Below are 51,671 nucleotides of genomic sequence, written 5' to 3'. Positions count from 1 at the left end.
CTGAACAATAATCTACTTTTCTTAAGAAATTATACTTTGGTGTATCAATGGCCTCACATCTTCCCAGGTTTACAATTTCTGTATTTTTGAAAATAAGACATCCTGCTTCCTGAAGTGTATTATCTGCAAAAACCATCTTAGAGCCTACAGCACCTACATTCTCTTTGGTCTCAAATACATTCAAAAGGCTTGACAAATAATTTTCCTGAACTTCAACATCATTATTCAGTATATAAACATATTTACCTTTTGCTGCATGAATTCCTTTGTTTATATTTCTTAAAAATCCAAGATTTTCAGAATTATCAATAACTATAATTCCGGGGATTTTATTTAAATATTCCAATGTTTCGTCAGAACTGTTATCATTGATAATAATAATTTCTTTTGAAACATACTTGTCATATTGCTCTATGGTATAAAGACAGTTAAGCGTATATCTGATCTGATTATAAACAGGAATAATAATAGAAACTTCAGTCTCACTTTCGTTGGCAAAACTAAATGTATAATTTTCAAAGAAATCAAGTTCAAAATGATTGATTTTCAGTTTTCTTTTATTATTGATAAAATTACGATCCTCTATTTTATTTTTAAAAAATCTTTTAATTCCCATTTTAAATTTATTATTTTGTCCTGCCTTTTAAGAAAACGAAATTAAGCATTTATTAGAAACTATAAAAAAACAAATAAAACAGGGGATCGAAACGACATTTTTTTTTCAAAAAATTTTTAGAAATTTAAGGCAAAAATCAAAAAGGAAGTTTTCTAAATATTATGACCTGAAAACAGTTATGGTTTATGGGTTCAACAATCGGAGCATAAAATATATAAGAATGAAATTGTTCTTTGGCAAACGTATGCAAACGAAATTATTCATGACATTTAAAACATTCATTTTACTATGAAAAACAGAAAAATATATTTTATTTGCCCATCAGTATCTGTACCGTTTGGAGGCATAAAACAAATTTATAAATATGTAAATATTCTCAACAGTCATGGTTACAATGCTTCAGTCTTACTTAAAAAAAAGAAGAAAAGAGATAATATTTGGTATCAACTAACAAAAATATCTTATCATTATGAGCTTATAAAAAATATAGAAAATAATATTAGCTCTAAAAATCATAAAAGTGGTTTTTATGAAAAACTAAAACTTTTATTCCATCGTTTTTCTGCACATCCGATAGAGAAAGATGCCCTATTTGTTTTTCCGGAAATATATGGGAATTCTTTTTACAAAGCCATTCCCAATCATCAGTATATAATACTTAATCAAAATTGTTACTATACGTTCCAAGGATATGGATATGATTATAGTGAGGAGAATCCTTATTTAAATAAAAATTGTATTGGAACTATTGTAGCGTCTGAAAATGCCCAAAAGTATTTTGAGGTTGTATTTCCTTCACATAATTTATATAGAACCCGTTTAGGAATTGATACGGGTGTTTTTAGTTTCAAAGATAAAAAAAAGAAAAAAAATTGCTTTTATGCCAAGAAAACTTTCCGAAGATTCTTTGCAGGTCATTAATATTTTAAAGGCACGAAAAAGGATGAATGACTGGGAGTTTTTTCCGATTGATAATATGAATGAACAGGAAGTTGCACAACATTTAAAAGAATCTGCGTTCTTTTTGAGCTTCAATCATAGAGAAGGCTTTGGGTTACCTCCCGTGGAGGCAATGGCTTGCGGATGTTTTGTAATCGGATACTCAGGACAAGGCGGTAAAGAGTATTTCAAGGAAGAGTTTTCTTGCCTAATCGAGGAAGGCAATATTATTGATTTTGTTGAAAAAATAGAAAATCACGCTTTAGAATACACTACAAATCCAAATCTTTTTTTTGAAAAAGGTAGAATAGCATCACAGTTTGTTTTGGATAACTATTCCCTGGAACATGAAACAAAAGACTGGATTAATATATGGATGAAAATAATTTCATGATAAAAAAATAACAAGAGCTGTTAATCTAAAAAGAGCCGTATTACAACTCGTGAAAACGGCCTTTTTTATGAAATTTTCCTGTATCATTATACGAGAGGGGTTTTCGTTTAAACGATTCTCGGCCCACATCTAGTTGTGATACACTTTTTTTTATAGGTTTATCTTTTATCTGCCCAAACAACCTGATTATCATAATTGTATATTACAATATTACCATCATTCTGAATTGAAAGTCTGTCAACATTTGACAAGCTTACTCCTGTGTTGTAAACAGCTCTATTTGAAGAATCATAGACTACTAAATTCCCATCTTCCTGAAAAACAGCACGTCTTCCTTTTCCTGTCGTTGCAGTAGACCAGATATCTTTTTTAAACCCACTTCTGTACATTACTAAATTACCATCAGTCTGGAAAATTAAATAATATTTGGAATTCTCAGAATATATCTTTTCACCTTGTACAAATTCATACCCTTTATAAATATTACCTCTACTGTAACTTCCTGTATTATTATTAAAATTCCCGTTTCCTCCAAAATCATTCCTATTAGGATCATTATAAGAGGACCATAATGCATTTCCCCTTCTGTTATAAATTACAAGATTACCATCATCCTGCATTTCAAGACTTGTTGCATTTTTATTAACGGTATTTGTACTAAATATGGGTCTATCTGAAAAGTTATATACTACAAGATTTCCATCTCCTTGAAAAATTGCTCTCGCCCCTTGACCTTGTGTTTTAGAATCCCATTGTGGTTGATTTCTACGATTGTAAACCACCAGATTTCCATCATTTTGAAAAATCAGAAAGTATTGTCTATTCTCAGATTGATACTTTCTATCCTTTATTAGATTTGTACCCAATGTAAAATTTTGAGCCATCATACAGATTCCTGCCAAGAGTCCCAACATTGCAAATAATTCTTTTCTCATAATTTAGATATTGTTATTTTATTACTTAAAGATATACAATAAAAATCATGCCTTCTACCTTCTCCGGCAAAATTACTTATGAAAAAAACAGAATCAGGAAAAAATTGAATAAAAAATATATAGGTAAAATTAAGTTCTTTAATCTGTTTAAAATCTATAAATTAAGTAAATTTGCAAAAATTTAAATTGAAAATGGAGAAAGTAAGAGTACGTTTTGCTCCAAGTCCTACTGGACCTTTACATTTGGGAGGCGTAAGAACCGCATTATATGATTATCTTTTTGCTAAAAACCAAGGCGGGGAATTTGTATTGAGAATTGAAGATACAGATACAGCAAGATACGTAGAAGGAGCTGAAGAATATATTGAAGAAGCTTTAGAATGGTGCGGAATCATTCCAGATGAAAGTCCTAAAAAAGGAGGGAAATTTGCGCCTTACAGACAATCCGAAAGGAGAGATATCTATGACCGGTATACAGAGCAGATCCTGAAAACAGATTATGCTTACCTTGCTTTTGATACCCCTGAAGAACTGGATGCAATGCGCGCAGAGTTCGAAGCTAAGGGTGATGTTTTCTCTTATGATAATAAAACGAGAAACCGTTTAAGAAACAGTCTTGCCCTTTCTGAAGAAGAAGTTCAGAAGCTCCTGGCAGAAAAGACACCATATGTGGTAAGATTCAAAATGCCTGTTGACAGAGTATTAAACCTGGAAGATATCATCCGTGGAAAATTCTCAGTCAATACCAATACCTTAGATGATAAAGTTTTGGTAAAAAATGACGGGATGCCTACTTACCATTTTGCCAATATCATTGATGACCATGAAATGGAAATCTCCCATGTTATCCGTGGGGAAGAATGGCTGCCATCTTTAGGTTTACACACTTTATTATATGAAGCAATGGGCTGGGAAGCACCGCAATTTGCCCACCTTTCTCTGATTCTGAAACCGGAGGGTAAGGGAAAATTAAGCAAAAGAGACGGTGATAAGTTTGGATTCCCTGTTTTCCCGCTTGATTTCAAAGATCCTGCAACGGGAACCGTATCTAAAGGATACAGGGAAAACGGCTATCTTCCTGACGCTTTTATCAATATGGTTGCTTTACTTGGCTGGTCACCTGCTGACGATAAAGAAATCCTTCCTATAGAAGATATGATTAAAGAATTTGATCTTCACAAAGTACATAAGGCCGGCGCAAGATTCAGTAAAGAAAAAGCAGAATGGTTTAACCATCAGTATATTCAGATGAAGTCTGATGAAGAACTTCTCCAGATCCTGAAAAATACGGATCTTAATCTTTCAGGGATTTCTGATGAAAAACTGTTGAAGGTGATTCACCTGATGAAAGAACGGGCCACCTTTCCAAAAGATATTTATGAAAACGGAAAATTCTTCTTTGAAATGCCCTCCTCCTTTGATGAGAAAGCTGCTAAAAAAGCCTGGAATGATGAGACTTCTGCTATTTTAGGAGAGTTAGTTTCAACTCTTGATTCGGCAGATTTTACAGCAGAGGTGCTGAAGCAGACTATACATGATTTTGCCGAAAACAAAGGCCTTGGAATGGGTAAAGTAATGATGCCTTTACGGTTGTCTTTAGTAGGAGAATTGAAAGGCCCGGACGTTCCGGATATTCTGGAAATCCTTGGAAAAGAAGAAAGTATCGCCAGAATAAGCAATGCTATAAATAATTTTAAATAGTATTAACATAATTTTTCATACATTTGAAAGATTTAATTTACTTCAAGAAATGGAATATTTAAGTTTCGAACTTCCTATCAAAGAATTGATGGATCAATACCAGACGTGTTCTTTAGTAGGAGAAGAAAGTGGTGTTGATGTAAAATTAGCATGCAGCCAGATTGAGGATAAGATTTTGGAAAAGAAAAAAGAAATCTACGGAAATCTTACCCCTTGGCAAAGAGTACAACTGTCCCGTCACCCGGATCGTCCATACACATTAGACTACATCAACGGAATGGCAGATAAAGGCAGTTTCTTAGAACTTCATGGAGACAGAAATTTCGCTGATGATCCGGCAATGATTGGAGGATTGATTACCCTTGATGGACAACGGGTAATGATTATAGGAACTCAAAAAGGAAGGACGACTAAAGAAAGACAGCATAGAAGATTCGGAATGCCCAATCCGGAAGGATACAGAAAAGCTTTAAGATTGATGAAGCTTGCTGAAAAATTCAATATCCCTGTGGTGACTTTAGTAGATACACCGGGAGCTTACCCTGGGCTGGAAGCTGAAGAAAGAGGACAGGGTGAAGCTATTGCAAGAAATATCTTTGAAATGGTACAGCTGAAAACCCCGATCTTCACTTATATTATCGGTGAAGGTGCCAGTGGTGGTGCTTTAGGAATAGGCGTCGGGAATAAAGTATATATGTTGGAAAATACATGGTATACGGTAATTGCACCGGAAAGCTGCTCTTCCATCTTATGGAGAAACTGGGATCACAAGGAAGATGCTGCTAATGCATTAAACCTTACCCCTCAGGATGCTTTAAGAGAAAAGTTCATCGACGGGATTATTGAGGAACCACTTGGTGGAGCTCATTACGATCCGGAAACGACTTATCTGAACTTAAAAAATTCCATCTTACAAAATATCAAAGCTTTTGCCAAGTTTACAGGACAGGAGCTTGAAACCCAGAGACAGGATAAATTTATTGCAATGGGGCAATATAAAGGATAAAATAAAAAGGTTAAGAAAAATTTCTTAACCTTTTTTACTCTAGTTTTCTTCTCATTTAATCCGCAACGTTGAGGGCAATCTCAATGTCCTGATTAATTTTCTTTAAGGAAGAATATTTGGCATCACATACCATCGTAGTCAGCACATATTCTCCTTTATCTACCAAAATAAAGTTCTCTCCTTTGGCTGGAACACTTAAATTATAATATTTTTTTCCACTTATTTTTACAATAAGGTTACATCCGGACCTGTTCTTAATATTAACATAAGCCTCACTTTTATTAATATCATTACTAAAAAGATGAGTCAGCATCGCAGCTCGCCTTTTATTTTCTTCGCTCGGCTCAGACCTGGCAGATCCTGCAGTTTTGGCAGACCCTGCGGAAGCATAGCTTACACTTCTGCCTTCTTTTAAAATATCTTCTTTCAAAGCATTGATTGCAGCTTCGGTACTATTTGCTTTTGCAGCATCAGTGTTACCTGCCTGTCCCGCCTTATTGACAACGATCACTTTACCGCTATTCAATTCATTATTTTTAACAATGTTTTCAATCTTATCTTTGCTGATAGGCTTAATGCTGGGTTTGGCTTCAGGAGAATTATCCGCCATAATAATATCGATCAGTCGTCTTTTAAAAAAGTCCGTTCTTGCATGTCCCGGATTTTGCTTCAGAAAGCCTGCGATAACTCTTGCTTCTTTTGATATTTCTGCTTCCTGTTCTGTATAAATGATCACAGTTTCTTTTTCTACAACCGCTTTAGATTTCGATTTTTTCTTTTTTTGGGAAAATCCAAGAGAAAAAATACATATAAACAGGAGGAAGAAGATTTTTTTCATTAATCAAAGCTTTAAAATAGTATTAAATATATTAATAACGTGAAAAGTCATTTTTTAGTTTATCATTAAAATCATTATCTTTGCACTGCTCTAAAATTAAGCTAAAAAATTAATACTAATCTTAAATAAAAAATAATAGATATTATGTCTTATACACCAGTTGCTGCAGATGTAGCTAAATTAAGAAACCAAACAGGTGCAGGTATGATGGACTGCAAAAAAAGCTCTAGTAGAAGCTGAAGGAGACTTCGAAAAAGCGGTAGATATCCTTAGAAAAAAAGGACAAAAAGTTGCTGCCAACAGAGCTGACAGAGAGTCTACTGAAGGTGCAGTGATCGCAAGAGTGAACGAGGATAACACTTTAGGTGCTATCATCTCATTAAATTGCGAAACTGACTTCGTTGCTAAAAACGAAGCGTTCATCGAATTAGCTTATGAATTAGCTGAAATGGCGATCTTCGCTGCTACTAAAGAAGAGCTTTTAGCTACAGATTTCCACGGAATCACTGTTGCTGAAAAATTAGTTGAGCAAACAGGAGTTATCGGTGAAAAAATCGAGATCGGATCTTTCGAAAGAATCCAGGGAGATTTCTTAGGAGCTTACATCCACGCTGGAAACAAAATTGCTGCAATCACTTCTCTTTCTGCAAAAGTAGACGGAGCTGATGAAGCTGCTAAAGCTGTTTCTATGCAGGTTGCTGCTATGAACCCAATTGCTTTGGACGAAAATGCTGTTTCTCAGGAAACTATTGACAGAGAATTAGAAATCGAAAGACACAAACTTACTGAAGAAGGTAAGCCTGCCAACATTATCGACAATATCCTTAAAGGAAAAATGCAGAGATTCTACAAAGACAATACTTTGGTACACCAGGATTTCATTAAAGACGGAAGTATCTCAGTTGCTGATTACGTAAAATCTGTAAATGCAGATCTAAAAGTAACAGGGTTTGTAAGAGTAAGCTTAACTTAATCAATCCTTCAAAAATATTTGATCCCGATGAAAATTCATCGGGATTTTTTTATGAAGAATCCACAAGTATGAACGCAATATGAAAAGCTCTTTACCTGCCTTAGGCTGTTATAGAAGTTGCTGTCCAGTGGAGGCTCTGTATTGAGGTCCTCAGATAAAAATTAAATCTGGAACGGAAAGACTAGCGGCAGGTAGCCCGATATACAATCACCAATTTCATATTCAAGATAGCTTTTAATTAAAAATGAAGAATAATTCTCAATTTAATTCTGAATTTATTTAAAAATATATAATTTTTTATTTTAATTTTGTAGAAATCCTAATTCCATACCTATGAAAAGATTTCTACTCAGTTTGGTATTAATTTTTTTTAACAATTAATACTCTCTTTGCCCAAAGGGATACAGAACACTGGTTTGCACCAATGGCTGCAAATTCATTTGCACTTTCCGGCCCTCAGCAAGCCTTATATTTTTCTACGGATTCCACTACTCCTTTTCCCGTAGAAATATATAGTGATAATGCGCTGTTGGGGACCGTTACCATCAGTAAAGGTAATCCGCAAGTGTACGATATCCCTACAGCGAATATGATCACCTCCAACAATAATGAGAAATTTACTTCCGTAGGTAAAGGACTCTATACAAGAGGTACAAAACCTTATTTTGTCAATTTCAGATTCAGTGTAGCCAGCCACGGGGAGATATTGACCTCTAAAGGCAAAGCAGGAATAGGAAAAAAATTCTATGCTGCTGCAACTCCAATGACGGGCCAGACCATCACATATTTAAATTTTACAGCCGGAATTTTAGCTACAGAAGACAATACGACTGTAAAAGTTTCAGGATATAATGCAGGCGTCCAGTTTTCTAATGGAACTACCGGAGCAAGTAATCCCACAATGACTTTTACCCTAAACAAAGGGAAAGCATTTATCATTGAAGGACTTCAAAATAACGGTACAAATGCAACGGGGTTCATAGGTGCAAAAATAGAATCTGACAAACCCATTTCTGTTACCAATGGAAATTTTAACGGCCAATTTGCATTACCTGGCAATAAGGGGAGCGGATCGGATATTGTGATGGATCAGTCTGTTCCTACAGACAGGCTGGGAAACGAATTTGTTCTTGTAAAAGGAAACGGAGGAATCACTGATGGTGACGAAGACGCATTGGTGATTGCAACCGAAAATAATACTGAAGTATACGTAAACGGAGGAACTACTCCGATAGCCACTCTTAATGAAGGACAATGGGTACGTGTATGTGAAGGGCCTAACGGTACATTTGTCAACAAGTATATTAACCAGGGGAACGACCACTATAATATGCATATTAAAACTTCGAAAAATGCATACGTATACCAGCTTCTAGCAGGGATTGATAATTACACAGCAACAGAAGGCTTCAATTATATACCACCCCTGAACTGCTTTTTACCAAGGAAGATTGATGAAATTTCCATGGTGAACATCCTCCCTCCCACTACCAATACTGTAAAGCTTAACATCCTTACTGAGGCCGGGGCTACCGTTACAGTAAACAATCTGCCTCTTCCTGCCACTCAGGGTCCCTATCCTGTAACAGGAACCACAGATTGGGTCTCTTATTCAGTGCCTAATGCAACGGGGAACATTACAGTTAACTCTACAAAAGCTGTTACTGCAGGGATTGCCGGAGGAAGTGGAGCGGTTGGTTATGGTGGTTATTTCGCAGGGTTTTCTTCTATTCCTGTTATTGCCAAACAATCGGGAGATTGTGTTCCGGGTATTATTCTTGAGCTGGATGACGGATATGAAACTTATCAATGGTTTCGCAATGGGACAGCTATTCCGGGAGCAACAGCCAATACTTACACACCCACACAATCAGGAAATTATACGGTAAAAGTAACCATGGGAACATGTCCGCCGGTAACAACTCCCATTTATAAAGTACAAACCTGCTTAAAACTTACCAATCAGGCTCTGAACGCATGCGCCACAAAAGTAATTACTCCGGCGTTTACTTCTTCTACTCAGGTTCCGCTTGCAAGTACAGTAACAATAGTAACACCGCCTACTAAAGGTACAGCCGTTGTCAATCCAAACGGAACCATTACCTATACTCCGGTAGCAGGCTATTTAGGTCCTGATAAAATTGTTTATAAGTTCTGCGGAAATGCTACTGAATTTATTGATTGCGAACAGGTTACTTTAGACCTCACCGTAGTTCCATTCACCGTAAAGGATGTCAGCATTACTGCATGCTGGTATGATGTAGACCCGTATGCCTATTTTGATCTTACTAAAGCTGCAGTCACCGACTATGCTGCTGTGGTAAAAAAATATTACCGCACTCTCAATGATCTTAATATGGGAGCCAATGAAATAACGACTCCGGATAAATTTCCATCCACAGGAGGTACTGTATATGTAAAAGTGACTACCGCTGAAGGTTGTACAGCCAATGCTAAAATTGAATTGATTCCGCTTCCGATTAAAAAATCTCCAATCCTGGTGGATCAGTATATTTGTATGGATGCCAAAACTAATCTGGATGCCGGACCCGGATATGACTCATACGAATGGAATACAGGAGCCACAACATCGGGCATCAGAAATGTCGGAGTCGGAGAGTATTTCGTTATCCTTGGTAAAAACGGATGCTTTCTGAAGCAGGTTGTAAAAGTGAAAAAAGTGGAGGATCCGGTTATTCAGCAGATTGAAATCACCAATAATACTGCAACATTAATTGCTACCGGAGGTAAAGTTCCTTATAAGTATTCTGTAGACGGAACCACCAACTGGCAGGATTCTAATGTATTTACAGGATTATCCAGAGGTCAGCACACTTTTTATGTAAAAGATGCATATGACTGTGTCCCTGTTGCTGTAGAAATTACAGTTCCTAATTTATTAAATGCCATTACTCCTAACGGGGATAATGTGAATGATTATATAGACTACAGCGAGCTGGCTTACAAAGACAATTTGTCTTTCGTGGTATATGACCGGTATGGCAATAAAATATTTACCGGTAATAAATTCAATAATTACAAGTGGGACGGAAGGCATTTTGACAAAAAAATTGAGACGGGAACCTATTGGTATCACATCAACTGGAACGAACCTAACAAAGAAAAAACTCCAATAAAATACACCGGCTGGATTCTTGTAAAGAACAGGGAATAGTCTATTTTAAGCACATTTTATAAACCACGATTGCGCAATCGTGGTTTATTTTATTAATTCATCAATTAATATTGAAAAAAAAATTTCAATATCAATCAATTATTCTACTATTTTTGTAAAAATCTAATTTCAACATCTATGAAGAAAATTCTATCAGTTATCGTGCTCCTCTTTGCTGCAATCAATATGCTTTTTGCACAGAGAGACACTGAGCACTGGTTTGCCCCAATGGCAGCAAATACGTCAGCCTTAAGCAATCCTAGGCAAGCTTTATATTTTTCTACAGATTCTGTGACGCCTTTTCCTGTAGAAATTTACAGTAACAATGTTCTTCTGGGAACAGTTACCATCAGTAAAGGCAATCCGCAGTCCTATACTGTGAACACCAATACCATGATCACTTCCAATAGCAGCGAAAAGTTCACACCGGTAGGTAAAGGGATTTATACCAAAGGGGAAAAACCCTATTATGTAACCTTTAGATTTAGTGTAACCAGCCATGGAGAAATATTAACTTCTAAAGGAAAAGCGGGAATTGGAAAAAAATTCTATGCTGCAGCAACTCCGATGACGGGACAGACCATCACATATTTAAATTTTACAGCCGGAATCCTGGCTACAGAAGATAATACAACTGTAACCGTATCCGGGTATGATTCCGGACTTCAGTTCTCTAACGGAACCACAGGAATTACCAATCCTACGATGACCTTTACCCTGAATAAAGGACAAGCCTATATTATTGAAGGTCTTCAGGATTTCGGAACAAATGCCAAAGGATTTATAGGTGCTAAAATAGAAGCTGATAAACCGGTGTCTGTTACCAATGGAAACTTTAATGGCCAGTTTGCCCTGCCTGCAAGTAAAGGAAGTTCCGGAAGTGACATTGTAATGGACCAGTCTGTACCGGTAGACAGATTAGGGAATGAATTTGTACTTGTAAAAGGAAATGGCGGGATCACAGATGGCGTTGAAGATGCCCTGGTAATTGCTACAGAAACCAACACCGAGGTATACGTAAACGGAGGAACAACCCCGATAGCCACCCTTAATGAGGGAGATTGGATACGTGTATCTGAAGGACCGAACGGTACATTTAACAATCAATATATCAACCAGGGGAATAACCACTATAATATGCATATCAAAACAACCAAAAATGCATATGTATATCAGCTACTGGCAGGTATTAACAACAATACAGCAACAGAAGGGTATAATTACATACCTCCGCTGAACTGTTTCTTACCGAGAAAGATAGATGAAATTGGAATGATTAATATGCTTCCGGAAGGAGGTCAAAACGTAAAATTAAATATCCTTACTGAAACCGGTGCTACCGTAACAGTTAACAATCTGCCACCTCCTGCTGCTCAGGGACCTTTCCCGGTTACCGGAACCTCATCATGGGTATCTTATTCAGTTCCTGCCGTTACAGGAAATGTAACGGTTACCTCTACAAAAGCGGTTACTGCAGGTATTGCAGGTGGAAGTGGAACATTAGGTTATGGCGGATATTTTGCCGGATTCTCCTCAATTCCTGTTATTGCAAAACAATCCGGTAACTGTATTCCGGGATTGGTGCTGGAAGTAGATGACAGTTTTGATACGTATCAGTGGTTCAAGGAGGGTGTTGCCATTCCTGGAGCTACAACGCATTCATATACTCCTACGCAATCAGGAAATTATACTGTAAGAATTACCATAGGATCATGTCCTCCGGAAACTACCCCGGTATATAAAGTATATACCTGTCTTACCAAAACAACCAAAACAGATACTGTATGTGATGGCGTAAAACAGATTATTCCTACATTCAGTAACTCAACGCAAATTGTTGTTCCTGGTTCGGTAACGATTGTTACTCCACCTGCCCATGGTAATGCTGTAATTGATCCTGTTACGGGTGTTATAAGCTATGCACCGGGCTATAATTATACGGGTCCTGATACTATTGTGTATCAATTCTGCGGTAATAACCCGGATTTTACAGACTGTGAAGAAGTTACTTTAAATTTAACGGTGTCTGAAAGTCCCACTATCAACAATACAGCCTTAAGAGAATGTTTCATAGAATCCAATCCATCAACAGGATTGTTTAATCTTGAAGAAGCTTTTGTAACTGCAGACACCAACGTAGTGAAAAAATACTATCCATCTCCTGCAGACGCCCACGCCGGAACGAATGAAATTCTGAACCCAACCAACTATATTGCCCCTAACGGAGTAGTTTACATCAAAGTAATTAATGCCAATGGATGTTATAGAATCGCAGAAGTAACGCTAACAGTGATGCCTCCGGTAAAATCTGATATCCTGGTTGATAAGATCGTTTGTATGGAAGGAAAAACAACTTTAGATGCCGGACCTGGCTTCAAAGGATACGAATGGAGCACGGGAGCTACTACACAATCTATTCAGAATGTGGGAGTAGGAACATATTGGGTGAGACTCAGAACCGGAGACTGCTATACGGTACAAACTGTAAAAGTATATCCTTCAGAACAACCGGTTATTTCAAATATTGATATTTCAAATAATACCATTACAGTGAATGTGATTGGAGGAACTGCTCCGTATAAGTATTCGATTGATAATATTAACTGGCAGGATTCAAACGTATTCACAAACCTTGCCAGAGGAAATATCAGCGTGTATGTAAAAGACGATTATAACTGTACACCTATAAAAGTAGATATCACGATTCCTAATCTGATCAATGTGATTACCCCAAATGATGACGGAGTTAATGATGTTGTGGATTATTCATTATTGGCAACTAAAAATAACCTGGTATTGAATATCTTCGACAGATACGGAACCAAAATCTATCAGGCTGACAAATCCAACGGATATAAATGGGATGGAACCATTGACGGAAACAAGAGAGTTCCTACCGGAAATTACTGGTATGAAGTTGGCTGGACAGAGCCAAATGGAAAAAATACAGCGATAAAATATACAGGCTGGATTTTGGTAAAAAACAGAGAGTAAAACTCAGAAATATTTTTTTTAAAACCACGATTTTGAAATCGTGGTTTTTTTATTACTTTTTCAAGCACTCAATACTTTTTATTATTAAATTTGTGATAAATCATGAAACTGAATGAAAAAAACTCTATCTTTTTTATTTATATTTTACATTTTCACCTTTGCTTTTGCCCAACTAGACAGAGAGCATTGGTTTGCCCCCATGGTAGACAGGACGGGAAGTTTTAATCCTTATCAAAAACTTTATTTATCTACCAATAGAACGACACCGTTCCCCGTCAATATTTATAACAACAATGTCTTGATAGGTACGGTAAACATCAGTAAAAATAATCCCCAAAAATTTGATGTTTTAAGGAATTATATCATTACCACCCAACAAACTGATTTATTTACACCAACCACTAAAGGACTATACTTAAAGGCAGAGTTTCCTTTTTATGCCAATTTGAGGTTTTCTGTATTCAACCATGCGGAGATCATTACCTCAAAAGGAATTCCCTCTACCGGAAAAACTTTTTTTGCTGCTTCAGCACCTATTACCGTAAATAATAGCATTCTTAATTTCATGACCAGCGTTTTAGCAACAGAAGACAATACTACTGTTACTATTACCGGATATAATCCTGCTGTTCAATTTTCCAACGGAACCACAGGTACTACCAATCCTGTAATGACCTTCACTTTAAATAAGGGACAATCTTACATCATTGACGGTATTGGAAATATTGCCGGAAATTTTGATGGTTTTATCGGTTCAAAAATTACCTCAAACAAACCTGTCAATGTTACAAACGGAAATTTTAACGGCCAGTATGCCGGTGATTATCCTTCAAGTTCCGATATTTTAATGGATCAGGCAGTTCCGGTCGACAGGCTGGGTAGTGAATTTGCTCTTGTAAAAGGTAACGGAAGTATCGGATCCAATATGGAAGGGGCCGTAGTTATTGCTACTGAAGATAACACACAGATCTACGTCAATAACGAATTGACACCTGTCGCCACCATCAATGCCGGAAAATATTTCGTTATCCCTGATACAAAATACAGCTTACAGGGCGGAGGTCATTATAATTTATACATCAAGACTTCTAAAAATGCCTACGTCTATCAGCTTCTGGCCGGAGATTCCAATTCCGGTAACGAAGTGGCAACCGGAGGATTCAATTTTATTCCGGCCCTTAACTGTTATCTTCCCAAGCAGATTAATGAACTGGGGTTCATCGACGAAAATTTTGTACATTCCAATGCTGTTCCTGCCGGCATGCTCAATATTCCCACAAAACTGAACCTTATTACCGAAAGAGGGGCTGTAGTTACCGTAAACGGAGCAACTCCACTAGCTAGTGCAGGCCCTTACAACATGACAGGAACCAACAACTGGGTAACTTATGGTATTCCTAACGTAACGGGAACCATAACAGTAGTTTCCGACAAAGCAATTACAGCGGGCATAACGGCAGGAAGTGATGCTGTAGGATATGGAGGCTTTTTTGCCGGATTTCCCACCCAGCCGGTTATTATAAAATCGGGAACCAATTGTATTCCGGGAATTACCCTTACAGTAGATCCTATTATTTATGATTCTTACCAATGGTACCGGAATGGCACCATTCTTACCGGAGCAACCTCATCCTCTATTACTCCTACCCTTCCAGGATATTATACCTGCTCTGTAACCATGGGCAGCTGCGCACCTTTAGTAACGGAACAATATAAAGTCGTTAATTGTATGAAACTGAGTACTGCCAGCTACAATGTATGCGATACAAAAACGATTACTCCCACATTCAGCAGCTCGTCACAAACTCCGGTTCCTTCAACGGTTGCCATAACAACTCCACCTTCTTTAGGAACAGCTGTTATAAATCCAGCGACGGGAGTGATTACCTATACCATCAATACGCCGGGTACAATAGGCAATGATACTTTTACCTATACATTCTGTGGCAATGATCCTGATTTTCCGGACTGTGAAACGGTAACTGTCAATATCAGCATCCAGTCCCTCACCGTTACGAATGTTATATTGAAATCCTGTGATAATAACGGCCAGGGAATATTCGATTTAACCACCGCAGCCGTAACCACCTATTCTCCTGTTACTATTTCTTACTATCCTACATTGCTAGATGCCCAAACCGAAAATCCGGCTGCACTTATCACTACAGCAAATGCCTATTCCGCACCTAACGGGACGATTGTATATGCCGTTGTAAAAAATAGTATCGGCTGTAAAGGCATTGCAGAAATAACACTGAATCTTTATAATAAAGCAATAGTACAGGATAATTACAATGGTATTTTTTGCGATGATAATATGGACGGAACCGTTACTGTTATCCTTGCCAATATTACCCCTATTGTCCTCAATAATCCCACCTATTTTACGAATGTAAGATATTATGCCGCCCTTGGTGATGCCAATGCAGGAAATGCCAATACCCTTCCTAACAACTGGAGCTACACTACAACGACCACGATTTATATAAGGGTAGATTCACCTGACGGATGTCCTGCAGTGATCAAACCGCTGCAATTCAGTATTGGAGCCAGAATACCCTTGATAAAAACAACGGATACCGAAGACGTATGTGATGATGACTTAGATGGAATCAAAGCAGTTAATCTGGCTCAATTTATCCCTCAGTTTACCCTGGATCCGAATGTTACTTTTACTTTTCACGGAACATTATCAGATGCCCAGAATAATATCAATCCTATCAGTGGCGCAGTGAATGTTACCAATACCCAGACTTATTATATCCGTTTTCAGAAAAACGGAGTATGCCCGGAGGTAGGAACCCTGAAAATTACCATTAAAATCCCCAAGAAATCCACGCTTCTGAATGATCAGGCTATTTGTCCTAAATCTACTACTACATTGGATGCTGGTCCCGGTTTTGACAGATATCTGTGGAGTACAGGAGCCACAAGTCCTTCCATTACCAATGTTCCTGTAGGAAGTTACTGGGTAGAACTGACTTCTAACGGATGTGTTTATAAGCAATATGTAAATGTCACGGAGCTACCTCTTCCTGTCATCACTTCTATTGAAATTGACGGAACCACTGTGAAGGTCGGAGTAAGCGGAGGAACGCCCCCTTATGAATACTCGCTGGACGGAGTGGTCTGGCAGAGTTCAAATATTTTCTACAATGTATCAAGAGGAGCACATCATGTTTTTGTGAAAGACTCTAAATTGTGTGGTGAAGTCAAAAAACCGTTTGCCATCATCAATCTTATCAACACCATCACTCCAAACGGCGATGGTTATAATGAGGGAATTAATTATTCAGCTTTAATGGCTAATGACAATCTTGAGTTCAGAATTTTTGACAGATATGGAGCCGAAATTTTCAGGGGAACTCCTGAAAATAAATACACCTGGGACGGCAGAATAGGAGGCAGGTATGTACCTACGGCTACTTACTGGTACTTTATCAGCTGGACAGAATATGGGTCTACCCTTTCTGTAAAGTACTCAAGCTGGCTGTTGGTAAAACACCGGTAATCATTAAAAAAACAATAATTTCCAGCTAATTAGCTTATTTTAAATAATTTATAACACTCATTAACACTTTACTGCAAAGTTTAATATAACTTTAACCCGTAATCTTCATCAAACAAGGTATAAATTGCTGTATTTCTATGTAATTTTGCCGAATTATATGAAGAAACTGTTTACGCTACTGTTATTGGTTTTTCTGATTAAAATCAATGCCCAAATATATTCCGGAGAAGTATTCCTGAGGGACAATTCAATTTTGTATCTCAATCAGGTATATGTGACCAACCTGAATACTCAAAAAACTGTCCTTACCGATTACAATGGTAATTTCAATATTCCGGCAAATCCGGGCGACGTTATTCGGTTCACTTCTATTGTTACGGAGAGAAAAGACATTAAGCTTACTCCCCAGCTGATGGATCAGAAAAATCTCGTTGAGCTTAAGATTGCTTATTACGAGATCCAGGAAATTGTACTAAGCAGATTCAAGCCTACCGGAAACCTCAGGTATGATGTCAATTCCATACGGAAAGAAGATAAAGCACTCGCCATCAAAAAAATTATCGGACTTCCTGAACCTAAAGGTGACGGTAATCCACCTGAACTTCCGGTTGCAGGGCTAAGGGACGGAGGCCTCACTTTTAGTTTGGAGAGTATTTATGATATCCTTTCAGGAGAAAGAAAGAAAAAGCAGCGTTATGCAGCCTATGAAAGAATGAATTCTTCCGTTGCCCAGATCAAAAATTATTTGGGAAAAGATTACTTCTTAAAGTTTAAGATTCCTGAGAATTTAATTGATAATTTCTTACAATTCGTGTATACTTCTGAAAATATTCAGCCTTATGTGCTGGCTGGAAATTTTGAAGCCATAAAAGTTCCGATTGAAAAATATCTTCCTATTTATCAGAGAAGGTTAAGAAATTCCCATCTCCAGGAAGTTGTCAGCAAATAAACTTATTTTCCTTTTAAGAATAAATAAACAGAATCTATGAAACAATAGGTATAGATCTGTATTGTAACCCTGGGCTCAAAAAGAACTTTTTTGTTCATCCTGGGAACAATATCTGTTATTGTAAATAACACAACTTTAACAGTATACATTTCATTAATATTCAAAAATATATTTAATTTTATGCTATAATCAGTTATTTAAAATAAAAACTATAGTATTCCGTTATCACTTAAAGACTAATTGACCATCACAAATTAAGAAAAAGCACCAATCTTTAACTTAATCTATATTAATGAAAAAAATTCTTTTACTCCTTGGCTCGATTCTGTTTTTCAATCTTTCTGCACAAAAAAAAGGGAAAGACTATAGTGAAATCATGAAGAGCAACAATATCTATGAAATCAATGCTTTTCTAAGGGACGCCCATCCCGATGATCCCCGGCGTTCTGTCTTAAAGCCGAGGGTTATGGAAATGATGAAAGAATACATCAAAAAACGCTCATCCCGAAGATCAAAAGGTAAAAGATATGCAGGAAATGCTGGCTTTGTTAAGAAGACGGCCTTCCACCAAGATCACTTTTGATGAAATGAATGCCATTATCAAGCAAAAACAGATTGCCAAATATAAAGCTGAACTTGCAGCCAAAAAACCAACGGAAACTTATATTCCAAGCAACGCACAAAATACTTTTGTTGTAAATACAGCAGCCAATGCAGCTATTCCCAATGCAGAAGCAGAGGAATTCAATATGCTGATGAATGTTTCCCCTATTGAACATCAAAACAAAACCGTTAAGATCCTTAATTCCTTATTTGATAATGATCCCAATGCCAAAGAATGCATAGTCCTCATTCAGAATCAATCTGACTGTAATATCATTGTAAGAATGGAAGGGGTAGGGAATACAAAATACAGACTTGCTGTTCCGGCTCATAAAGACAATTCAATTGTAGTGGAAAAAGGGCAATACCTTTTCACAAGTTTGGTATGTGGAGCACAGTATGCATCACAAAAAACTATTCAAAAACCAATCATGGTTGCCTTAGGCAGCGCAACAGCACAATAATCAAAACAATATAATAGTTTCACCATAGGTCTTTTAAAGCTAAAAGACCTCAATTCTGTGTAAATTTTATTACTTTTGCAGTCATTTTATAAATGACTCATGGGCAAGAATAAATTAGCAAGATTTGCAGAAAATAAGATATTACCGAATGTAATTCAACCTACAAGAGAAGAGGCTTTAAGCGGCTTTGCACTCAAAGGGAAATGGAGAGAAAATTTCTTTAAAAATGATAACCCGATTGTCCTGGAATTAGGCTGTGGTAAAGGAGAATATTCCGTAGGACTTGCCAAGACATTTCCTGAAAAGAACTTTATCGGGATTGATATTAAGGGGGCAAGATTCTGGTTTGGAGCAAAGGAAGCTGTAGAAAACAACATGAACAATGTGGCGTTTTTAAGAACACAGATTGAGCTTGTTGATTATTTTTTTGCTGAAAATGAAGTCGATGAAATATGGATTACTTTCCCGGATCCACAAATCAAGTATAAAAGGACAAAACACAGATTGACTCATCCGGATTTTCTAAACCGGTATAAAAAATTCCTGAAACCAGGCGGTATTATCCATTTAAAAACCGATTCCGAATTTTTGCATGGCTATACTCTGGGCTATTTACAAGGTGCAGGATATGAAATCATTACTGCTCATCATGACATCTACGGAGCACCTGAATACGATCCGGACACACCACATCTGAGGGATATCAAAACGTATTATGAGGAATTATTTTCTGCTAAAGGAAAAACCATTACTTATATAAAATTCCGGATAAGCTGATGACATAAACCCGTATTGATGAAAAAAAAATTTTTTAACGATTTTAATTTTATTCTTCACATTTCTAATTCCCGGCCTTACAAACGCTCAGAAAGGCAGCAAAGACATTCTGAAAAGCACAAATATCAAAGAAATTGAAGAATACCTAAGGAACACCCACCCGGATGATCCAAAAAGAAGCGTTCTGAAGCCTAAACTTATCGCCCTAAAAAATGCAGAGTGGACCAAAGGAGCCCGTACAGCCAAGCCTATGGAAGCAAGACCTGTTATCTCAGACATTCCAAAGAATGTGATGAGAAATCCTGATTCCAATGATGCGGAAGAATTTAAACGGCTTCTTGTAGAATCTACTTCAGAGCATAAAGAGAAAACCGTAAAGCTTCTGAATGCGATGTTCAATGAAGATATCACCCGTAAAGAAGCCATTCTCTTATTCAGAAATAATTCAGATTGCAACATTGTTCTCCGGGTTGAAGGAAAAGACTATTATAATCTTGCCGTTCCAGCTCATGGAGAGAACTTCGTTGTCATCAATAAAGGGTCTTATACCCTCAGCAGTAATGTCTGTGACATGAAATACACTTCTCTGAAAGACATTAAAAAAAAGTATCTTTGTAACGATTGATAATCCTATGCAACCTGAAACGGAACAAAAACCTGTGCAAAAGGAAATTGTAAGTAAAAAAAAACCGAAAAAAAGAAAAGTAAAAAAATAAAATAGGTATGAAAAAGCTATTAGTTTTTACCGGGATTTCATTAATCTTAACCAGCTGTAATACGATTAATTATGGCGGTTATCCGATAAGAAATTCCTATCCTGCCCGTAACTCCGGTAGTGTTGCTAATACAGAAAGAGAATACAATGAGCTGATGAAGACCTATAAACCGGAAACAGCTGAAGTACTTACGGATCTTCTGAATAATGACGATCCCTCCAATCCGAGGACCTCTATTTCCGTAAACAATAAATCTTCCTGTAATATGGTGCTTACTATAAGTGGAAATAATTTCTTCAGGAAAATTCCCATCGGAGCAGGAAAAATAGGCTATGCAATGGTTCCCAGGAATCAGAATTACAGGTTATCCGGAATGCTCTGCAATTCTTCCTATCAATCAACCAAGTATATAACCAGTTCTTATAATATAAGTCTTTCACAATAAAAAGATTCCGGCGGGCTTTGCCCGCCGGAATCTTTTTTTAATCAGCAAACAACACCTGAGAAGCCTTCTCTTCTATTCTTTAATGTAATATAAATAAACTAAGCACAAATAAAAATAAAAAACGCCGGACCGAAACCCAGCGTTTTTCTATAGTAAAGAAAATCTTTAATTATTCTGCATCGAAATCAGCATCTGTATCAGCAGATACTTTTTCTCCTTCTTCTTTAGATTTTTCTTTATCAGCTTTTCTTTGAGACTGACCTTCTTTGATAGATTCAGACACTACGCTAAGAATCATATCAATAGACTTGGAAGCATCATCGTTTCCTGGGATAACGAAGTCTACTTTTCTAGGGTCAGAGTTTGTATCAACGATACCGAAAACCGGAATACCAAGTTTCTTAGCTTCAGTTACCGCGATGTGCTCTCTTAAGATATCAACTACAAATACAGCAGACGGAAGTCTCACCATGTCAGCGATAGAACCTAAGTTTTTCTCTAGGTTAGCTCTTTGTCTGTCTACCTGTAATCTTTCTTTTTTAGATAAAGTTTCGAACGTACCGTCTTTTTTCATTTTGTCGATAGAGTTCATCTTCTTTACCGCCTTTCTGATCGTAACGAAGTTCGTTAACATACCTCCTGGCCATCTTTCTGTAATATAAGGCATATTAAGTTCAGAAGCGTGTTTTGCCACTACTTCTTTCGCTTGCTTTTTAGTAGCTACGAAAAGAACTTTTTTTACCTGCAGAAGTTAATTTTTCTAAAGCGCTACACGCTTCATCCAATTTAACTGCTGTTTTATGTAAGTCTACAATGTGAATACCGTTTTTCTCCATAAAAATGTATGGAGCCATATTTGGATTCCACTTTCTAGTCATGTGACCGAAGTGTACGCCAGCCTCTAAAAGGTCTTTTACATTTGCTTTTGCCATGTTTTCTGTTTTTGTTAGTTTACTTTCCGTCTTTTAAACAATCAACAACTTCTTTAGATGGGAGAAGCGTTTGGATGCTAAACGTAACGGGCAATTGGCGGTTTGCTTTTTGCTTTTGACAATAGGCTTTTCGCCGAGATTAAGTTTAAATAAAATGTAGTACATTTCTGTAGCCAATAGCTAATAGCCATTCGCCAACAGCAAATCTTAACGTTTTGAGAATTGGAATCTCTTTCTTGCTTTTTTCTGACCTGGCTTCTTTCTTTCCACCATTCTCGCGTCTCTTGTAAGTAAACCAGCAGGCTTTAATGCTAATCTGAACTCAGCGTTGATTTCGCATAAAGCTCTTGAAATACCTAATCTGATAGCTTCTGCCTGACCTGTATTTCCACCACCGAACACGTTTACGGTAACGTCATACTGACCAACAGTTTCAGAAAGGATAAACGGTTGATTTAATTTATAAACCATTACGTCTGTAGAGAAATATTCTTTAGCATCTTTACCGTTTACTGTAATGTTTCCAGAACCTGGTTTCACATAAACTCTAGCTACAGAAGTTTTTCTTCTTCCGATTTTGTGAACTATAGACATATTAATTATTTAAATTCGTTAACATTAATTGTTTTAGGCTGTTGAGCTTCATGTTTGTGCTCAGTTCCTTCATATAAATAAAGATTTTTAAGGATAGCAGCTCCCAATCTGTTTTTAGGCAACATTCCTTTTACAGATTTCTCCAATACCTTTAAAGCATCTTTCTTTTGAAGTTCAGCCGCAGTCATAGACTTCTGTCCACCAGGGTATCCTGTATGCCAGATATAAGTCTTATCAGCCCACTTGTTTCCGGAAAGTGTAATTTTCCCAGCATTCAAAACGATTACGTTATCACCACAATCTACGTGAGGTGTAAAATTCGTTTTGTGCTTACCTCTCAAAATCTTTGCAACCGTAGAAGCTAATCTACCTAACGGCTGTCCTTCAGCGTCTACCACAACCCATTCTTTATTAGCAGTAGCTTTGTTCGCTGAAACAGTTTTGTAACTTAATGTATTCACACGTTTTAGTTAAAGATTAAACATAATTTACCCCTAAAAGGGTGTGCAAAGGTACAAATTATTTTTGTAACCCAAAAACATATTTTATTTAATCTATATAACAATCTTTATTGAGCGTTGTATTAATAGATTTTAACACTTTTTAAGCATTTGGCATAAAACTTGTAAAATGTGTAGCGATGAAAAAAGTTTAGAAGATTCTAAAAACACAACTGATAAAGCAAAGAGTTTTTCCCTCGGCTCTTTCTTTATTAATTTTTCTTTAAAGATTCCAGGAAAAGATTATCGATATAATTATTGTATAACCCGAAATAATTATATTTGCCGCAAAACGTTTTACCATGAGCCACGGAAAGATTCGAGAAGAAAAAACCTGCTTAAACTGCGGACAACAGGTCGAAGAAAGATATTGCCCCCATTGCGGACAGGAAAATATTGAAACCCGCCAACCTTTTTATTATCTTTTCACTCATTTTATAGAAGATTTTACGCATTATGACGGGCAGTTCTGGGGAACCCTGAAAAATCTGATGTTTAAACCCGGTGCTCTCACCAGAACTTACCTTGAAGGGAAAAGACAAAAGTTTGTACCTCCTGTAAAACTGTATATTTTTGTCAGCTTTATCACCTTTTTTGTTTTTGCGCTTTTTCCTTTGGTAACTATTAATTTCAACAATAATAAAAATAACGGGGATCCGGATAAAGCCAGCATCTTCAAGAAAATAAAGGCCCTCGACACGAAGAAAATAACAGATAGCATTAAAGCTGACGCTATATTGACCCAAGAAGATTCTGCCACCATCAAAACCCTTGGAGCATTACCGGATTCAGCTAAAATAGATGACCTGGAAGATGCTTTTGAAATGGATGAAAAAATAGATAAGGATGTCCTGTATCGCGGCTATAAAACGAGAAGAGCCTATGATTCGGCGGCAGCGAAAAATCCATCGGCTTTTGATTTTATCCAAACGCCTTTAGCACATAAATTTTTTGAACTCAAAGAGAAAGGCGTTACAAAAGCTGAAATTGTCAAGAGCCTGTCGGAGACATCTTTTCATAACCTGCCAAAAGCTCTTTTCATTTATCTTCCCTTATTTGCGTTCTTTTTATGGATTTTTCACAATAAAAAAAGATGGTGGTATTTTGACCATGGAATTTTTACCCTGCATTATTTCTCGTTTCTCTTACTGAATATCCTGTTTGTATTTCTCATCGCAAAACTGGCAAGCCTTACGGATATTGGTATTCTCAATAGTATTTTATATCTTTTATTATGTGTTCTGCTGATCTATATAATAGCTTATTTCTTCATTGCCCACCGGCGTGTGTATCACACACATGGTATAGTAAGCTTTATTATCGGTGGAATATTATTTACCCTTAATTTCTTTACCTTTATGATTTTGGTTGTCGGGCTCGCTTTGATAAGTTTCCTGATGATTCATTAAAATAAAAATGAAGCTGTCTTTTTGATAGCTTCATTTTCTTTTTATTTTCTTAATGACTTACTTCCCCTGAAACTCGCAAATAAATAATAGGCTACAAAAACCGTGGAAAATTTCAAAATCGACGGAACAGCCAGCTTCAGGTCAAACATTAAACTGCCTGCCAACACAAGAACTCCCATGACAACGAAAGATAATCCCAATTTCTGTGGCAAGGTAAAGCGAGGAGTATCCAGATAGTAGGCAGTTCCCCAGGCCGCTCCAAAGGCAATGGCATAATAGATATCCAGCCCGACATTTTGTGAGCTTAAAAAGAAGTAATTGATAAGGAAGCTTACTACTGTTCCCAAAGCGAAATATATCAAAGCTTTTTGCATGTCTGTAAAATATGGTGCAAAAGTAAAAATTTTAATTTGAGGAATTTTAAAATCTATCATTTTGAAAACAAAATTCCTATGTTATTTTGATTCTGCAACTACCGAACTTTTAAACTTTAACAAAAATTGGAAAAACATAATTAAATAAACTCATTTAAAACAATGATAATCAACAATTTAAAATCAAACGCAAGGTTCTTTTTTTATTATTATATTTGAAAACTTAGAAACTTTCTAGAATTTTTATGGAAACCCAAAAATATACTCCAACCAACAAAGTAAGAATCGTAACTGCTGCCTCATTATTCGATGGGCATGATGCTGCGATCAATATTATGCGTCGTGTCATCCAGGGAACAGGATGCGAAGTTATCCATCTTGGACATGACAAATCTGCAGAAGAAGTTGTGAACACAGCAATCCAGGAAGATGCCAATGCTATTGCGCTAACTTCATATCAGGGAGGTCACAACGAATATTTTAAATACATCTATGACCTGCTAAGAGAAAAAAATTCACCACAAATCAAAATTTTTTGGCGGCGGCGGCGGAGTTATCCTGCCGGAAGAAATTAAAGATCTGATGTCTTACGGGATTGACAGGATCTATTCCCCGGATGACGGACGTGAGCTAGGCTTGCAGGGAATGATTGATGATTTGGTGCAAAGGTCGGATTTTGCTACCGGAAAAGATGTTACGGCTAAAGATTTGGAAAATATCAGCTTTGAGAATCCATCAAGCATTGCTCAAATCATCTCTGCGGTTGAAAACTTTTCGGAAGAAAAACCTGAACTGGTAAAAGCGATTGACGAAAAATCAAAAGACCTGAATATTCCGATCATTGGTATCACGGGTACCGGAGGAGCCGGAAAGTCTTCGTTGACAGATGAACTGGTAAGACGTTTTCTGCGTTCCAATACTGATAAGAAGATTGCCATCATTTCTATTGACCCTTCAAAAAAGAAAACGGGAGGTGCCCTTCTTGGAGACAGGATCCGTATGAATGCGATTAATGACCCTCGGGTTTACATGCGCTCTATGGCAACAAGAGAGAATAACGTGTCTGTTTCACCATTTATTCATTCTGCTCTGAATGTTTTAAAGCTGGCTCATCCGGATGTTATCATTCTTGAAACTTCAGGAATCGGACAATCGGGCTCAGAGGTTTCCGACTTCGCAGATGTTTCCATGTATGTCATGACTCCTGAATATGGTGCTTCCACACAGCTGGAAAAAATCGATATGCTAGACTATGCTGACCTGGTTGCCTTAAACAAATCTGATAAGCGGGGTGCCCTTGATGCCCTTCAGGCGGTAAGAAAGCAATTCCAGAGAAACCACCTTTTATGGGAAAGCCAACTGGAAGATATGCCGGTATATGCTACCAAGGCATCTCAGTTCAATGACCATGGGACCACAGAGCTCTATAACAGGCTGGTTTCAAAAGTAAACGAAAAATTTGCCGGTTTACATTTAAATACTTTCGTTGAGCAGGAAATTACTGATGAAGTAACCATCATTCCTCCCAAAAGAGTACGTTACCTGTCTGAAATTGTTGAAAACAACAAGCAATATGATGCCAATGTTGAAAAACAGGCTGAACTTGCAAGGAAAATGTATCATATTGAAGGCGTTAAAAATATCATTTCTAACGAAGCCCTGGACGCTGAATATCAAAAGGCAGAAAAAGAGCTTCAACAAGAAAACATTGATTTCCTGAAAACCTGGGACGATACGAAAAAGGCTTTCCATGAAGAGTTTTACTCTTATTTTGTAAGAGGAAAAGAGATTAAAGTGGAAACCTCAACAGAGTCTTTATCACATTTAAGAATCCCAAAAATCGCCTTACCAAAATACCATGACTGGGGAGATCTGATCAAATGGAAAGGCCAGGAAAACCTTCCGGGAAGCTTCCCTTATACAGCAGGGATTTACCCGTTCAAAAGAACAGGAGAAGACCCTACAAGGATGTTTGCAGGAGAAGGTGGTCCTGAAAGAACCAACAGAAGATTTCATTACGTTTCCGCAGAAATGCCTGCAAAACGTTTTATCTACAGCATTTGACTCCGTAACATTGTATGGACAGGATCCTGCTTTACCACCGGATATTTACGGAAAAATCGGAAATGCGGGAGTTTCCATTGCTACTTTAGATGATGCTAAAAAGCTTTATTCAGGATTTGATCTGGTGAATGCATTAACGTCCGTTTCCATGACAATCAACGGGCCTGCTCCAATGCTATTGGCGTTCTTTATGAATGCAGCCATCGACCAGAATGTTGAAAAATATATTAAAGAGAATGGGTTAGAGTCTAAAGTTGAGGCCAAACTTAAAGAAAAGTTCGATGACAAAGGCCTGGAAAGACCAAAATATAACGGTGAACTTCCACCATCCAATGATGGATTGGGATTACAGCTTTTAGGATTAACAGGAGACGAAATTGTTCCGGCAGACGTTTACGCTGACATTAAGGCTAAAACTATTGCTACCGTTCGTGGTACTGTTCAGGCTGATATTTTAAAGGAAGACCAGGCTCAGAATACCTGTATATTTTCTACTGAATTTGCACTGAGATTAATGGGTGATGTTCAGGAATATTTTATCAAGGAAAAAGTAAGAAACTTCTACTCGGTTTCTATCTCAGGTTATCACATTGCCGAAGCAGGCGCAAATCCTGTTTCCCAGTTGGCATTTACATTGGCAAATGGTTTTACTTATGTAGAGTATTACTTAAGCCGTGGAATGGATATCAACGATTTCGCTCCAAACCTGTCTTTCTTCTTCTCCAATGGTATTGATCCTGAATATTCAGTAATCGGACGTGTGGCAAGAAGAATCTGGGCAAAAGCCATGAAACTGAAATACGGGGCTGACGAAAGAAGCCAGATGTTGAAATACCACATCCAGACTTCAGGGCGTTCGCTTCATGCACAGGAAATTGATTTCAATGATATCAGAACCACTCTTCAGGCGCTGTATGCAATCTATGATAACTGTAACTCACTACATACCAATGCGTATGATGAAGCGATTACCACTCCTACCGAACAATCCGTAAGAAGGGCAATGGCCATTCAGCTGATCATCAATAAAGAATTGGGATTGGCTAAAAACGAAAATCCTCTTCAGGGATCCTTTATTATTGAAGAATTAACCGATTTAGTAGAAGAAGCTGTGTATGCGGAATTCGACAGAATCACAGAAAGAGGAGGTGTTCTCGGAGCGATGGAAACCATGTACCAGCGTTCCAAGATCCAGGAAGAATCAATGCATTATGAATGGCTGAAACATACCGGGGAATATCCGATCATCGGAGTAAATACTTTCCTTGGTAAGGATGGCTCTCCCACTGTACTTCCGGGAGAAGTTATCCGTTCTACTGAAGAAGAAAAGCAAGCCCAGATTGAAGCGCTTCACAATTTCCAGAAAGCCAATGAAGGAAAATCTGAAGAGGCTCTGAAGAAATTACAACATGCAGCCATTAATCAACAAAACTTATTTGAGGTAATGATTGATGCTGTGAAGTTCTGCTCTTTAGGACAAATTACCAATGCGTTATTTGAAGTAGGTGGTAAGTACAGAAGGAATATGTAGGTCCACCTCATCTTCTGATATATAATACAAACCTAACAGGATTCAGAATCCTGTTAGGTTTTTTTGTACATTTAACTCCAAAATTAATTACCCATGAAAAGCTTTAAGAGAATTTCACTTTTAATTACTTTATGTTTAGCCTCGGTTTCCTTTTCCCAAAAACGCACTGAAGATTTTTCCATAAGTTTTCCGGATAAAAAATTAGAAAAAAGCTATTATAAAACAATAACATTGATCGACAACAGGATTGATACTACTTCCCTTGGAATTGTCCAGAAAGGCGCCTTTAATACAAAAGCCAGAGTTGTTCCCACTACTCATTTAAGCGACCAATTCCAAAAGCTTCTGGATCATATCAACGGTGATAATACAGAAGACGGCAATATTGTAATATACCTCAAACAACTGTATTTTGCGGAAACCACAGGTGCATTCAGTGAGCATGGCTATTGCTATTTTCAAGCCTTCCTGTTTGCAAAAAACGACGATGGCACTTATTCCTATCTGGATAAAATAGATCAGGTAATAGATCACTCCTCCATGGATGTAACCAAAGCCACCATGAAAAAAGGAAGTGAAATGGTAAGTGATTTTATCAGCCGGAATATTTCTAAAAAAGCCGGTACTATCCATCAGTATTCTTTTGCTGACCTGAAGAATTTCGACAGTATTGAAAAGCAGAAATTCAGTCTTTACAATTCCCAGGAATTGAAAGACGGTGTATATAAAGATTATGAGGCTTTCAGGGATCAGCAGCCTGAAAAAGCCATTACCAATGTCAAATTCTATGGAAAGGCTCCAAAAATCATTAAAATATATGAAACGATTGACGGAAAAGAAAAAGAGATAAAAAAGGATGGTTATTATGCCATTGTCTACAAAGGGGAACCGTACATTTATACTTCCGCTGATGATCTGTTTGCAAAAGCTGAAAAAAGAGACGGGGATTACTATTTCACAGGAAAAGTCAAAAGTACCGCAAAAACAGGAAATGTAATGCTGGCTTCGGCTTTTTTCGGAATTATAGGAGGCTTAATCGCATCGGGCCCTGTGGCCACTCCATTTGAATTGAAAATAGACTATCTAAATGGAGGGTTTATCCCAGTCAGAGAAGTGAAAAATTAATAATCCGGTCTAAAACACAAAAAACCGCAGATAAGTTTCTGCGGTTTTATTTTTATCAGTTTTTACAGTGGTTATTTTTTATTAAAATCACCTGCAAAAACAGATGTAAGTTTATCTTCACTGATGTATTTTCTGAGTACTTCATTTACCTGGCTTACTTTCAATGCGGAGACTTTAGCTTCCAATGCATCATAATCATCCAGCGGAATTCCAAACTGAAGCTGACTGTTTACCAATCCCATCAAAGTGCTATCATTACCTAAGCCTGTTTTTCTGGAAGTCAGCCAGGAATTTAAATTAGATTTTAATTCTTCTTCGCTGAATCCTTCTTTTACCGCCTTATTGACTTCTTCTTTCAATGCTTTATTTACAGCTTCTTTCTTGGTAGGGTTAAAGAATGCATACCATCCCCATGACGCCACATCATTATCGGATGGAACACTGATATAAGAACCGGCCCCATAACTGATACCCTCTTTTTCACGAAGTCGTATCGGAATTCTTGATGTCAGGAAACCTCCACTACCCAACATTTCGTTGGCAATAATCAGCGCCGGATAGTCAGGACTTTTCCTGTCCATTGAAAAACTGATTTTTCCAACAGCAGCACCATTTTCTTTATCAGGAGTTATATATTCTTTATCTTCTTTTTTAGTTGTAAAGAGTTCCGGTTTAATTTTCTCATAATCCGATTTTGAATTCCATTTTCCAAATGTGCCCTCCATTAACGCAGACACTGTCTTGGAATCCAGATCCCCGATCATTGTCCCTACTCCGTTATTACTTCCTAAAATCTTATTATAAAAATCTACAAGCTCCTGTCTTTTGATGGTTTTATTTGTTTCTATCTGTTCTTTGAAGGATGGTGTATAAAAAATACTTTCTTTAGGATAACTGGAGGTAATTTTTTCAATTTCGGTAAATGCCAGCGCCTGAGGGTCATTTAAAGAACTTTCAAGATAAGTATTGTACTCATTTACTGTTTTAACCAATTCTGCTTCCGGGAAAGTGGATTCTGTAAGAATTTCTTTCATCAGTCCCATTACTTTGGGTAAATGCTCTTTATAAGTACTCACATTGGCATACAAGGTCTGGCCACTGAATGAGAATCCTATACTGGATTTCCATTGATCCAGCATATCCTGGATCTGTTCTTTAGTATGAGATTTGGTACCTGTTTTCATCACCTGAGCCATTAAAGCTCCAATCTTGGCCTTTCCATTTAAATCTTTAGCATTACTTACCGGGAAACGGAAGCTTCCCAATACTTTCCCTCCTTTAATTTCTTTTTTAATGACTCCGTATTTCATTCCATTGCTCAGTTTTCCTTCAGAAAGATTAGCCTTGAGATTTTTAATACTAGCTTCAAAAGGAGCCACTTCTTTTTCCAGTGCTTTCCCCTTATAATCTTTCGTTAAAGAAGCAATCTGGTCATCTGAATATTCAATATTTTTAACTCTCACTTCATCTTTGGTAGGTATAAATACTCCAACGGTCCTGTTGTTGGTTTTGAAATATTTATCCGCAACCCTCTGAATGTCTGCCAACGTCAGTTTTTCAATATTATCACGGTATAACATGGCCAGTTTATAGTTTCCTGCTCCTACAATTTCTGTCAGTCCTATTGCATAATTGATCGTGTTATTTTTGTTGTTCTCAATTTGCTTTAAAATTTTAGCCTTAGCCCTGGCAACATCCTGTTCCGTGTATTTAATTGCTGCAATTTTATCAAGTTCTGCCCTGAAATCACTTTCTACAGCCTTCACATCTTTCTCTGCAGGAATTTCCAGACCAAAATACATATAGGCAGCATCTCTTACAGTTGGCTGATAGGAATAAACTGAAGCCGCTTTATGGGAATCAATCATTGCCTTATATAAGTATCCTGAAGGGTCCGCTGTTAAAATTTCTGATAATGCATCCAGAGCTGCGTAGTCTTTATCTGCATAAGGAGCGGTATGATAAAGTGCTCCTACAATTTTGCTGTCTCCTGAGCGCTTCAGTTCTACAAAACGTTCTCCATCCTGAGCTGGCTCCACGGTATAGGTCTGATCCAATATCCTTGAAGGTCTCGGAATAACGGAGAAATATTGAGAAACATACTGTAAAGCCTGTTTTTCATCAAATTTACCTGCTACTATAAGTGTGGCATTGTCCGGCTGGTAATGTTTTTCATAGAACTTCCTAAGGGTCGGAGCTTTTACCCTCTCAATATCTTCTTTACTTCCGATAGTGCTGTTTCCATAGTTATGCCATAAGTAAGCCGTAGAGACAATTCTTTCCATCAAAACAGACCCCGGATTATTTTCTCCGATTTCGAATTCGTTTCTTACTACAGAAAATTCTTTATCCAGGTCAGATTGCAGAATGGTAGCATTGATCATTCTGTCTGCTTCCATTTCCAGTGCCCATTTAAGATTCTCATCACTGGACGGGAAAATTTCATAATAATTGGTTCTGTCATACCAGGTAGTTCCATTCGCATCACCTCCTTTATCCGATAATTGTTTTTTAATATCACCTAGTTTTTTAGTGCTCTTAAATAACATATGTTCAAGCAAATGTGCCATTCCTTTTTCTCCATAACCTTCATGCTTAGAACCTACATTATAGATGATATTAACCACCATATTGCTTTGCGAAGGATCCGGAATCAAAAGGACTTTCATTCCATTATTAAGCGTGTACTCTTTTACACCTTCTGTGTTACTTACGAATTTTGGAGCTTCAGCCTTTTGTGAAAATACCGGGTTGGCTACTCCGGTGAAAAACAGGACTGCAGTCCCAATTAGTAGACTTTTCATGTGTTTTATTTAATTTTGTTAAATATAAGAGATTTTTCACATCTCTTATGAAGATTAGACAATATAACTCACAGAAATGTTACAAATTTCATTTTAAATTTTACATTTGTTTTTCATGAAACCAAAAGCTTTATTCAACTGGAGCAGCGGAAAAGATTCCGCCCTTGCCCTTTTTAAGATCTTACAGGAAGATCAATATGATGTATCAACACTTTTAACCAGCATTAATAAAGAGTTTCAGCGTATATCCATGCATGGTGTTCATGTTTCCCTGTTGGAGCAGCAGGCTGCGAGTATAGGAATTCCGCTGGTAAAAATGGAGCTTCCTAAAGAGCCTTCAATGGAAGAATATCAGGAAATCATGAAAGATACAATTTCCGGAATTCAGTCACAGGGAATTACCCACTCTATCTTTGGAGATATTTTTCTGGAAGATCTCCGACAATACCGCGAAAACCAGTTACAGTCCATCGGTATGAAAGCTGTTTTTCCACTATGGAAGCAAAACACCCCGGATCTTATTCATGAGTTTTTAGACCTTGGATTTAAAACTATTGTCACTTGCGTTAACGGGACCTATCTTGATAAAAGCTTTGCCGGAAGGATCATTGATCAGAATTTCATTAAGGATTTACCAGGAAATGTAGATCCTTGCGGAGAAAACGGCGAATTTCATACATTCACTTTTGATGGCCCTATCTTTAAGAATCCGGTACCATTTGAAATTGGAGAAACGGTAAAAAAGACTTATCCTAGGCCAAAAACGGATTCTGAAGAAAAGGATGGAGAATACACTTTCTGGTTTTGTGATCTGATTTCAAAATAAACCAGATCTGCTTTTTACATCACGAATATGCAAACGTACCCGGAATTGCGGAGATGCTCAGGATAAAAAAAACTATTCCAGGCTGGATCTAGCATGGAATTTGCATCCTTTGAGACTTTTTAAGATTTCACTATCTTTAAAATGATAACTTTTAATAAACACCCGTGATAAAAAATTTAACCTTCATTCTGATTCTGTGCTTTTTATTTTCCTGCAAAACTGAACCTTCTAAGGCCCCTCTGGATAAAAATGCGATTATCGATTCTACCATTACCGCTTTTCAAAAGACCCTTCTGGAACAGCAGATTGATTCTGTTTTTAAAAAATACCGCTTCAATGGCAGTATTGCTGTTTTTAAAGATTCATTGCAGCTTTATGGAAAGGAAAACGGCTATTCAGATTTTAAAGAAAAAAACAAAGATTGACAGCAATACCATTTTTGCCATCGGATCGGTAAGTAAACAATTCACCGCTGTCCTGGTATTACTTCAAATGGAACAAGGAAAATTGAATGTTACAGATAAAGCTTCCCAATACCTCAAGGAGTTTAAAAATAAGGATTATGAGAATATTACCATTCATCAGCTTTTGAATCATACTTCAGGATTAAACCTTCTGGGTGGAAAACTGATGTTTAAAAGTGGTTCAGATTTTTTCTATTCTAATGACGGGTTCAATGCACTGGGCAAAATCGTTGAGACCGTAACAGGGAAATCTTATGATGAAAACGTACGGGAACTATTTAAAAAAGCAGGAATGGCTCATTCTTCCACAGGTGATATCTTTAAAGGCAATCATTTTGCCAGCGCTTATCTTGGCAATGCCGGCATACAACAAGAGGTTCCGAATATGCCCAAAAGATTGGGAGGTAAAGAAATCGGAATTCCGGCAGGGGGAATTCTTTCTACCATTCAGGACCTTCATCATTGGAACAATGCTCTTTATAGCGGAAAGATTTTAAAACCCGAAACCCTTACATTATTTATGGCTAAAAGTGCAGAAAGACATCACGCTGTCTTTGGAAAAATGGGGTATGCTTACGGGATTATGCTGAATATCGGAAATCCTGCCGCTTATTTTCACAGCGGATATGTAAAGGGATCACCTTCTTTAAATATTTATTATCCTGAAACGAAGACTTCCGTTATTATCCTTTCCAATATTGCAGATGAAGAAAAAGGAAAAGGAATGATCTTTAAGCCCCATATTAAAGTAAAAAAGATTACAGACAACTTAGAAAGCACTTTGATACAGCTGAAGGAGAAAAAATAAGTATTTTTATCCCATTATTTATAGGATGAAAAAACTGTATTTCATTGCCATTTATCCGCCTCAGGAAATTATAGAGGAAGTAAGGAACTTTAAGAGGGATCTGGCCATCAGCTATGGAACTTCCAAAGCATTAAAAAATGATGCCCATATCACCCTTTTTCCGCCTTTTTTCAGGGAAGCTGAATTGGAAAGTGATGTTTTTACAGCATTTGAAAAGATTAACACCCATCGACCTCCTTTTGAAGTTGAACTTAACGGATTTGGCAGTTTCCCCAACCCTAAGAACCCGGTGATTTTTGTTCATCCGGAAAACAATTCTGATTTAACTGATCTTCAACGCAGGGTGAGGCAGCAATTCAACTTTAAACAGTATTCTTTTACTCCTCATATGACCGTAGGATACAGGGACCTTACATGGGAGAATTATTTAAAGGCTTGGGAAAAGTATCAAAAGCTCGAATACAAAACTAAATTTATAGTTGACGAAATACTCCTTCTCCGTCATGATGGAAAATGGACTCCTATTGCGGAAAAGCTACTTACATGATAAAGCCGGCTGTTAGCCGGCTTTATGTTTTATTCTTTTATTATTTTCTGGGATAATATTAAATCTTTGTTTTCTATCATATTGAGCATATAAACTCCAGAAGGGGCAGTTTTAATATCGACTGATATTGCAGTGCTGTCTTTCCTCTCAAATTTTACCGGAATTTTTCTTCCTGAGCTATCATAAACTTCAACTTTCACATCTTTTGCAAAATCCTTTTTCCCTTTAATACGGAATTCTCCATCTGTCGGATTGGGATAGATGCTGTATCTTCTTTCTTCTGCCTTCACTTCTGCAACTCCAAGAGTAGACTTACTGATTGTCCAGGTGATATTGGTAAAATGAAGGGTACTATGGTTATTTACTTTCAGAAGCGGATTATTATCTGTTACCGAAAAAATCAGGGTATTGTTTCCGTTGTTCAGCTGTGAGGGAGTAAGTGTCAGTGTGGAGTTTGTTGTATTAATGGCTGTTCCGTTCAGTTTCCAGGAATTCACCAGCGTATTGGGCACCGGAAGAATTTCATTAACGGTAAAAGTAATATCGGATGTACCGTCAACAGAGGAATTGTTGGCAGGGGTATAGGAGTCTACCGGAGAAACCAGGCTATGAATCTTCTCTATAATCGCTTCTTTGCAAACAGAACAGAATTGCTGATTAAGATACCTCATTTCACAGCTTTGATGAGGCCGGAACCAGGTAGGGCTCTCGGCATGAGGGTAAACTCCTACAGCATTTAAGCCTATCCAGTTTTTCCATTTTATTGTAGCAGGATTGGATGTCTGGGTTTTATTGGGAGATTCCAGAGAGCCTGCAAACCAATATTCATCTGCTAGCTTTCCAAAGGAATGCCCAAGTTCATGAACGACAATCTCATTTGATGAATTATTTAAAGAAGCAAAAGCGTATGTCCCTCCACATCCTCCATATTCTGTGGAGTTTCCCAGAACATAGGTAATATCATAATCAGGAACGTTAGCTGCCAATACCTGCCCTACTTTATTCGTTGTATTACTGTAAATACATCTATGAACTCCCACATCAAAAGTAGAACCCAGGTAATTATTAGGATTGGATACCGGAATTACAGGTTCTGCAACATCAGTAGCTGTTCCCGGGTGTTTTACCCCTGTTTCTGCAGAGATTACTTTTATAGCGTAGGCATTGAAATAGTTTTTATATTCGGTATATGGGCTCTTGGTAAAAAGATAATTCACTGTAGCCTGTGCCGACGTTACAAAATTATTTTGCTGTGCAGTGGTAAATCCATCTCCTAAAACAGCAATCACCACTCTTTTATCATTGGTTCCATTCTGCAAAAGCGGTACCGTCTCAAATACTTGTGCAGCACAGCTGCTTCCTATAAGAAGAGATAATAAAACTTTTTTCATGATGATAGTTTTTGGGTGAATATAACCTGAGCTCCTTTCTCAGTAATTTTTTTCTATTTTCAGATTCCTGACATTTTCAGAAAAGGAAAACCTCACACTGAATTCAGCGTTTTGAAGAGAAGCCTGGTGCCTGGTGATTCCTTCTTTTTCATAGACCTCAAGTTCAGGCTTCAGCGGATTTTTTACCAGCTGTTGCGCAATTTCACTTCCGTCTTCTGCTGATATTGTAATAATAAGATCCCCGTTTTGCGCTTCTTTTTTTATCAAACACAGGAACTGCCTTTAATTTCCCGCTAGTAATTTTGCTTTCCTGGAGGGCAATCTGATCATTTCCTGACCGGTCTTTATTCACTTTAAAAAACAGATAGATAATGCTGTCGCTTATCGCGGCTATCTTCCCGGATTCCGTTTCCCGTGATAAAGATAACGCACTCTCTTTCTGAAAGCTACAGAACATAAAGACGGGAACAATAAAAAAAATTAAGTAAATTTTTCATAATCATTTTTATTTAAAGTTAATAAAGTTTCAGATACAATGAGGAGCCTTTAGTATATTTTTTCATATCCGGAAAAACTTAGAATGTCATATCTTTGAACCAATGATTTCAGAGAAAATAATTTTAGGCATTGACCCGGGGACCGCTATTATGGGATTTGGTCTTATTTCCGTTACAAAAGGTAAAATGGAAATGATCTCCATTCATGAACTGATTTTAAAAAAATATCCCAATCACGAAACCAAGCTCAAGTATATTTTTGACAAAACCTTGGCTCTTATTGATGAATTTCATCCTGATGAAGTAGCCCTGGAGGCTCCATTTTATGGGAAAAACGTACAAAGTATGCTGAAACTGGGCCGCGCACAAGGCGTTGCCATGGCCGCCAGTCTCTACAGAAATATTCCCATTACCGAATATTCTCCAAAAAAAATTAAAATGGCAATAACCGGAAATGGAAATGCCAGTAAAGAACAGGTGGCAGGAATGCTGCAAAACCTTCTTAAACTAAAAGAATTTCCAACCAAATATTTAGATGCTTCCGATGGATTAGCCGTAGCGGTATGTCATCATTTCAATTCCGGAACCCTGACGGATACAAAATCATATTCCGGCTGGGAAAGTTTTTTGAAACAGAATCCGGATAGGTTGAAGTAAATTTACTCTCCCGTACTATCTAATATTTTTTTAATTTTACATTTATTTCAAGCTATAAAACAAAAACCTCCGCTATTGCGAAGGTTTTGTCTTTATTTACTCAAAAATTATAAACCCTGAGCAGTGCTATTTTTTCTATTCGCAGACATGAGCTCGAAACTCACTCCCAGCGAGGGACTGATTTTAATTGTTCAGAAATTTCTTAGACTCAGTTTTATTTTTATCAGTGTAATTGATAATAAATGCTCCCCCAGGAAGTTCATTATCAATATGGATCTCATTTGTTTTTGTATTTCCTTTTTGGATAAGTTTACCACTTAAATCATAGATTTGATAATCTCCAAATACATCATTTTTATTCCCCACTAGTTTTAATTTGTTTTCAGATTTAAGATACACCACCTTTGATTCTGAGGCCGTTCTTGTTTCTGTGGTACTCAATGCAGAATTAACAATTCTTACTGCATAGTCTTCCATTTGACCATACTGTAATTGAGAACAGGCTGACACATCCGGAAGGATTGTTCCTCCATAGGTTGCAGCATCTACGGCAACTCTCATTCTTAAATAGGTTCCTGTAACAGCATTTGCCGGAGGAGTAATATTTCCTATCACTGTATTTCCATATCCTACAGATACATTATTTGAAGTGTTATTGATTACTAATTCTGAGTCATCAAAAGTTCCGTTATTATTATAATCTATCCAAACTTTTGTTTTGAACTTTGTAGTCTGCCCAAATCCATTTTCATAGGTCACTTTCAACTCAGTAGCTGAGCCTGATGGAATATCCGTATAATAAGCAGGTCTTATACAGGTTGCTGAAGCGTAATCTTCATAAAATTTAGGAGTAACCTCATCAGAGTCATACCCGTTAGTTGTGCTACTGATAGAGGCAAACTGAACTCTTGTTGGCCCAATTCCAAAATTGTTATTTGTAGGATGTAAGGTTCCGGTTGGATTACATTGAGCAGCAACCACTGAAACCGGAGAAGGGATTACTACAGCCGGATCCTGGGCCGCTGTTGAATTGATCAGATTCTTTCTGTATTCCATCATCAGCATGATTGCTCTTTCTCTTTGTCCTTGTGTAAACTTACGGTTAAAATTGGTATAATTCATTACATTATACTGCGTCCCATCATAATTGGTATTGGTACAAGGATCAATACTATTATTGGTAGGGACAGCCACTCCATACATACTTCTTGATGGAGAGGTATCACATACCTGGTCACCATCTGTTGCACAGTTATTGTTAACAGGGCAGGAAGTCTGATTGGTATAAGAGACCCCTTGGAACGTATGATATAGTCCAAATGCATGTCCCAGCTCATGGGTAAGTGTTGTATCATTTAGATTCTTAACCGTAGCAACCTTCATGAAACTTTCATAAAAATAATCATAAGATTCCGGGAATCTTGCATATCCCATAAGACCTCCGGCATATTGCTGTTGACCATCAAAACCTATAACAATATAGATATTAAAATATGAAGTTTCCGGCCAATGGGGTGCCAATGTTTTTATAGCAGCATCGCTAGTACCTGTACCGCTCCCCCCGGAATCCACACCCCCTGTGTCATACATAGGAATTGAGCTTCCATCATATCTTACGATACCATTTGTAGGCAGGCAATTAGGAGATCTTTTAGCCAACACCAATTTAAAAGGCATAACATTCCCTCCGGTTGGGCCTGTACCTTCCGGATAAAATCCATTTCCATACGTTGTTGCATACATTCTGTTGGCTCTGTCTATCCAATCAATAATATTCTGATCTGTAAGGCTCAGGTTTGCATTAGCTGCAGCTGAAGATTCGATCACGTGTACTACTACGGGAATTTCAAATACCTGCCCATTGTATAGTCCACTCCATGAAGTATTTCCACCAATTTTGTTAAGAAATGACTGCTTATCAATATTTCTTAATTTAGCCTCTCCTTCTGCTCTTCTTTTTTTCAATTCCGGAAATCGCGCATCTATTTTTGCCATTTCACTATCAAAACCACAATAATTTCCATGATTTTGCGAAAACGCATTAACAAACAGCAAAACTGCAAAAACAATGTTAATTTTTCTCATTAAGATTACTTTTTATTAATTAATTCTAGCAAAAGTATATATTTAATATTGAATCATCAAAAAAAATAACAATACAAATCATACTAGTATTTTAAAATATTTCAATTCAAGCAGCTCCTCTACATTAACGTGAGGAAAGCCTTCAAGTCTTCATTTCTAATAAACTGGCAACGGAAGAATCTCTTAGGGCATTGAATATGGTGGTAAAGCAAAAGATATATAAGAAAAATCTGATTCATCATTCTGACAGAGGCTTACAGTATTGTAGTAAAGAGTATCAGAACGCTTTGAAAAAGAAAAATATTAAACCTTCAATGACCGAAAAAAATCCATATGCTAACGCCCATTGCAGAGAGGGTAAACGGTATACTCAAGCAGGAATTCCTGTTAGAAGATTATCAGGTTAATATGCAAACTATGAGATTGCTGGTAAAAGATACTGTCGAAATTTACAACAAAATAGTGTGAATAAGAACTTATAAAACAAATATAGTTGCCGGGATTATCCAACAACTATATCATAAATATTAGTATTTTTATCTTATTAACCTGTAACGGTTATTTAGGACTAGTCAAAACTATCCGATAGTTTCCTGAGCATAATCATCAAATTTATAAAAATCACTTAACTTTTGACCACAAAATGGACAATAATTTATAACCATTTTTTTTAATACTAAAATCAGTAATCAATCCACTATAACCATCAGTAACAAAGCAAGCCTTATCAAAAATATCTTCTATTTTTTTATTAAATAATCCAGCTTCTTTTTCAAGAAACTTTTCACTATATTTTACTATTCTAAAGTTTAATCCCATTGTTTCTTCGGTTGGAGATTATTTATCTTATTCTGTTTTGTATATGAAAATAGAACAAGAAACCACACAGTTGCAGTGGTTTTATTGTTATCATGGTACATGCGTAACGCTTACGCCAGCTGGATGAGGGTTTTGTGTTACTTATCTTTATATCGTGTTAGGATTAACACGCCTTCGTAATTATTACGTTTTGTACCCTGTAATATAATAGTATCTTTATTGTAGTAAAGTATCTTTCGATTCTCCTTGTGATAGTACCCACTTTTAAAGTTTCTTACAGAGCCAATACTAACAATAGAATCATTAATAATAAACCATTTTTCTGGATTATACAGATCATCCTTGGGTATGGTATCTAAATTCTTGGTAGTAGAATTATTGATATATTGGATTTGCCTCCCGTCTTTGAAAAACTCTCTTACTCGAAAAGGATAAAACCCCTGAGAACAATGTACACTGTCAATACTATAGGCATACCATTTTTTACTGTTTTCTCCTGCAAAAACCGACCTTATCTTATCTTGCTTATTTTCTTTACATGAAAATATAAAGAAAGCTAAAAAGAAATAACTAATCTTGGGGATGTTTAATGTCTTCATATGGTGTTGTTGGATAAGTATTATTTCCTGCACTAACTGTTATTGTTGTACTGGTTGGCAAACCATTTCCACCACTATATGGTGTAATGGTTACATTTCCTGTATTTCCATTGTTATATTCATTAATCATATTCATAGGATCATTGCCATAACTGGATTCTTTTTGTGCTGCATTGAGAACTCGCAGCCCAAAACTTGTCGCTTGTCCAACTCTATACTTCTCTGTAGCCTTACCAAAATCAGGATTTTTTGCTTCATTTAAATAAACAGTTGCATGATTTACAAAAGTATAATCATCGGGGTTAATATTTTCATTTTTATGCCCTAATTTTCCTCCTTCATGATTTAAGGTAGATCTGATATTGTATACATTGTCATAATTCCCTTTACTTAATCTTTAGTATTAAAGAAAATATTGCCATTAGGCATAGTTAAAGCAGATCCTCTTGATCCCGAATATGTTCCGGTATATCCAGATATTCCCTTTTCTCCTGCATAGTGTGCTAAAAACGTTTTGAAACAGCTTTGTTTGTTCCTTTACTATTATAATCCAATTGAGATAATCTTGCAGCACCAGTATTACCGCTTAACTGAGATAATTTTGTTGCAGAACTATTAGTGTGCACAATAACATTATTTGTTTTTTTATTATCTGTACCAATATAACGACCAAATTTATTAAAGTGATCGTCAAGAGGTGCTCTTCCATCCGGGTCAATAAAACGTATTGGATTATCAAATGCATAATTGTAAGGCGACCAGCGACGCATTAATTCTGCTTTCGGATCTACCACTCCCCATCTTCCTATGTCAGGCATATAGAATCTTGCTCCATAATCATACATCCCATTTTCTTGCACCTCCTTCCCATTGTAACTATAGTTATATGCTTGATTTCCATCTAATGTATTATAACCTCCGTATTTCAATCCAAGGGGATAATAATTATTTTCTTCAAGAATTTCTATTCCATTTCCATTATTGAAATAGCTTAATCTTATATTTCCCAAATGATCTGTATAACTGTAAATATACTTATTATTTTCAAAATTATAATAGCCTTCTGAGGTAGGAACAAAATTTAATACTGCGGGATTGAGTTTCAATTGTGTATATTGAAAGCCATCTAAGTAATCAGTAATCAACCCTATCTGAGTAGTATATTGCTTTCTTAATTTTATACCATTTGCATTATAAATATATTGTAAAGATGTTTTTAATTGAGTACCTGGAAATGATAGAAAGCTCATATTTTCAGGAAGGTTAAGATAATTATATTTATCTTTTCTATCATCCTATCAAGATGTTGCACCATATTCCATTATCATCATAAGTAATTGTTTCTCCTCCGATTAGAGATTTATTTATCTTGTTCTGTTTTGTATTTGAAAATAGAAAAAGAAACCACCGCATTTGCAGTGGTTTTTATTGTTATCATTGCACAAGCGTGACGCTTACGCTAGCAATGGGAAATTTATTCGAGAGAGGATAGTTCAAGTTTTTTTGCAATTATAAAATCAGAATCACCTTCAGACTTTTCTTCGTTCTCATCGGGATCAAAGCTAATATAAATTTGGTTGTTGATATGTAATAATTTATAATTTTCAATATTATAAAAATTATAAATATTACTATAATAAAACTTAAATTCTACTACTTCGGTAAACAATAGATTTATTTTAAAATAATTACTCTTTTTTGAAAAACCACTTATTGTAATTTGTATTTGTAGTTCCCCAAATTCATCTTTATTAAGATTTATTTCTTCTATTTTTGTGCTTATCAATGAGTTTTCTCCAATAAAAACTTCAGACGCAGTATTCGTTATATCCATTTCAAATTATTTTTTTATTCCAAAATCTCTTAATAATTCGCCTTTTTTAGGAGGTCTTCCCGGTTGCCTATCTCCTCTTCCTGTAGGATTTCGAGGATTAGGCTTGTAATCATGTATATGATCATCTTGCTCATTTTTAGGGTATTTTGGCCCGTGTCCCTTGTTGTATTCTTTTTGAACATTCCCATCGGGTCCATACTTTTTAGAAGTTGTTCCAGGATCGTTAGTTTCCGTTGTATTTGGTTCTCCTTTATCAGGTAATCTATTTTTCCTTCTTTTTCCTTCTTCTGGAACATCAACACCATTTACGTCTTTATCTTCTTCAGCTGTATCTTCAGTTTTTAAATTTCTGTAACCCGCACCTGGATCTGCAATAGTAGTGTATCCTGTGCTAGGTGGTGTAAATTGATTAACTGTCCACCAGACTCCAGCTCCTATTAACATTGCTGCAGCAACAACATCAGCAGGACCAGGTACTGGAGAATCTGCCTGTGAAACGAGTAAAGCAGCCATAGCTAAGCTTCCGGGACCGGAATCACTGCTTTTAGCTTTTCCGGTAAGAGTAACTTCTTGAATTACTACTTCTTTTTCTTTATTAGGAAGGATTTTTATTTCAGTAACTCCTTTTGGACAATCGGGAGGACATTTTCCTGTTTCACCCTCCATTCCTGTCGGATCGTTATATGAGATTGGATTGTTCCAAACATAACTGTAGGCTTCGTGCGTGTATTGACTTCTTGGATCCACCACACCCCATCTTCCCAGATCCGGCATATACATCCTTGCCCCATAATCATACATTCCCGTCTCCTGTAGCTCCTTTCCATTGTACTTATAATTAAAATATCCTCCTAAAAACCCTCTTCCCTGGCCAATATGGTTTAACCCGAACGGATAATAATTGTTAGTATCCGTCACTTGAGCAACACCTGCGCTGTTTTTAATATAGCTTACCCTCGCATTTCCAAGGTGATCCCTGTATTGGTAAATATAACGGTTTTCCCCGAAACTATAAAATCCTTCTGCTGTTGGTACAAAATCAAGACGCCATTCCGGGGTAATAACGCCCGGCTCAAGAATTTCCCCGGATTCCTTATAAGCCTCCTTTTCAAAAGCTACACTTGTACGGCACCATAGGCAAGGTTCAATAACTTCACGATATTTGTACTGGAAACCATCCAGGTAATCGGTAATAACATTAGTGGTTGATTGTCCTCTTCCTCCTCCTGAAGTATTGAGTTTACGGAGTTTTACCCCATCTGCACGATAAAGGTATTGCAACCTGAAATTCTTAGTCCCGAAAAAAGGGTCAGTTTGGGTAATGGAATAGGCATCGGGTAAACTCAGGTAATTATATGCAATATTCTGAATTCCTTTATCCTTCAAATTGAGCATATTCCCGTTCAGGTCATAATCTATGATATTATTTCCGCCTTCATAGCCGGTATCGTTCAGAGAATGTTCTATCACCTGGTTCAAACGGTTGCCGGTATAGTTATACTCTAAATCATCCACCACCGTGGAAGTGCTTCCCAATACCGGGAAAGCATTTCTTTTCAGGGTCATAATATTGCCATTCGTGTCATAGGTAAGATGTTCATTAAAGTTATTGTTGTATGGATTGGTGGCATTAGGCTCCGTATAGATGCCATCCTTTAACCTATTGAGGCCATCATAGGTATAGGAGTACCTTTTTAAAACATCCTCTGAAGAGTTTCTCCAGTCTACCTCGGCTATATTCCCGTTAAACCTGCCTGAAGCTAAATTGGTATACACAGGATTATGGTATTTGATTTCATAGCCAAACAATTTCCCATTCAGGTTGGCAGGATCATTGATCCTGGTCATCCACCCCCTGATATTGTAGGCATAATCAATACTCTGCAAGTTATTGCCTACTTTTTTATTGGATAGTTGGGAAAGTTCATTATAGGTATTCTGTGCTAAGATCTCTTCAGGATTATTATCTACCTGATGCTTATGCACCAACAGCCTGTTTTGGGAATCATATTCAAAGTTTTCTGTAATAACCCTTTCTGTATCGGTATCCAGTCTCTTATGCCGGGTGATCATCTGCTGCGTTACCCCTGCAAAATCCAGTTTGGATTCTGTTTTGGTATAACCTCCCAAATGGTTGATGGAATGGGTTCCTATTACTCTTCCTTTAGTATCGTAATAGGTGTAATTTTTCGTCCAGTTGTCATCTTCAATATTTTTCACCAAACTCATAGTAGGAAGTCCTTTGGTGCTTCTTCCATCGGATGTTGGGGCTTCTGTTAATACAGCAGTCCCCTGGATACTGGCAGGAAAAGAGGGATTAAAACTGTACCCAGGGTAATTGTCATAATAGTTGACACTCAATATCGTAGAAATTTCGTCGCCAAAGTTCCCATTGTTGTAATAGACCGTCATCCCGCTTTTAGTAAACCCGGTATTGCTTCTGCCTTCAATAATGATCCCGTTACCAACATTAGTTTGTCTTCCTACCCTGTCCCCTGCATCTAAAAGTCCTGTATAAGCAACTCTTCCCAGTGGATCATATTTGGTAATCAGCCATTTATTTTGGGCCCTCAGGGTAGCATCCTGAGATAAAATCAAACGATCGGCTCCATCATATACCATATATTCCCAACCCTTACCTGGAAGCTTCTTTTCTACAAGCCTTCCTTTACCATCATAACGGTATTGATAATACAGTTTTTCTACTGTAGAGGATTCCACTGTGGGAGCTGAAGCTAATGGCGGGATGACAAATGCCAGCTGATCATACTCATTGTACACATAATAAGTGTCTGCATTTTCGGAAGCATTCAAAACCTTCCTGGATAAGATAAGCTGTCCTTTACCATTTTTGAATTCTATGGTCTTGTTTCCATCCTCATCAGTAACCGTATTTTTGTATAATTGTGACGGCTGGAAATATTGAAGAAGCTGAACGGAAGTTTGTGTCCTCCCTTCAACCCAGGTTGTAGAGGTTTCATATTTCCTTACATAGTCTTCCCAGATATTGGCATCATACCCAAACTGTACAGGCTTACCTGCCCAGTCATTACCCACCTGGATCTGTTGCTGAATTCTATCCAAAGGTGAGTTTTCTAGCACTTTTTCTGAATAGATCTTTTCCGCGCCATAGATAGATGAAGCATTGCCAAGAGGTGAAGCATAGATAGCTCCGTTCTGGGTCCCGGATTGGGGAACGGGCAGGTAATCTTTAATCTGTCTTCCAAACTGGTCATATTCAATATGGGTAACCACATCTTTGCATAAAGGAGAGGCTTTTACGCCAACTACCTGTTTGGGCCTGCCAAGGCCATCAAAATATTGAACAGTTTCGGATGATTTTGTGGCTGTTGTTCCGCTGTAATCAAGATAAGTTTTAGTCTGTACATAGTTTTCCGTATTAGGAAGTGGGGTAAGCTGGGCTTTTACATTGCCCAACAGCAATATTCCTACCGGGATAATTATCTTTTTCATCGTTTGTTAGTTTTTATAGTTGTATTTCATCTCCTTTAACACTTTTCCATTGGCATCAATCACTTTCTCAAGTCTGTTAGCCGAATCATAAATATAGCTTTCCCTTATCCCGGATGGTGGGGTGATGCTCCGAACTCCTACTAAAGGATCGTAAGTGTAAGTGGTAATCTGATAACCGGAAAGGCTGTTTCTAAAGGTATTCAATGCTGATAACAGAGCTGTTTCATCATTATTCGGTGCTGCCGAAGCATCGGTATCAGAGGCTGTGATAATGGCGGATGCTAAACTCTGAACCTGCCCATAGGTAGCTCCTTCAATCTTGGCAATAGGCTGAGTTTGATTGTAACCCCAGATAATTACTGTAGAAATTCCATCTTTTGTAGTATACTGAAGTAAGTTTCCTTTAGAGTCATACCTGTCATACGTAACTTCGGTAGAAGCTACATTAGGATTTTGAATATCATAAGACAACACTGAAGTTGGTAAAACCAATCCTGATGTTTTTGTATTGGCTTCAGTCTGGTTTTTTGGATAGATGGTTTCTGTTTTCGATAAAGTTTTAGTACTATTTCCAATAGCCTGGGTTGTAATTGTTTCTAATGGAACTTCAATCATATTTTTATCAATCATTAACTGATTGCCTTTTTGGTGAGCGTACTGATATTCTGTCCTGATATTTTCCATTGAAGGAAATATATTAAAGGTATTTTTTAGGTTGATTGGTTTATTAATATCTGTATTGTAGTAGTTATTGACTATTTTTAGATTCCATTTTTTTTATTCTGGAAAAAATCGGTGATAATTGTTTCGGTAGCTTCAATCTTTCCAGATTCGATTGGAATATACTTTTTGTCAACATAGTAAACATCTATATATTCAGGAGAAGTACCACCGTGAAGCTGGGACAAATATTGGGTAATCTCTATATCATGGGCAAAGGCAATTTCTTCCGGATATCTTGAAACATAACCGGAAAGTGAATTTTTTAATGGATTAAATGCAAATTTATGCGTTTGTACCTTTACAGTATCATTAACATTGTTCAGTATAATACTTTTTTCAAGTAATCCGTCTTTCCATTTATTGTATTTCGAATGTATAAAAGAATAAAGCTGATCATTAGTATTGTTTTGAGTAAATATATTGATAGTTTTCCCCAGATCATTATATTCTGTAACCTCTTTGTAGGTAACAATATCAGAGCTTGCATAACTGTTGTAGCTTGATCCCGAGTTGCTGACCACTAAATGTTTTTCCAAGTAAGGATTACCTGTTTCTTCTCCATTGGTAGGGTCTATCTGTCTTATATATTTCTTTCTTAAACGCGCATATTGAAACGGAAGGTTAAGTAAACCACTACTTCTATTGGCATTAGTAGTTTTGTCAAAATATTGATAATCATAATTGAGAATATTCGTGATATTATTTTCATTAACATCTTCAATTTTTTTTTATTCTCAAACCGCCTACTGGAGTTTCAACAATAGAATTAGTAATTGTTTTATAATTAACCCGTACAGAATAAGAGCATCTACAATTACCCACTCTGGTAAGGTAGAGCTTAATAGGCTCACCTGCTTTAAAATTAAAATCGGATCCTGAGGTAAAAACTCTTGGCTTTCCATTACTTCCTAATACAGAACCATTATGGTATCCCGAGCCGAAACAGGAAGTTTCCTGAATTGTGCTGACATCATCCCTGTTATTTTTACAAGAATTGCCAAAAGATACAGTAACTTTTATACTATCTTTGCCTGCTATATCACTTTCAGGAATAATAATATCTTTATTTATATCAGCGGTAAGATCAATAGCATCATCACCGGGATATTGACTCACTAAGGTTCCGGCAGTCCATGTGTTTGTTGTAGCAATTTTTTTTGGTCAGGGATACTTTATTAGATTCATAATACAATTTTTTTACTTCCTTTGGTAGGATAGGTAATCTTGTTCAAAACTCCCAGTTGAGAATACTGAGGATTTGTTTCTCTATTTCTGCTCTTATCATTAGGCATTGTAACTTCACCCGACACATACTGAGTATTAACAATTCTTGGTATATTAGAAGTTTCTTCTGTACCGGATGTATTATTTATATAGCCCCAATAGTCATCATTATTTGAATTTCTTGCCGGAATCGGCATATCTTCATTATAAACAAAAGAGTAACTGCTGTTTTGCAAATTATCATAGATTTCCGTCAACTTTAAACGATAATCCTGATAATTTTTATTGGGCCTTGAGGATTCGAAATAGGAGTAGTTTAAACTTAAGTTTTTAATAGTATTGCCTGTTTTATTATTTATCAAAATTCTTCTAAGAGCAACCCCTTTTTGTGCGTTCAGATCTTTACGATATAATTCTCCGGTTATTGTGTTTAACCTTTCATCATCAGAATACTGAAATATGACTTCTCCTTCTGGAAAAATAATCTGGGTTAAGAGCCATTCTGTATTTGCTGTTGACCCTTCAAAGCGCTCATATAGAGGCAACGGAAGAGAAGGTTCAAAATTCCCGGCTGGCCTTTGTGTTAAAAGTTTATTTACTCTTTCATTAATACTCTTTTCAAGATAACTTAAAACCTTGTTGTATCGGAATTCTATTTTTTTATTATTGATTGTTCTAATACTATCCAATCCATATAATGGTTCATTAGTTATTCCAGCTCCAGCTTCTCCCGTGTCATTGGCTGAAAGACTTTTTTGGTGACAGATAAAAAAATATTTCCTACCTTATCTGTTATTTTTTATTTTTTTTAATTTCAGCTGAAGTTTCTATCTTAATATCCTCATGAGGAATAGTATAGCCAGCTCCATTACTCACTATAAAGCTTCCTGAACTTGTAGGAAGGTTATAATTAAATATATCTGGTCTGGTATCGTAATTGCCCTGATATATTCCTTCCACAATGAGTCTTGCACTATTATCCTGGGCACCTATGTTTTTAACATTAGCATCTACTTCATTAATATTCTTAGAAAACATTGAAATATATTTATCATCCTGGTCCACAATATTATGTGTGATATTATTGGGAATATTTAATGCCCAACCAAGTCCTGCTATTCCGGCAACCTCATTCAGCTTTATTCCTCCCGTATTGTAAGTCAGTGAGATAGGAATACTAATTCCATCAGCTTGGATAGTATAAACATGAATGTTAATATTAGCTTTACCTCTAAACAGGTCTATAGGCAATTTTCCAACTTTGTCAAGTACATAGGCGTTGGCCGTTGTAGGTAATGAAATAAGATTGGTCTTTTGTTGAGAATCATTTCCGATATTGGATTGTGCATATCCAAATAGAATAGTCAATAACAATATCAGCGTAAGTATATGTTTTAGTTTCATCTGTTATTTTTTTATCAGTTTAGCATTCGCCGTTTTGTTAGTATCAGTCTTTATCGTCACCAGATAAGCCCCCTGGATCAAAGCCTGGGTATTGATCTTGGTTACTTTATTCTTCGTCTTCAAACTCTGAAGCTGTCTTCCACTCATATCATACAACAAAATCTCAGCTTCTTTAAATTGGGAACCGATTTCTACATACGCATAATCTGATACCGGGTTAGGATAAATCTTAATGTCATATTTTTCAATTAACTGATCAACCTGCTTATCTCCAAGCTTTACAATCTTCCAGTTTTCTTTTCCCAACTCTTCTGCGCTGGTTCCTGCAAGGATAATAGAACCATCTCTGTTGAGCTTTAAATCCGAGAGCCTTTCCTCTCTTTTCCTCGATTCTCCTCCCACATGTTTCCGCCACTGCTCATTACCATTGCCATCCAGGTACAGCATCCAGAAAGTTTCATCGTCCTTTTCAATCCTTCCTTCTGCCTGGGTGTAACCTCCCAAAAGAATTCCTTTGGTAGACTTCCCGCTTCCTGCTTCCAACTCCCCACCTATCACACTCATCCCCATCAGAATATCCCGGTTTTTAAAATTGTAAGACTTTTGCCACTCCTCTTCGCCTCTTTCGTTAAGGGCAATTAGCCAAAGGTCTGTTCCTTCCTCTATTCCTACTGTTTTGTTCCCTGATCTTTCCGATCTGGATTCTCCTCCGATGAGATAGCCGTTGGAGGTCAATGCCAGGGTCCTCAAATGATCATCTCCTTTGCCTCCATAATTCTTTTCCCATTCTACCTTTCCGGTTTTATCCAGTTTTACAAACCAGTAGTCGCCTTCACCATAGTTGCTGCTGGCTTTTGGCATTTGGCTTCTGGCTACAGAACCCGCAGTTTTGGAAGGTAAATCCGGAGTATTGGTTGTTGATTGACTATTTCTTATATTAACAGCTCCGCTTCTGGAATAAATACCTAACAAAGCGCCACCGTCTTTCGTGGGAATCATTTTTTCAACTTCGTCTAAACCTTTTCCTCCTAAAATCAGTTGTGATAATTCTTTTCCCTTTTTATCAAGTCTTACTATCCATACATCTTTGGAACCGTAACCCTTAGAAGAGTTTTGTACATTTCCCGCTACAAAAAATCCTGAATCGATAGTTTGAATCACTGCCCTGGCTTCTTCATCGGAAGGGCTTCCCAAAGTTTTCTGCCATAGTTCATCCCCGAATTCGTTGATTCTGACCAGCCAGATATCAGAGCCTCCTTTGGAATCGTCCTTTTTATCCAGCCCTTTTCCGGAATAGGAGGTCCCGGCTAAAAGGAAGCCCCCATCCTGCGTGGTTACAGTGGCTGACAAATAATCATGGTTCTGTCCCGAGAAATACTTCTCCCAGACCTGTTCTCCCTGTTGGTTTAATTTTACCAGGTGGAAATCATAGCCGTTGTTCTGGCTGGCAGCATTTCCTGTTCCCTGCTTCCGGCTTCCCGCCTGAATACTGCTGCCTGTGATAAGGTACTGCTGGTCTATTGTGGTGGTCACCTGGCTTAGGAAATCCTGCGTTGAGGATTTGATGTCTTTCTGCCAAACCACTTCCTGGGCCGGCAAACTAAAAATTATGCATAAGGTAAATGCACTCATGTAGAATTTCTTCATACGCTGTGTTTTTACTATTTATATTACTATTGGCTGCGAATCTACAGTTTTTTTCATATTTCCCACAATGGTAGATTTATCTATATGTTATATTGTGCCAGCTATGAAGATTTGCAATATACCATTCTATCAAAGGAACCAGATAATCTGTTCTGAGAATATTTTCAGACATAAAATTTGGCATAGAAAATATCGCCACGTTTCAGGCATTTCGCTACATAGGTAGTATCCCACCAGAAATCATTTATCAGTTGTCTGAATTTTTGTTCATCTGGCTTTTGGATCATGATAGACTGATAAGTG

At 37.1% G+C, this 51,671-nt stretch carries 42 protein-coding genes and 5 pseudogenes; 23 read left to right on the top strand and 24 right to left on the bottom strand.

All coding sequences use genetic code 11. The features are described from left to right. On the bottom strand, nucleotides 1-616 hold a 616-nt coding region (locus tag HX13_RS19800; RefSeq protein WP_128572526.1), incomplete at its 3' end, for a glycosyltransferase. Between the two features lie 288 nt (nucleotides 617-904). On the opposite strand from HX13_RS19800, the gene HX13_RS25000 reads away from it, so the two are divergent. Next, nucleotides 905-1,537: a hypothetical protein gene (locus HX13_RS25000; RefSeq protein WP_238555544.1), complete on the top strand. Its 633-nt coding sequence runs from the start codon at nucleotides 905-907 to the stop codon at nucleotides 1,535-1,537. Nucleotides 1,538-1,592: 55 nt separating this feature from the next. Next, the gene (locus HX13_RS24995) at nucleotides 1,593-1,949 is read left to right on the top strand and encodes a glycosyltransferase (RefSeq protein WP_238555543.1); all 357 of its coding nucleotides are present in this window, start codon (nucleotides 1,593-1,595) and stop codon (nucleotides 1,947-1,949) included. Between the two features lie 158 nt (nucleotides 1,950-2,107). On the opposite strand, the gene HX13_RS19790 is transcribed toward HX13_RS24995, so the two are convergent. Next, a complete protein-coding gene (locus HX13_RS19790; protein ID WP_050022484.1) occupies nucleotides 2,108-2,884 on the bottom strand; it encodes a bulb-type lectin domain-containing protein in 777 nt (258 codons plus the stop codon). A 192-nt stretch (nucleotides 2,885-3,076) separates the two neighbouring features. Here HX13_RS19790 and gltX point away from each other — a divergent pair, with 192 nt between their 5' ends. Both gltX and HX13_RS19780 read left to right on the top strand, forming a co-directional pair. Further along, nucleotides 3,077-4,585, top strand: coding sequence for a glutamate--tRNA ligase (gltX, locus tag HX13_RS19785; RefSeq protein WP_050022483.1), 1,509 nt, complete (start codon nucleotides 3,077-3,079; stop codon nucleotides 4,583-4,585). A 49-nt stretch (nucleotides 4,586-4,634) separates the two neighbouring features. Next, nucleotides 4,635-5,591, top strand: a complete 957-nt coding sequence (locus HX13_RS19780; RefSeq protein WP_050022482.1) for an acetyl-CoA carboxylase carboxyltransferase subunit alpha — start codon at nucleotides 4,635-4,637, stop codon at nucleotides 5,589-5,591. Between the two features lie 55 nt (nucleotides 5,592-5,646). Here the strand turns inward: HX13_RS19780 and HX13_RS19775 are convergent, their stop codons facing one another. After that, on the bottom strand, nucleotides 5,647-6,429 hold the full coding sequence (locus HX13_RS19775) for a DUF6759 domain-containing protein (protein ID WP_050022481.1): 783 nt from the start codon (nucleotides 6,427-6,429) through the stop codon (nucleotides 5,647-5,649). A gap of 144 nt (nucleotides 6,430-6,573) precedes the next feature. On the opposite strand from HX13_RS19775, the pseudogene tsf reads away from it, so the two are divergent. From tsf to HX13_RS19730, 10 genes and pseudogenes are all read left to right on the top strand, one after another. After that, nucleotides 6,574-7,402 (top strand): annotated as a pseudogene (tsf, locus tag HX13_RS19770) (translation elongation factor Ts). A gap of 424 nt (nucleotides 7,403-7,826) precedes the next feature. Beyond that, nucleotides 7,827-10,577 carry a T9SS C-terminal target domain-containing protein gene (locus tag HX13_RS19765; RefSeq protein WP_050022480.1) on the top strand — a complete coding sequence of 917 codons (2,751 nt, stop codon included), beginning with the start codon at nucleotides 7,827-7,829 and terminating at the stop codon, nucleotides 10,575-10,577. Between the two features lie 138 nt (nucleotides 10,578-10,715). Next, nucleotides 10,716-13,571 (top strand): T9SS type B sorting domain-containing protein, encoded by a 2,856-nt coding sequence (locus HX13_RS19760; protein WP_050022479.1) that lies wholly within the window; start codon nucleotides 10,716-10,718, stop codon nucleotides 13,569-13,571. A gap of 112 nt (nucleotides 13,572-13,683) precedes the next feature. After that, nucleotides 13,684-17,082, top strand: coding sequence for a T9SS type B sorting domain-containing protein (locus HX13_RS19755; protein WP_050022478.1), 3,399 nt, complete (start codon nucleotides 13,684-13,686; stop codon nucleotides 17,080-17,082). 157 nt (nucleotides 17,083-17,239) lie between these two features. Further along, nucleotides 17,240-18,031 (top strand): hypothetical protein, encoded by a 792-nt coding sequence (locus HX13_RS19750; RefSeq protein ID WP_050022477.1) that lies wholly within the window; start codon nucleotides 17,240-17,242, stop codon nucleotides 18,029-18,031. Nucleotides 18,032-18,323: 292 nt separating this feature from the next. Further along, nucleotides 18,324-18,614, top strand: a complete 291-nt coding sequence (locus HX13_RS24990; RefSeq protein ID WP_238555542.1) for a hypothetical protein — start codon at nucleotides 18,324-18,326, stop codon at nucleotides 18,612-18,614. Next, entirely contained in the window at nucleotides 18,559-19,098 is a 540-nt protein-coding gene (locus tag HX13_RS19745; protein ID WP_238555541.1) for a DUF6759 domain-containing protein, read from the top strand. Before HX13_RS24990 ends, HX13_RS19745 begins: the two co-directional genes overlap by 56 nt. A 99-nt stretch (nucleotides 19,099-19,197) precedes the next feature. Further along, nucleotides 19,198-19,875, top strand: coding sequence for a tRNA (guanosine(46)-N7)-methyltransferase TrmB (gene trmB / locus HX13_RS19740; protein ID WP_050022476.1), 678 nt, complete (start codon nucleotides 19,198-19,200; stop codon nucleotides 19,873-19,875). Between the two features lie 250 nt (nucleotides 19,876-20,125). After that, nucleotides 20,126-20,500, top strand: coding sequence for a DUF6759 domain-containing protein (locus HX13_RS24985; RefSeq protein ID WP_238555540.1), 375 nt, complete (start codon nucleotides 20,126-20,128; stop codon nucleotides 20,498-20,500). A gap of 98 nt (nucleotides 20,501-20,598) precedes the next feature. Next, the gene (locus HX13_RS19730) at nucleotides 20,599-21,036 is read left to right on the top strand and encodes a DUF6759 domain-containing protein (RefSeq protein WP_050022475.1); all 438 of its coding nucleotides are present in this window, start codon (nucleotides 20,599-20,601) and stop codon (nucleotides 21,034-21,036) included. A 169-nt stretch (nucleotides 21,037-21,205) separates the two neighbouring features. Here the strand turns inward: HX13_RS19730 and rpsB are convergent. The 3 genes and pseudogenes from rpsB to rplM form a co-directional block, all read right to left on the bottom strand. Then, a pseudogene (gene rpsB, locus HX13_RS19725) lies at nucleotides 21,206-21,968 on the bottom strand (30S ribosomal protein S2). Nucleotides 21,969-22,175: 207 nt separating this feature from the next. Further along, nucleotides 22,176-22,562: a 30S ribosomal protein S9 gene (gene rpsI / locus HX13_RS19720; RefSeq protein WP_007843277.1), complete on the bottom strand. Its 387-nt coding sequence runs from the start codon at nucleotides 22,560-22,562 to the stop codon at nucleotides 22,176-22,178. A gap of 5 nt (nucleotides 22,563-22,567) precedes the next feature. Then, on the bottom strand, nucleotides 22,568-23,023 hold the full coding sequence (gene rplM, locus HX13_RS19715; RefSeq protein WP_050022474.1) for a 50S ribosomal protein L13: 456 nt from the start codon (nucleotides 23,021-23,023) through the stop codon (nucleotides 22,568-22,570). 341 nt (nucleotides 23,024-23,364) lie between these two features. Here rplM and HX13_RS19710 point away from each other — a divergent pair, with 341 nt between their 5' ends. Further along, nucleotides 23,365-24,471 carry a DUF3667 domain-containing protein gene (locus HX13_RS19710; RefSeq protein ID WP_050022473.1) on the top strand — a complete coding sequence of 369 codons (1,107 nt, stop codon included), beginning with the start codon at nucleotides 23,365-23,367 and terminating at the stop codon, nucleotides 24,469-24,471. A gap of 41 nt (nucleotides 24,472-24,512) precedes the next feature. Here HX13_RS19710 and HX13_RS19705 read toward each other — a convergent pair whose 3' ends face one another. Then, on the bottom strand, nucleotides 24,513-24,845 hold the full coding sequence (locus HX13_RS19705; protein WP_050022485.1) for a hypothetical protein: 333 nt from the start codon (nucleotides 24,843-24,845) through the stop codon (nucleotides 24,513-24,515). 245 nt (nucleotides 24,846-25,090) lie between these two features. Here HX13_RS19705 and HX13_RS19700 point away from each other — a divergent pair. Both HX13_RS19700 and HX13_RS19695 read left to right on the top strand, forming a co-directional pair. Further along, nucleotides 25,091-28,440, top strand: a pseudogene (locus HX13_RS19700) (methylmalonyl-CoA mutase family protein). Nucleotides 28,441-28,533: 93 nt separating this feature from the next. Continuing rightward, complete coding sequence (locus tag HX13_RS19695; protein ID WP_050022472.1) at nucleotides 28,534-29,565, top strand: hypothetical protein; 1,032 nt, start codon at nucleotides 28,534-28,536, stop codon at nucleotides 29,563-29,565. A 71-nt stretch (nucleotides 29,566-29,636) separates the two neighbouring features. On the opposite strand, the gene HX13_RS19690 is transcribed toward HX13_RS19695, so the two are convergent. Next, nucleotides 29,637-32,369, bottom strand: coding sequence for a M16 family metallopeptidase (locus tag HX13_RS19690; RefSeq protein WP_050022471.1), 2,733 nt, complete (start codon nucleotides 32,367-32,369; stop codon nucleotides 29,637-29,639). A gap of 115 nt (nucleotides 32,370-32,484) precedes the next feature. On the opposite strand from HX13_RS19690, the gene HX13_RS19685 reads away from it, so the two are divergent. The 4 genes from HX13_RS19685 to HX13_RS19675 all read left to right on the top strand — a co-directional run bounded on the left by HX13_RS19685 (nucleotide 32,485) and on the right by HX13_RS19675 (nucleotide 35,014). Then, nucleotides 32,485-33,195, top strand: coding sequence for a diphthine--ammonia ligase (locus HX13_RS19685; RefSeq protein ID WP_050022470.1), 711 nt, complete (start codon nucleotides 32,485-32,487; stop codon nucleotides 33,193-33,195). 164 nt (nucleotides 33,196-33,359) lie between these two features. Continuing rightward, a complete protein-coding gene (locus HX13_RS24980) occupies nucleotides 33,360-33,620 on the top strand; it encodes a hypothetical protein (RefSeq protein WP_238555539.1) in 261 nt (86 codons plus the stop codon). Continuing rightward, on the top strand, nucleotides 33,571-34,467 hold the full coding sequence (locus HX13_RS19680; protein WP_238555538.1) for a serine hydrolase domain-containing protein: 897 nt from the start codon (nucleotides 33,571-33,573) through the stop codon (nucleotides 34,465-34,467). Before HX13_RS24980 ends, HX13_RS19680 begins: the two co-directional genes overlap by 50 nt. A gap of 25 nt (nucleotides 34,468-34,492) precedes the next feature. After that, on the top strand, nucleotides 34,493-35,014 hold the full coding sequence (locus tag HX13_RS19675) for a 2'-5' RNA ligase family protein (protein WP_050022469.1): 522 nt from the start codon (nucleotides 34,493-34,495) through the stop codon (nucleotides 35,012-35,014). Between the two features lie 29 nt (nucleotides 35,015-35,043). On the opposite strand, the gene HX13_RS19670 is transcribed toward HX13_RS19675, so the two are convergent. Then, a complete protein-coding gene (locus tag HX13_RS19670) occupies nucleotides 35,044-36,405 on the bottom strand; it encodes a M64 family metallopeptidase (protein ID WP_050022468.1) in 1,362 nt (453 codons plus the stop codon). A 39-nt stretch (nucleotides 36,406-36,444) separates the two neighbouring features. After that, nucleotides 36,445-36,672 carry a hypothetical protein gene (locus HX13_RS19665; protein WP_050022467.1) on the bottom strand — a complete coding sequence of 76 codons (228 nt, stop codon included), beginning with the start codon at nucleotides 36,670-36,672 and terminating at the stop codon, nucleotides 36,445-36,447. Nucleotides 36,673-37,004: 332 nt separating this feature from the next. Between HX13_RS19665 and ruvC the strand changes: the two genes are divergently transcribed. Beyond that, nucleotides 37,005-37,559 carry a crossover junction endodeoxyribonuclease RuvC gene (ruvC, locus tag HX13_RS19660; protein ID WP_050022466.1) on the top strand — a complete coding sequence of 185 codons (555 nt, stop codon included), beginning with the start codon at nucleotides 37,005-37,007 and terminating at the stop codon, nucleotides 37,557-37,559. A 183-nt stretch (nucleotides 37,560-37,742) separates the two neighbouring features. On the opposite strand, the gene HX13_RS19655 is transcribed toward ruvC, so the two are convergent. Beyond that, nucleotides 37,743-39,644 (bottom strand): zinc-dependent metalloprotease, encoded by a 1,902-nt coding sequence (locus HX13_RS19655; protein ID WP_050022465.1) that lies wholly within the window; start codon nucleotides 39,642-39,644, stop codon nucleotides 37,743-37,745. A 152-nt stretch (nucleotides 39,645-39,796) separates the two neighbouring features. Here HX13_RS19655 and HX13_RS24975 point away from each other — a divergent pair, with 152 nt between their 5' ends. Continuing rightward, nucleotides 39,797-40,051, top strand: coding sequence for a DDE-type integrase/transposase/recombinase (locus HX13_RS24975; protein ID WP_410493163.1), 255 nt, complete (start codon nucleotides 39,797-39,799; stop codon nucleotides 40,049-40,051). Between the two features lie 214 nt (nucleotides 40,052-40,265). On the opposite strand, the gene HX13_RS19645 is transcribed toward HX13_RS24975, so the two are convergent. From HX13_RS19645 to HX13_RS22290, 13 genes and pseudogenes are all read right to left on the bottom strand, one after another. Then, a complete protein-coding gene (locus HX13_RS19645; protein ID WP_050022463.1) occupies nucleotides 40,266-40,463 on the bottom strand; it encodes a hypothetical protein in 198 nt (65 codons plus the stop codon). A gap of 137 nt (nucleotides 40,464-40,600) precedes the next feature. Beyond that, entirely contained in the window at nucleotides 40,601-41,062 is a 462-nt protein-coding gene (locus HX13_RS19640; RefSeq protein ID WP_128572525.1) for a hypothetical protein, read from the bottom strand. Next, nucleotides 41,034-41,426: pseudogene (locus HX13_RS26505) on the bottom strand (hypothetical protein); the annotation flags it as partial. The gene HX13_RS19640 and the pseudogene HX13_RS26505, both read right to left, overlap by 29 nt. A 139-nt stretch (nucleotides 41,427-41,565) precedes the next feature. After that, on the bottom strand, nucleotides 41,566-42,312 hold the full coding sequence (locus tag HX13_RS19635) for an RHS repeat domain-containing protein (RefSeq protein WP_050022461.1): 747 nt from the start codon (nucleotides 42,310-42,312) through the stop codon (nucleotides 41,566-41,568). A 224-nt stretch (nucleotides 42,313-42,536) separates the two neighbouring features. Beyond that, on the bottom strand, nucleotides 42,537-42,896 hold the full coding sequence (locus HX13_RS19630) for a hypothetical protein (RefSeq protein ID WP_050022460.1): 360 nt from the start codon (nucleotides 42,894-42,896) through the stop codon (nucleotides 42,537-42,539). Nucleotides 42,897-42,902: 6 nt separating this feature from the next. Next, nucleotides 42,903-46,370: a DUF6443 domain-containing protein gene (locus HX13_RS24970; protein ID WP_050022459.1), complete on the bottom strand. Its 3,468-nt coding sequence runs from the start codon at nucleotides 46,368-46,370 to the stop codon at nucleotides 42,903-42,905. A gap of 6 nt (nucleotides 46,371-46,376) precedes the next feature. Then, nucleotides 46,377-47,054 (bottom strand): RHS repeat protein, encoded by a 678-nt coding sequence (locus HX13_RS19620; protein WP_050022458.1) that lies wholly within the window; start codon nucleotides 47,052-47,054, stop codon nucleotides 46,377-46,379. 77 nt (nucleotides 47,055-47,131) lie between these two features. Next, nucleotides 47,132-47,629: a hypothetical protein gene (locus tag HX13_RS19615; RefSeq protein ID WP_050022457.1), complete on the bottom strand. Its 498-nt coding sequence runs from the start codon at nucleotides 47,627-47,629 to the stop codon at nucleotides 47,132-47,134. A 181-nt stretch (nucleotides 47,630-47,810) separates the two neighbouring features. Then, nucleotides 47,811-48,209, bottom strand: coding sequence for a hypothetical protein (locus HX13_RS19610; RefSeq protein ID WP_050022456.1), 399 nt, complete (start codon nucleotides 48,207-48,209; stop codon nucleotides 47,811-47,813). Between the two features lie 65 nt (nucleotides 48,210-48,274). Continuing rightward, nucleotides 48,275-49,006, bottom strand: a complete 732-nt coding sequence (locus tag HX13_RS19605) for a hypothetical protein (RefSeq protein WP_050022455.1) — start codon at nucleotides 49,004-49,006, stop codon at nucleotides 48,275-48,277. Nucleotides 49,007-49,109: 103 nt separating this feature from the next. Then, nucleotides 49,110-49,721: a hypothetical protein gene (locus HX13_RS19600; protein ID WP_128572524.1), complete on the bottom strand. Its 612-nt coding sequence runs from the start codon at nucleotides 49,719-49,721 to the stop codon at nucleotides 49,110-49,112. 3 nt (nucleotides 49,722-49,724) lie between these two features. Then, a complete protein-coding gene (locus HX13_RS19595; protein ID WP_050022453.1) occupies nucleotides 49,725-51,368 on the bottom strand; it encodes a T9SS type A sorting domain-containing protein in 1,644 nt (547 codons plus the stop codon). Nucleotides 51,369-51,453: 85 nt separating this feature from the next. After that, a pseudogene (locus HX13_RS22290) lies at nucleotides 51,454-51,671 on the bottom strand (aminoglycoside 6-adenylyltransferase); the annotation flags it as partial.

This window comes from Chryseobacterium sp. P1-3 (genome assembly GCF_000738495.1).
Lineage (GTDB): Bacteria > Bacteroidota > Bacteroidia > Flavobacteriales > Weeksellaceae > Chryseobacterium > Chryseobacterium gallinarum.
Note: the sequence above shows the minus strand (reverse complement) of the source record. Positions and strands in the feature narration are given on the sequence as shown.

What these genes read in the sequence shown, in the direction of transcription:
- HX13_RS19675 (WP_050022469.1), top strand. Translation starts at nt 34,493, where the DNA reads ATGAAAAAACTGTATTTCATTGCCATTTATCCGCCTCAGGAAATTATA.
- HX13_RS19775 (WP_050022481.1), bottom strand. Translation starts at nt 6,429, where the DNA reads ATGAAAAAAATCTTCTTCCTCCTGTTTATATGTATTTTTTCTCTTGGA.
- HX13_RS19690 (WP_050022471.1), bottom strand. Translation starts at nt 32,369, where the DNA reads ATGAAAAGTCTACTAATTGGGACTGCAGTCCTGTTTTTCACCGGAGTA.
- HX13_RS19745 (WP_238555541.1), top strand. Translation starts at nt 18,559, where the DNA reads ATGCAGGAAATGCTGGCTTTGTTAAGAAGACGGCCTTCCACCAAGATC.
- HX13_RS24970 (WP_050022459.1), bottom strand. Translation starts at nt 46,370, where the DNA reads ATGAAAAAGATAATTATCCCGGTAGGAATATTGCTGTTGGGCAATGTA.
- HX13_RS19655 (WP_050022465.1), bottom strand. Translation starts at nt 39,644, where the DNA reads ATGAGAAAAATTAACATTGTTTTTGCAGTTTTGCTGTTTGTTAATGCG.
- rpsI (WP_007843277.1), bottom strand. Translation starts at nt 22,562, where the DNA reads ATGTCTATAGTTCACAAAATCGGAAGAAGAAAAACTTCTGTAGCTAGA.
- ruvC (WP_050022466.1), top strand. Translation starts at nt 37,005, where the DNA reads ATGATTTCAGAGAAAATAATTTTAGGCATTGACCCGGGGACCGCTATT.
- HX13_RS19710 (WP_050022473.1), top strand. Translation starts at nt 23,365, where the DNA reads ATGAGCCACGGAAAGATTCGAGAAGAAAAAACCTGCTTAAACTGCGGA.
- HX13_RS24995 (WP_238555543.1), top strand. Translation starts at nt 1,593, where the DNA reads ATGAATGAACAGGAAGTTGCACAACATTTAAAAGAATCTGCGTTCTTT.
- HX13_RS19790 (WP_050022484.1), bottom strand. Translation starts at nt 2,884, where the DNA reads ATGAGAAAAGAATTATTTGCAATGTTGGGACTCTTGGCAGGAATCTGT.
- HX13_RS24990 (WP_238555542.1), top strand. Translation starts at nt 18,324, where the DNA reads ATGAAAAAAATTCTTTTACTCCTTGGCTCGATTCTGTTTTTCAATCTT.
- HX13_RS24985 (WP_238555540.1), top strand. Translation starts at nt 20,126, where the DNA reads ATGGAAGCAAGACCTGTTATCTCAGACATTCCAAAGAATGTGATGAGA.
- HX13_RS19755 (WP_050022478.1), top strand. Translation starts at nt 13,684, where the DNA reads ATGAAAAAAACTCTATCTTTTTTATTTATATTTTACATTTTCACCTTT.
- HX13_RS19780 (WP_050022482.1), top strand. Translation starts at nt 4,635, where the DNA reads ATGGAATATTTAAGTTTCGAACTTCCTATCAAAGAATTGATGGATCAA.
- HX13_RS25000 (WP_238555544.1), top strand. Translation starts at nt 905, where the DNA reads ATGAAAAACAGAAAAATATATTTTATTTGCCCATCAGTATCTGTACCG.
- HX13_RS19705 (WP_050022485.1), bottom strand. Translation starts at nt 24,845, where the DNA reads ATGCAAAAAGCTTTGATATATTTCGCTTTGGGAACAGTAGTAAGCTTC.
- HX13_RS19765 (WP_050022480.1), top strand. Translation starts at nt 7,827, where the DNA reads ATGGCTGCAAATTCATTTGCACTTTCCGGCCCTCAGCAAGCCTTATAT.
- HX13_RS19630 (WP_050022460.1), bottom strand. Translation starts at nt 42,896, where the DNA reads ATGGATATAACGAATACTGCGTCTGAAGTTTTTATTGGAGAAAACTCA.
- HX13_RS19680 (WP_238555538.1), top strand. Translation starts at nt 33,571, where the DNA reads ATGGAAAGGAAAACGGCTATTCAGATTTTAAAGAAAAAAACAAAGATT.
- HX13_RS19730 (WP_050022475.1), top strand. Translation starts at nt 20,599, where the DNA reads ATGAAAAAGCTATTAGTTTTTACCGGGATTTCATTAATCTTAACCAGC.
- HX13_RS19600 (WP_128572524.1), bottom strand. Translation starts at nt 49,721, where the DNA reads ATGAAACTAAAACATATACTTACGCTGATATTGTTATTGACTATTCTA.
- HX13_RS19750 (WP_050022477.1), top strand. Translation starts at nt 17,240, where the DNA reads ATGAAGAAACTGTTTACGCTACTGTTATTGGTTTTTCTGATTAAAATC.
- HX13_RS19620 (WP_050022458.1), bottom strand. Translation starts at nt 47,054, where the DNA reads ATGGAAAATATCAGGACAGAATATCAGTACGCTCACCAAAAAGGCAAT.
- HX13_RS19760 (WP_050022479.1), top strand. Translation starts at nt 10,716, where the DNA reads ATGAAGAAAATTCTATCAGTTATCGTGCTCCTCTTTGCTGCAATCAAT.
- HX13_RS19635 (WP_050022461.1), bottom strand. Translation starts at nt 42,312, where the DNA reads ATGAGCTTTCTATCATTTCCAGGTACTCAATTAAAAACATCTTTACAA.
- HX13_RS19695 (WP_050022472.1), top strand. Translation starts at nt 28,534, where the DNA reads ATGAAAAGCTTTAAGAGAATTTCACTTTTAATTACTTTATGTTTAGCC.
- gltX (WP_050022483.1), top strand. Translation starts at nt 3,077, where the DNA reads ATGGAGAAAGTAAGAGTACGTTTTGCTCCAAGTCCTACTGGACCTTTA.
- HX13_RS19645 (WP_050022463.1), bottom strand. Translation starts at nt 40,463, where the DNA reads ATGGGATTAAACTTTAGAATAGTAAAATATAGTGAAAAGTTTCTTGAA.
- HX13_RS19670 (WP_050022468.1), bottom strand. Translation starts at nt 36,405, where the DNA reads ATGAAAAAAGTTTTATTATCTCTTCTTATAGGAAGCAGCTGTGCTGCA.
- HX13_RS19595 (WP_050022453.1), bottom strand. Translation starts at nt 51,368, where the DNA reads ATGAAGAAATTCTACATGAGTGCATTTACCTTATGCATAATTTTTAGT.
- trmB (WP_050022476.1), top strand. Translation starts at nt 19,198, where the DNA reads ATGGGCAAGAATAAATTAGCAAGATTTGCAGAAAATAAGATATTACCG.
- HX13_RS19685 (WP_050022470.1), top strand. Translation starts at nt 32,485, where the DNA reads ATGAAACCAAAAGCTTTATTCAACTGGAGCAGCGGAAAAGATTCCGCC.
- HX13_RS19640 (WP_128572525.1), bottom strand. Translation starts at nt 41,062, where the DNA reads ATGAAGACATTAAACATCCCCAAGATTAGTTATTTCTTTTTAGCTTTC.